Source organism: Allobosea sp. 2RAB26 (genome assembly GCF_052115465.1).
Taxonomy (GTDB): domain Bacteria; phylum Pseudomonadota; class Alphaproteobacteria; order Rhizobiales; family Beijerinckiaceae; genus Allobosea.
The window spans coordinates 1-57,671 of record NZ_JBFRGS010000012.1 but is presented as its reverse complement, the minus strand read 5'-3'; the positions used below and the strand labels follow the sequence as shown (position 1 = coordinate 57,671).

Sequence of the window (57,671 nt, the reverse complement as noted above, 5' to 3'; positions counted from 1 at the left end):
CATACATGCTCTTCTCGACCCAGATGCCGTAGTTCTCGAGCACCGCGCGGGCTTCATCTGCGACAAGCGGGAAGGTGAGGGCATATTTCTGCTTGAAGCGATCGTGACGCTTGATCGGATCGGGAGAGATCCCGACGATTTCGGCCCCAGCTGCGGCAAACTCCGCATGCAAGCCATTGAAGGCAATGGCTTCCTTTGTGCAGCTCTCGGTATCGTCCTTTGGATAGGCATAGAGTACGATCTTGCGTCCCCTAAGGTCGGCGAGCGAGATCGTGCCTGCGCCATCCCTTGGCAATGTGAATTCGGGTGCGAGATCGCCCACCTGCAAGCCCATGAATTGCCTTCCTTTCGTCGCGATCGCGCTGCAAGGAGCGCACGGAATCGATGGGCAGGGTGTGCCGCCCGTTCATGCGCCAGCCAGCCTGGATGGAGCAGAAGCCGAATCGGTTAGTCTGGCCGCAACATCCGTGTAACCCGCATACGGCCATTCAGAGCCGGCGAAGACTCATAGAATCTGGTGAAGCCGGACCGAAGTCGCATTTCGGCCCCTTTCAGAACGCGAAAGTCCTTGGTGAACGAAGGTAACGACAAGGTCGGTCAGGAGCCGCCGCGGGTTGTGGCACCCGAAAGCACGACCTGCGACGAGGTTGCTGCGGTCGCGCGGCGCGCGAAGGCTGGGCTTGTCACGATCGTGGTGGCGGTGGCTGTCGCTGTGGTGACGCTGGCGGGCGCGGCTGGCGCTCTGCTGGTCACCGGGATGATTCCGCTCTCGGGCCTGGAGGGCCGCATCGCGGCCGCGATTGCAGAACGGCTCGGTCCTGACTGGCAGGTCGAGGCTGGCAGCGCAGAGCTCAGCCGGATCGACGGGCGTGCCCAGCTCCGGGTCAGGCAGGTTTCGTTCCGTCACCGTAGCGGTGCGGCCTTCCGTGCTCCGGAGGCCGTGCTCGGTTATGTGCCGCTGGCGCTGCTGCGCGGCGAAATCCGGCTGGTGTCGGTCGACCTGCGTGGCGTCAACATGCGCCTCGGCGTCAATCATGACGGCGCATTGATCGTGAATGCGGATGCGGCCCCTCCGGAACCGGTGGTGCAGCCGCCCGCCATTCCAGATGCCAGCCATTGGAACGTCTTTACCAACATCATGGAAGCCGTCGCGACGGTTGCGGCCGGAGACGGTCTTCTCGGCGCGCTCGAAACGGCAGGCATGCGCGGAGCGAGGCTGGCGCTGGTCGATCCCGATGGTCGACAGAGGACCAGTCTCGAGGATGTCGACATCAGATTGTCGCGTGTCGGCAACGGAGTCAGCCGCCTCACGATGAAGGGCCGGACCGGCTCGCGCTGGAAGGAACTCGCTATCGACCTGTCGGCCGATCCGGATGGAACGCGGCGGGCGGAGATCGATGTCGTTCGCTTCGAGCCCGCCGAGGCTGTTGCTCTCGCCGTGGGCACGTCCAGTGTCGCGATCAACGGGCTGCCGATGAAGGGCAAGATCTCCTTGGCTCAGCGCCCGGGCGGCGAAAGCAAGATGTCGGCGCGCTTCGACATCCTTCCTGGCACGATCACGTTTCGCGACAGCCCGGTCGCACCGATCTCGGTCGATACTGCCCATGTCGAGTTGGAGAGCGGAACGGGGCTGGCTGATCTCCGTGTGACCTCGGCGGAGTTCAAGGCTGGTCCGACGGTTCTGCGTGGTTCCGGCAGCTTGCGGGGAGAGAATGGTGTCTGGCGCGTGGGGCTGGATGCCAAGGGACAGATAGCCGGGGTCGGTTCGGATCCGGCGGTCGCCATCGACAGCATTCAGAGCGGCATCGTCCTCGACAGCTCGGCCGGGGAGGTCCGTATCGAGAGTTTCTCACTGCGCGGCCCGCTGATCGCGGTCGACATGACCGGGCTTGTGCAGAAGCGGGGCGAATCGCCCTATCAGCAGTTCTGGATCCGGGCGACGGATTCTGACGCGCGGGCCGCCCTTGCAATCTGGCCGGAGTGGACTGCGCCCCATCTGCACGCTTCGCTGAGCCGGGAGGTGGCCGCAGGCCGTCTCACTGCGGTGGATGTCAAGGTCGACCTGCCGGCAGAAGATCACGCCCGAATGCTGCAAGGTGCAGGCATGCCCGACAAGGCGCTGCTCGTAACGGTGGACGCGACGAATGTACGCTATCTGCCGGGGCCCGGTTTGCCGCCGCTGATCGACGGCACGGTCAGCGGCACCGCGACCGGCCGGACGGTCCAGCTTACCATCCCGAAGGCGACAGCCGATCTGCGTGATGGCCGAAAGCTCGCGTTGAGCGAAGGCAGCTTTGGCATTCTCGATACCTGGGCGCCGCGTCCCCAGGCCAAGATCGGCTTCCGCTCCGTCGGGCCGGCTGACGCGGTTGCGGCACTCTTCACCTTTCCCGCGCTCAAGGAGTTCAATCCCGGAGCAGGCGATCCGGCCTCGATCCGGGGCAGCAGTGACCTGAAGACCGTCATCACCTTGCCGATGGCCGACGATATCCAGCCTTCCGATGTCGTGGTCCAGACCTCCGGCACGCTCTCCAACATTGCCTCGGATACATTGCTCGCCACCGAGAAGCTCGAAGCGGCCAATTTCACGGTCGGGTTCGATCGAACTGGCCTTTCGATCCGGGGCGAAGGCCGCGTCGGCGGCGAACGCGCGCAGATGGAGATCCGCCAGAACACGAAGGGACAGGGCGAGGCGACGCTCGCCTTCACGCTCGACAACGCTGCCCGCCAGAAGCGCGGCTTCGGGCCGGAGCTCGGCGTCAACGGCCCCGTGCAGGTCAAGGTATCGAAACAGCTTGGCAAGGGCGCGGAAATCGCGCCGCGTGTCGAACTCGATCTGACCAAGGCGGCGATCGACGGAGTAATCCCCGGATTCGCCAAGCCCGCCGGGCGCGCGGGGCGGGCGACCTTCAATTACTTGGTCGATGCCGATGGTCCCGATCTCGATGATTTCACGCTCGATGCGTCGCCGGTCCTGATCCGTGGCAAGATCGAGCTCAACAAGCAGAGTGGGTTCGAGGGGGCCAGCCTCTCGCAGTTTCGGATATCCCCAGGCGACAATCTCAAGGTCGAGGCCAAGCGTGACGGAACGGTAACGAAGCTGGTGATCCGCGGGCAGGTTGCCGATGTACGGCCCTTCATTCGTGACCTGCAGGTCGGCGCGGCTCCGACGGCGCGAGGCGACAAGAACGCCGCGCGCGGCAACGATGTCGACGTCGATCTCGACGTGCCGATCCTGACCGGATTCAACAACGAGGCGATCGGCAACGGAGTGCTGAAGTTCTCGAAGCGAAATGGTGACCTGCGCTCCCTGAGTTTCGACGGTCGTATCGGCCGGGCAAGCGTTTCCGCAAGGCAGGCCCGTCAAGGTGAGGGCGCCGGCACACTTGTCCTGCAGTCGGAGAATGGCGGCTCGGTGCTGCGCTTCTTTGACTTCTACCGTCGGGCTCACGGCGGCGATCTGGTGCTGACGCTGGGCCCGGGCGACACGCGCCAAAGCGGAGAGCTGCTCTTCCGCAACTTCGTCGTGCGCGACGAACCGGCGTTGCGGCGGGTCCTCGGAGAGCAGGCAGTGACGGCCCTGTCCGGCGATCGCGTTGGCGGAGCGGGAGGACGCATCGACGCCAGCGAGGTCGCCTTCACCAAGCTGAGGGCAGAATTCACCCGTTCTGCCAGCCGCCTGGATGTCTCGGACATGGTGATCTGGGGTCAGCAGATCGGGTTCACGCTTCAGGGGAATGTCGATTACGGCCGCGACAAGGTCGATATAGGCGGCACCTTCGTGCCGAGCTATGCCTTCAACAACGCCTTCGCGCAGGTGCCGGTCGTCGGAATGATCCTCGGCGGAGGTCAGTATGGCGGCTTGTTCGCCCTGAATTTCCGGATATCGGGATCTGCCAGCGCGCCGACCATGTCGATCAATCCGCTCTCCGCGATTGCGCCCGGCATCCTGCGTCGTTTCGTCGATCCGCTCGGGGGCGCCCCTCTGGAGCGCCCCGCCAGGCTACCGGTCCCTGCGCCGAGCCAGGCCCAGCGCTGAGCCTGGCTCGGCGCCGCGACTTGGTGTCGCGACTTGGGGCGTCTATTCCGGCCGCAGCAGGACGTGCTTCTTGCGGCCGAAGGAGAGCTTGATCACGCCCTCCGGCGAGAGATGGCCTGCCCCGAGCGCCGCGCGCTCATCGGTGACGACCTCGTCATTGACGCGAAGACCACCGGACTTGACCTGCCGGCGGGCTTCGCCGGTCGAGGGCACCAGGCCGGCGGTGACGAAGGCGGTCAGGACGCCGAGACCTGCGTCGAGAGCGGTCCGCGAGACTCCGACACTCGGCAGGTCCTCTGCGAGCGTGCCCTCCTCAAAGGTCCGGCGCGCCGTCTCGAAGGCCGCTTCCGCAGCCTCGCGGCCATGCAGCAATGCGGTGGCCTCCGTCGCGAGTACCTTCTTGGCGTCGTTGATCTCGGAACCGCCGAGGGCTGCCAGACGGGCGATCTCGTCCATCGGGAGCTTGGTGTAGAGCTTCAGGAAGCGCTCGACATCGGCGTCCTCGGTATTGCGCCAGAACTGCCAGAACTCATAGGGGCTCATCAGATCGGCATTGAGCCAGACGGCGCCATTGGCGGTCTTGCCCATCTTGCCGCCCGAGGCCGTCGTCAGCAGCGGCGACGTCAGCGCATAGAGCTGCACATTCGCCATGCGGTGGCCGAGGTCGATGCCATTGATGATATTGCCCCACTGGTCGGAGCCGCCCATCTGCAGCACACAGCCCGTGCGCTTGTTCAGCTCCACGAAGTCGTAGGCCTGCAGGATCATGTAGTTGAATTCGAGGAAGGACAGCGACTGCTCGCGGTCGAGCCGCATCTTCACGCTGTCGAAGGACAGCATGCGGTTGACCGAGAAGTGACGGCCGACATCGCGCAGGAACTCGAGATAGTTGAGCCCGAGCAGCCAGTCGGCATTGTTCAGCATGCTCGCCGCACCGTCGAAGTCGAGATAGCGGGCAAAAACCTTGCGGATACCCGTCAGGTTGCGCTCGATGTCTTCGACCGTCAGCAGCTTGCGCGCCTCGTCCTTGAAGGACGGGTCACCCACCATCGAGGTGCCGCCGCCCATCAGCGCGATTGGCTTGTGGCCGGTCTCCTGCATCCAGTGCAGCATCATGATCTGAATCAGCGAGCCCGCATGAAGAGACGTCGCGGTCGCGTCGAAGCCGATATAGGCGCTGATCGGCCCCTTCAGCGCAGCCGCATCAAGCCCTTCCGGATCGGAGATCTGATGAACATAGCCGCGCTCGGAGAGAACGCGCAGAAGATCGGATTTGAAAGTCGTCATGGCGAAAGCTCGTTTGCATAATGCGACCTCATCTCCGAGGAGCAACCGCGGATTGCGTCCCGAAGGATGTCTCCAGCATGCGCTGGAGCGCCCTTCGGGATGCCGCTTCGCGACTCCCTGGGATGAGGGCTGAATTCAGACCTGTTCCTGTTCGGCCTTGCTGATCTCGGGGCCGACCTTGCGGTCGAGATAGAGGCTGACCGCCTCCATCAGCTGGTCGACGCGACCATCGAAGAAGTGGTTGGCGCCCTCGACCACGGCGTGTTCGATCTGGATGCCCTTCTGGGTCTTCACCTTCTCGATCACGGCCATGACCTCCTTGACCGGCGCCACGCGGTCTTCCGAACCGTGCACGAACAATCCGGAGGAAGGGCAGGGTGCCAGGAAGGAGAAATCATAGCGGTTCGCCATCGCGGCGATCGACATGAAGCCCTCGATCTCCGGGCGGCGCATCAGCAGCTGCATGCCGATCCAGGCGCCGAAGGAGACGCCGGTGATCCAGCAGCTCTTGGCCTCGGGGTTCAGCGCCTGCATCCAGTCCAGCGCAGCGGCGGCGTCCGACAGTTCACCGGCGCCATGGTCGAAATGGCCCTGGCTGCGGCCGACGCCGCGGAAATTGAAGCGCAGCGCCGAAAAGCCCCGGTTCACGAACGTGTAGAACAGATTGTAGACGATCTGGTTGTTCATCGTGCCGCCGAACTGAGGGTGCGGGTGCAGGATGATGGCGAGCGGGGCGCCCTTCTTCTTTGCGGGCTGGTAGCGACCTTCGATCCGTCCGGCCGGTCCGTTGAAAATCACCTCGGGCATATCACACTCGCCTTTTGTTGGGGCAGAGCCGCGCGCAACCGGCAAATCGGCGGCAAACTGCCGTCCAAAATGTCCCGCTGCCCTTGACGGACCTGCCGCTCGCGCCCTACATCAAGCGCTTAGAATAGTTCTAACAGCCGTGAACAAGACCGGAACAAACGAGCGGTTTGCCGTTTTGGCGAACCTGCGGTCCCGGAACAGGCCGGTTGGATGGGCGGCTATAGCACGGCGCAGGGGTGCAATTTCAAGCATTTCGTGCCGGCCAGGCCGCCGCTGGATCGGAGCTTCGCAAACGTGACCGGGTCAGCCCGCAGCTATCTCGACCACAACGCCACCACGCCGGTTCGCCCGGACGTGGCGGAGGCGATGCTGGCCGCGTTGCGCATGCCCGGCAATCCATCCTCCGTCCACGGTGAGGGCAGGCTGGCGCGGGCTGCTGTCGAGAAGGCACGGGAACAGGTCGCACGCCTTTGCGCTGCCAGCCCGGCCAACGTCGTTTTCACCAGCGGCGGCACGGAGGCCAATGCCACGGTGCTTTCGCCGGGGTTGATGGAATGCAGTGGCGGACGCGATTGCATCCGCGTGCCGGGCTCGCTTCTGCTCTATGGCGCGACCGAGCATGCCTGCGTCCGCGACGGTCATCGCTTCGCAGGTGGTGCAGCGGAAACCATCCCGGTCGATGCCACGGGGCTTGCCGATCTGGCCTGGCTCGAGGCGCGGCTGCAGAGATTGGCCAGCGAGCAACCCGGCGCGCGGGCGCTCGTTTCGCTGCATCTTGCAAATAACGAAACCGGCGTCATTCAGCCGATTGCCGAAGCAGCGGTCATTGCCAGGCGTTACGGCGCGCTGCTGCACTGCGACGCGGTTCAGGTCGCCGGCAAAATTTCTATCGATATCAACGCATTGGGCGCAGATGTTCTGGCTCTGTCTGCGCACAAGATCGGCGGTCCGAAGGGAGTTGGCGCCATCGTCCTCCGCAGTGGTGCCTACGAACTCGCCGACAAGCCGGTTCGCGGTGGTGGGCAGGAACGTGGCTGGCGTGCCGGCACAGAAAACGTTCCCGGCATCGTCGGCTTCGGCGTCGCTGCCGAGATCGCCGGCGAGGCCATCGCGACCGAGGCGGCCAGGCTTTCGGATCTCCGCAACATGCTGGAAGCCGGTATCCTGTCCCTCGCACCGGAGACGGTTCTATTCGGTGGCGCTACCCCGCGTCTGCCGAATACCAGCGCCTTCGCGACGCCGGGGATCAAGGCGGAAACGGCGTTGATCATGCTGGATCTCGCTGGCATAGCGCTCTCGTCCGGCTCGGCCTGCTCCTCGGGCAAGGTCAAGCGCTCGCATGTCCTGGATGCCATGGGCGTCGACCCTGTCATGAGTGCAGGGGCCTTGCGGGCGAGCCTGGGATGGACCACTTCCGAGGCCGATATCGCTCATTTCCTTGCGGCATACGCGAAGGCGCTTGCCGCGAAAACCGGTCGGGAGAGGCAGGCGGCGGCCTGACTGTTCCGGCGACTATCTTGAAAGAACCGGCGGGCCTTGAACCCGCGACTGGAGACTGAATATGGCAGCGGTCCAGGAGACCATTGATCAGGTCAAGTCGATTGACGTGACCGAGTACAAATACGGCTTCGTCACCGAGATCGAAGTCGATAAGCCCGCCAAGGGGCTGACCGAAGACACGGTCCGCTACATCTCGGCGCGCAAGAACGAGCCGGCATGGATGCTGGAATGGCGGCTGGATGCCTTCCGGCGCTGGAAGACGATGACGGAGCCAACCTGGTCGCGCGTCAACTACCCGCCGATCGATTATCAGAACATCTATTACTACGCCGCGCCGAAGATGGGCGCGCAGCCGAAATCGCTCGACGAGGTCGATCCGGCGATCCTTGAGACCTATAAGAAGCTCGGTATTCCGCTCCGTGAGCAGGAGATTCTCGCTGGCGTCGCGCCGGAGAACCGCGTTGCGGTCGATGCCGTCTTCGACTCCGTTTCGGTTGTCACCACCTTCAAGAAGGAGTTGGCCGAGGCCGGCGTGATCTTCTGCTCGATCTCCGAGGCGATCCAGGAGCATCCCGAGCTCGTCAAGAAGTACCTCGCCACCGTCGTTCCGGTGACCGACAACTACTTCGCCACGCTGAACAGCGCGGTCTTCACCGATGGCTCCTTCGTCTACATCCCCAAGGGCGTGCGCTGCCCGATGGAGCTGTCGACCTATTTCCGCATCAACGAGCAGAACACCGGCCAGTTCGAGCGCACGCTGATCATCGCCGAAGAGGGCTCCTATGTGAGCTATCTCGAAGGCTGCACGGCGCCGAAGCGCGACGAGAACCAGCTCCACGCGGCGGTGGTCGAGCTGATCGCGCTCGATGATGCCGAGATCAAGTACTCGACCGTGCAGAACTGGTTCCCCGGCGATGCCGAGGGCAAGGGCGGCATCTACAACTTCGTCACCAAGCGCGGCGATTGCCGTGGCAAGAACTCGAAGATCTCGTGGACGCAGGTCGAGACCGGCTCCGCCATCACCTGGAAATACCCGTCCTGCATCCTGCGCGGCGACGGCTCGCGCGGCGAGTTCTACTCGATCGCCGTGTCGAACGGCATGCAGCAGGTCGATAGCGGCACCAAGATGATCCATCTCGGCCGCAACACGACCTCGAAGATCATCGCCAAGGGCATCGCGGCGGGAAAGTCGGACTCGACCTATCGCGGCATGGTCTCGGCGCATCGCAAGGCGACGGGCGCGCGCAACTTCACCAACTGCGATTCGCTGCTGATCGGCGACCAGTGCGGCGCGCACACGATCCCCTATATCGAGGCCAAGACCGCCACCGCGATCTTCGAGCATGAGGCTACGACCTCGAAGATCGGTGAGGACCAGCTCTTCTATTGCCAGCAGCGCGGCCTCTCCGAGGAGGAGGCGGTGGCGCTGATCGTCAACGGCTTCGTCAAGGAGGTGCTGCAGCAACTCCCGATGGAGTTCGCCGTCGAGGCGCAGAAGCTCATCACTATCTCGCTCGAAGGCTCCGTCGGCTAGCGCGACATCATGGTCTGGCATGTCCAGACCAGCCACGCCCTTCTTGAACAGACACCAGCCGCGGATGCTTGGCACAAGACCGAGCGCGACGCGGCAGAAACCGGAACTCTGACCAATGCTCGAAATCCGCAACCTGACCGTCAAGATCGCCGACGAGGACACCCAGATCCTGAACGGCCTGAACCTCACCGTGAATGACGGCGAAGTCGCTGCCATCATGGGGCCGAACGGCTCCGGCAAGTCGACCCTGTCCTATGTCATCGCCGGCAAGGAGGACTATGAGGTCCTCGACGGCGAGATCCTGCTGAATGGCGAGAACGTGCTGGAGATGGAGGCCGATGCCCGCGCCGCCGCCGGCATCTTCCTGGCCTTCCAGTATCCGCTGGAGATCCCCGGCGTCGCCACCATGACCTTCCTGAAGGCGGCGATGAACGCGCAGCGCAGGGCTCGCGGCGAGGACGAACTGCTGACGCCAGACTTCATCAAGCGCGTCAACGCTGCAGCTGATGGCCTTGGCATCAATCGCGAAATGCTGCGCCGCCCGCTCAATGTCGGCTTCTCCGGCGGTGAGAAGAAGCGCATGGAGATCCTGCAGATGGCGCTGCTCGCGCCCTCCATGTGCATCCTTGACGAGACCGATTCCGGCCTAGACATCGACGCGCTGCGCATCGTTGCCGAAGGCGTCAATGCCTTGCGCGACAAGAGCCGCGGCTTCCTGGTGATCACCCACTACCAGCGCCTGCTCGAGCACATCGTGCCCGACACCGTGCATGTCATGGCCAGGGGCCGCATCGTCCGCACCGGCGGCAAGGAACTGGCCCTGGAGCTCGAGAAGAGCGGTTACGCAGCCTATGGGGAGGCCGCCTGATGGCCATCGTCACCCCGCTGAAGACCGCGGCCGAGCAGGTCCTCGCCCAGCAGTTCGCCAATGTGAAGGCTGAGCTGCCGGGAGCCGGGCCGGTTCGCAAGCTGCGCGAAGATGCCTTCGCCGGCTTCGAGGCCAAGGGCCTGCCGCATCGCCGCCTCGAAGCCTGGCGCTATACGGATCTGCGCATGATGCTGCGCGAGGCGAAGCCTCTCGCCGGCGGCAATGCTGCAACCCAGGCCGTGCGCGACCGTCTTTCCACGCTGAAGCTGGACGGTCTCAGGCTCGTCCTGATCGACGGCGCCTTCAATGCCGAGCTTTCGGGCCTCGCTGCCTTGCCCGAGGGCGTCACGGTTCATGCCCTGGCCGACGCGCTGGTTTCGCCGCGCGAGGATCTGACGCGGATCCTCTCCGGTCCCGCCGTCGCGGAAGGCGATACCGGCCTGATGCTCAACACGGCGTTGATGCGTGACGGTGTCCTGGTCGAGATCGCGGAAGGCACCGAACTCGCGGCGCCGATCGCGATCATCTCGCTCGCCTCCGGCGAAGACGAGCAGGCGATCTTCAGCCGCTCGGTCGTGCTTGCCGGCAAGGGCGTCAAGGGCTCGATCGTCGAGATCAGCGAGAGCGCCGGGGCGAAAGCTGCGCAAATCAACACGGCGATCGTCTTCGAAGCCGGCGACGAAAGCGAGATCCAGCACATCCGGCTCGTGACGCGCCAGCCGGCCGAGACAGTGCAGGTGCTGAGTCTGCTCGCGACTGTTGGCGCCCATGCCAGGTTCGACTCCTTCGCGTTGATCTGCAATGCGGGCACGGTGCGTCAGCAGCATTTCGTGCGTTATGCCGGAGAGCACACTGAGGTCGGGCTACGCGGCGTCAACCTGCTCGGTGGCCAGGAGCATTCCGACGTCACGCTCGTGGTCGACCATGAAGTCCCTCACGGCACCAGCCGCGAGCTGTTCAAGTCGATCATTGGCGGCGAAGGCACCGGCGTCTTCCAGGGCAAGGTCATCGTGCGTCAGCATGCGCAGAAGACCGATGGCAGCATGAAGAGCAATGCGCTGCTCCTGAACGACGGCGCGACCATGTTCAACAAGCCCGAGCTCGAGATCTTCGCCGACGACGTGGTCTGCGGCCATGGCGCCACCGTGGCGCAGATCGATGGCGAGCAGCTGTTCTATCTGATGGCGCGCGGCCTGCCGCGGCCTCAGGCCGAGGCGCTGGTTCTGCAGGCCTTTGCCGGCGAGGCGGTCGAGTTCGTTGCCGACGAGGCGTTGCGCGACCTGATCATGGGCGAAGTCGAAGGTTGGCTCGCCAACCGCGAGCACACAGCCGAGAAGGCAGCCTGATGCCATACGTCAATCTCCAGATCACCAAGGGTGCGACCCGTGAACAGAAGGCCGAGATCGTCAAGGAGTTCACGCAGACCCTTGTCCGCGTGCTCGGCAAGAACCCGGACAACACCCATATCGTGATCCAGGAGATCGAGCGCGAGGACTGGGGCCATGCCGGCGTGCTCGTCGCCGACAGGCCAAGCAATCCTGGAAAGGCCTGACCATGAATGCGCCGGTGAAGCCTTATGACGTTGCGGCGATCCGCCGGGATTTCCCGATCCTGAGCCGGGAGGTCTACGGCAAGCCGCTGGTCTATCTCGACAATGCGGCCTCGGCGCAAAAGCCGAATGTCGTCATCGATGCGATGAGCCGGCTGATGCGCGAGGACTATGCCAATGTCCATCGCGGGCTGCACTACCTCGCCAACGCGTCGACTGAGGCCTATGAGGCGGCGCGCGAAAGCGCGCGCCGCTTCCTCAATGCCGCCCATCTCGAAGAGATCATCTTCACCCGGTCCTCGACCGGCGCGCTGAATCTCGTTGCCTCGTCTCTCGGGCGCCATCTCGGCATCCAGGAGGGCGACGAGATCATTCTCTCGATCCTGGAGCACCATTCCAACATCGTGCCCTGGCACTATTGGCGCGAGCGGCATGGGGCGGTGATCAAATGGGCGCCGATCGACGAGGACGGCAATTTCCTCATCGAGGAATTCGAGAAGCTGATCTCGCCGCGCACCAAGATCGTGGCACTGACCCATATGTCGAATGCGATCGGCACGATCGTTCCGATCGCCGAGGTTGCTGCCATCTGTCAGGCCTATCGGATTCCGCTGGTCGTGGATGGCAGCCAGAGCGCGGTGCATCTGCCGGTCGACGTGCAGACCCTCGGCTGCGATTTCTACTGCTTCACCGGCCACAAGACCTATGGACCGACTGGCTCCGGCGTCCTCTGGGGCAAGCGCGAATGGCTGGAAAAGCTGCCCCCCTATGAGGGCGGCGGCGAGATGATCGTCACCGTCAGCGAGGACGCGATCACCTATAACGACCCTCCGCATCGCTTCGAGGCGGGGACGCCGGCGATCGTCGAGGCCGTGGGGCTTGGTGCCGCGCTCGACTACATGATGGCGCTGGGGCGCGAGAATATCGCCGCCCACGAGGCCAAGCTCACCAGCTATGCCATGCAGCGGCTCGGCGAGATGAACTCGATCCGGATATTCGGCAGGGCTGCGAACAAGGGTGCGATCGTCTCCTTCGAGTTGAAGGGCGCGCATGCGCATGACGTTGCGACCGTGATCGACCGCGCAGGTGTCGCAGTCAGGGCCGGTACCCATTGCGCGATGCCGCTTCTGGCCCGATATGGAGTGACGTCGACCTGCAGGGCTTCTTTCGGCCTCTACAATACGCTGGAAGAAGTCGACCATCTGGTCGAGGCGTTGCGGAAGGCCGAGAGCCTTTTCGCCTGAACGGGATTGTTGTGATGAGTGAGAGCGCCACCGAAGAGCTGAAGCCGAACGCCCCCAGCATGGGCGCGAGCTCGGGCCTGCCGCCGGAGGAGATCGATCGTCTCACCGACGATATCGTTGCAGCGCTGAAGACGGTCTACGATCCGGAGATTCCGGCTGACATCTATGAGCTCGGCCTGATCTACCGGGTCGATATCGCCGATGACCGCCAGGTCGCGATCGACATGACTCTGACCGCGCCAGGGTGCCCGGTTGCCGGCGAGATGCCCGGCTGGGTCGAGAACGCGGTGAGCGCCGTGCCCGGCGTCGCTGCGGTGACGGTGAGCATGACCTTCGATCCGCCCTGGGACCAGTCCCGGATGTCGGACGAGGCCAGAGTAGCGCTCGACATGTGGTGACAAGGGCAGGCGGGCTTCCGTGCCGGGACAGCGCAGGACGAACGAGCGGGAGCTCGCGATCGCGCGGCGCGCATATGCCCGGCAGATGCTCGCCAGCGTCGGCGTCGCCGATAATCCTGCGCTCGAGAGCGCCTTTGCGGCAGTCGCGCGCGAGTGCTTCATCGGCCCGCCGCCATGGCATATGTCGCGCGGCGGCAGCTATGCGATCCTGACATCCAGTGATCCGACCGTCGTCTATCAGGATGTCCTGATCGCCTTGGCGCCGGAGCGCGGCGTCAACAACGGCAGCCCAAGCCTGCATGCCCATTGGCTGAATGCGCTGAGGCCGCGTGCGGGCGAGCGCGTCGTCCATATCGGTGCTGGCACCGGATATTATACGGCAATCCTGGCGCAGCTTGTCGGCCCCGCGGGACAGGTGCTGGCGGTCGAGTACGATCCGGTCTTGGCCGAGCGTGCCGCCGCCAATCTGTCGGACCAGCCCTCGGTCACGGTCGTCAAGGGCGACGGCGCCGAATGGCCGCGCGAGCCGGTCGATTGCATCTACGTCAATTTCGCCGCCGCCCGCCCTGCCGAGGCATGGCTCGATCGCCTCGCGCCCGGTGGCCGGCTGATCTTTCCGCTTGGCGTGCCCGGGCCGGTCGATGCAAGGGGCAGGAGAGGGCGACATTCCTTTCGCGGTGCGGGCTATCTGGTTGAACCTCAGGGCGAGGGCTTCAGCGTCTCCTGGCTCGGAATGGCATCCTTCGTCTGCGCTGAAGGCGCCCTTGCCGGGACGCCGGCCGAGCAGGCGGCCCTGTGGGCGGCCTTTGGCGGCGGAGATGCGGAATTCGTGCGCAGCCTCAGGCGCGGCGACGAAAAATCCTCTGCGCGGCTCTGGCTGCAGGGCAATGGCTGGAGCCTGAGCTACGACACCGCCACGAAGGAGCACTGATCTCCGCCGAGCTAAAGCTCTGCGAGCATCGCTGCCTTGGCAGCGCAGATGCGCTCCTCATTGCGCCGGTAGAAGGTCCATTGCCTGATCCGCCTCGGCGTCACCAGCCGTGCCCGCACGAGAACCTTCATGTGTTCGCTCAGCGTCGGCTGGCTGATACCGAGCTTCTCGGCGATGAAGACCCCGCAAACCCCATCCTCGACCAGATCTCCGTCGACCTGTGGCGGAAAATGCGCGCGCGGATCCTTCAGCCAATCCAGGATCTGGAGGCGGCGCTCATTGGCGAGCGCGCGGAACAGGTCAGCCGGGTTCATTCTGGCACTTTGCCAAATCCCTAATTCATGGCAAGAGGAATCCCTCTGAGCCATCGGATTCCAGCGTCGATCGGAGCCGCCATGCCGTCCTACCCCTTCGAAACCGTCGATGTCTTCACGGACCGTCGCTTTGGCGGAAATCCGCTGGCCGTCTTCACCGATGCGCGCGGCATGTCGGACGCGCAGATGCAGTCCTTGGCCGCGGAGATGAATCTCAGCGAGACGACCTTCGTGCTGCCGCCAGACGATCTGGCTCATACCGCACGTGTCCGCATCTTCCACCGCACCGGCGAAATGCCCTTTGCGGGCCATCCCAACGTGGGTACGGCCTGTGTGCTGGCGCGGCATGGCCACGACCGCGATGGCGTGCTTCTTTTCGAGGAAATCGCGGGCCTCGTCGAGGTGAAGGTTGAGCGAGATCCCAATGGCACGGTGACGGGCGCCACGATCGCTGCGCCGCAGCCGCTCTCGACAGGCATCACGCTCCCCGTTGCCGGGATTGCCGCCTGTGCCGGTCTGAACCCCTCGGATGTGGTGGTCGTGTCGCACCAGCCGCTCCAAGCCTCGGTCGGCGTGCGCTTCGTGCTGACCGAAGTGAAGGCGGAGGCTCTGTCACGGGCCGTTCCCGATCTCGCATCGTTCCGGGCGCTTGAAGCAGCGCACCCGGAGCTGGAGAAGCGGTTATCGCTCTTCCTCTATGTGCGTAATGGGCAGAGCATCCGCGCCCGCATGTTTGCGCCATTGGCCGGTACATGGGAGGACCCGGCAACGGGTTCGGCGAGTGCCACGCTGGCAGCGTTGCTGCTATCGCTTGGTGATGGCGAGAGTGCACGCTTCGAACTCACCCAGGGCGTCGAGATGGGGCGCCCGAGTCTGCTGCAATTGACGGCGCGGCGCAGTGAGGACGGCATCCGCGCGACCGTCGGCGGCGGATGCGTACCGGTGCTGCGCGGCGAGGCGCAGCTTTAGATCATCGGACCGGATCTCGTATCCGGTCCGATGGCCTCATCTCCTGTGTTCGCGTCGGCTTTTCCGAAAATCACGATCCACGTTTGGGGCCGACGCCTTAGATCATCGGACCGGATATCGTATCCAGTCCGATGATCTAACCCTTTGTCTTTGCATCGGCTTTCCCGAAAACCGCAATCCACTTTTCGGGCCGATACTTTAGCCGTTCAACCCCAATTGCTGGCGCAGCGTCTTTGTCAGTTTGAGCGCAATCAGACGATGGCTTTCGCGGAGATAATCCCGAAGCGCATCGTCGGCCATGCTCTCATCGGATTGCCGCTGGATCCAGGTCATTCCCCGTGAGGCGAGATAGGGGGCAGGCCGCAGGCCGGGCTGCTCCTGGAGGATGGTGTAGGCCATATCCGAGCATTTGAAGGTGACGGCCAGCGGCTTGCCGCCGCTCCAGCCGGCAATGGCAAAAACCTTGCCGCCGACCTTCCAGACATGGGCGCCGCCCCATTGCACGACATGGCTCGTCGCTGGCAACGAGGCGCAGAACGCGTTGTAGTCATCAAGCGTCATTGGCGCCCCCGTGCTCCCATTGCGAGCCTGAGCGCTCAGTACTGCTCTGCATCAATCCCGTAGCGCGCCGCTGCCCCCTTGATCTGCGACCAGGTCTCATCGTCAAGGGGAATGCCGGCGCGAGCGCGCTCGGCGCGGACCGCGCGCTCCTTGTCGCCCGGCGCCAGCACGGGATTGGCCGGGTCCTGCGGCTTCGCGGCGCGAACAAACGCGAGATAGCTCTCGGTCCGGCTCTTGCGGAGCGCGGCGTCCGGCTCCAGCCGCGACGGGTCGATCAGCACGCCGAACAGCGAATTGATGATCCAGCTCCTCTGTGGCTTTTCGTCGATACGGGCAGCGCCCATCAGTCCGGCTGAGAGCAGTTCGGCAATCAGCGACAGGCCGGCGCCCTTGTGATCGCCGAAGGGCAGCAACGCGCCGAGCGGCAGGTCCGGAATGGCGTGCTGGAAGACATGGGAGGGATCGGTCGTTGGCCTGCCCTCGCCATCGATGATGTAGCCCGGAGGCACCTCAACGCCCTTGTTCAGCGCGACGCGAGCCTTGCCATGCGCCATGCGGCTGGTGGCGAAATCCAGGATGATCGGCTGACCATCAGGCACGGGAATGCCGATGGCGTGCGGATTGGTGCCGAAACGGGCTTCCTTGGCGGCATAGGGCGCGACGATCGGCGGGCGGCCGGCGACATTCACCCAGAAGAACGAGATCAGCCCGGCTTCCGCGGCGATCTCGGCATAGTGGCCGATGCGGCCGATATGGTGCGCGTCCAGTAGATTGACGATGGCGACGCCACCGTCTTGCGCCATCTTGGCTGCGCGTTCGACCGCCTCGCGCGCGGTGGGCTGCCCGAGCGCGACCTGGCCGTCGATGATCAGGAAGGGAGCGCTGTCGAGTTTCGTGACGGGCGCTGCGTCCGGTTTCAGGTTCCCGTCCGCCAGCGAGGTGAAATAGAGCGGGATCATGCCGACACCATGGCTGTCATGGCCGCTCAGATTGGCGAGCACGAGATGGTGTGCCGTCTCCTGTGCCTGCGCCTCCGTCCAGCCGGCCCTTGTGACCATCTCGCGGACGAGGGCATGGAGCGATTCCGGGCGGTGCAGGCGATAGGTCATGTGTGTTCGAGCCGCTTCTGGTGAGAATGTCACAGTGCATGCCCCGGTCCGTCATGCAATGCGCGCAATGAAATGGCGCCGTTGCGCCGCAACACCTCGACGTTGCGCTTACCGATCCTTATGTAGGACATGCAATCCTGTTTCATCGGGCCTTGAACCCGATCGAGGAGGGACGAGGATGTTTTCAATTCCGGGCCTGAAGGTGGTGTCGCTGACCGACGCCGCTGCGACGCGTATCCGCGAGATCATGGCGCAATCGGCGCTCGACAATCCGGACGCGCCGGCGCTCGGCCTTCGTGTCGGCGTCAAGAAGGGCGGCTGCGCGGGGATGGAGTACACCTTCGAGGTCGCCCGTGAGGCGCATAAGGGCGACGAGGTCGTCACCGAGAAGGATGCGACCGTGGTCGTCGATGGCAAGGCTGTGCTCTTTCTGCTCGGCACCGAGCTGGATTTCAGGAGCGACCGCTTCTCCTCGACCTTCGTCTTCAACAACCCGAACCAGGTTTCCGCCTGTGGCTGCGGCGAATCGGTCGAGATCAAGCCCCACGCCGAAACGGCGCTTACCGGCTCCTGATCCCCGGATAGCGCGAGTCAGGCCACGCGGCTTGTCGTGTCCAGCGCCTCTTCGGTGATCGTGCGGTTGCGGCCGTCACGCTTGGCCTGCATCAAGGCCTGATCGGCGCGATCGACCAGTGAACCGGCCGTGTCGCCTCGACGATAGACCGAGACTCCCAGCGAGATGGTGATCCGACCGAGGTTTTCGTTGGTCGAGCGCTTGATCAACTCGCGGGTGAGAAGCGCCTGGCGCACCGTCTCGGCACCGAATTTGCCGGCGACGATATCGGCTTCCGGCAGGATGATCGCAAATTCCTCGCCGCCGAAGCGCGAGATCACCGCCTTCTCCTTGAATTTGTCCTTCATGGTGCGGGCGACGAGGCGCAGCACCTGATCGCCGGTCAGATGGCCATGTGCGTCGTTGAAGGTCTTGAAGAAGTCGATATCGGCCATGACCAGCGCAAAGGGCTCGCGCTGCAGCGTCGCCTGGTCGATCGATTTCTGCAGCATCTCCTCGAAGTGGCGGCGATTGGCGAGGCCGGTCAGAGGATCGGTCAGCGCCTCGGCCCGCGTCGTTTCCAGCGCCTCGCGAAGATGGCGGATCTCGTTGGAGCTGTCCTTCAATTGCGACTCGAGCTGGGTCTTGCGCACCACCTCTTCGCGGGTCGACATGACCAGCGCTTCGACCCATTCGCGCAAGCGCTGCCGGTCGGTCATGGGCGGGACTTCGTCCGACATCGCGCTGAGGCGGCCGTGATAGCGCTCGCTCGAATCCAGCGCGCGATCGACCAGCGACATCAGGCTGTCGATCTCGCCGAGAACCTGCAGGCTGGTGCGTTCGGCCTGGCGCGCGAGCCGTTCGGTGCTGATGAAGCGGTCATAGAGGCTGTCGATATCGGCAGCGCCGACCTGACCCTCGCTACCGGTGATGATCGCGTTCATCACCATGCTGAGTGCGGGCATCTCGCCGCTCAGATGTGCGTACCAGACCTCGAAGGCGCGGGGATAGCCGGGAGAGCCATGTTGGCGCATGGCCGCAACGACACGGTCGGGCAGGTCGGACGTGTACTGGGAGGACTGCGTCTGTTCGCTCATCGTCATCGCCCGACCGGAGCCGATCCCGCTGGCCACACCGGCCATCTCGGGCTCGATTGTGAATCGAAGCGGGACATTCTGTCCGTCATGACGGCGGCAATCGCGCCCCGCAGGGTGGCTGCGGGAAGCCCTAGCCACTCACTAAGATTGGAGGAACGGTGTTAAGATACCGTTGATGCTGCGGTGTCAGCCGACCTTGACGGGCCGCAGCAGGAAGGCCGGGACGTGATCGCCCAGGCCCTTGACCTTGGGTTCGCGATCGTCCTCGTCCCGACGCCGATCATGTGGGCGCGAGTGCGCTGGCGCAGGCTGCTCGCTGGCATGGCGAATGCGGGTCTTGGTCGGCCGGTCCTCGCCACGGCGGCGGGTGTCCTGAGGGGCACGATCGGCGACTTCCACGACCGCTGCCTCTTCCGACGGTGCGGCTTCCTCGCGTGGGGTCCGCAGGGGACGCCCGCGACCGCCACGCGGCGAACGCTTGTCGTCGCGGCGGCTGCGACGCTCGTCGCGCGGTTCACCGGGAGGCAGGTCGTTGAGGCCGGGGCCTTCCCAGGCAATCGGCTGGCCGGTGAGCTTCTCGACGGCGGCGACAAGCTTGTCGTCGTGACGGGTGACGATCGTGAAGGCTGCGCCGAGGCGGCCGGCCCGGCCGGTGCGGCCGATGCGGTGGACATAGTCCTCGGCATGGGTCGGAACGTCGAAATTGAAGACGTGGCTGACGGCCGGGATGTCAAGCCCTCGGGCGGCGACGTCGCTCGCCACCAGGATCGGATTCTCGCCGGTACGGAAGGATTCCAGTGCGGCCATGCGGGCATACTGGTCCATGTCGCCATGCAGCGCGACGGCAGGGAAACCATGTTTCAGCAGGGACTTATGGAGCGTCGCGACATCGCGCTTGCGGTTACAGAAGACAATCGCGTTCTGCAGGTCCTTGGCGTCGCGGATCAGCTTGCGCAGCGTGTCGCGCTTCTCATAGTCCTGCGAATTGGAGGCGATCAGGCGCTGCGTGATGGTCGTGGCTGCCGTCGCGGGACGCGAAGCCTCGATGCGCACCGGATTATGCAGGAACTGCTCGCTGATCCGAGTGATTTCCGGCGGCATCGTCGCCGTGAAGAACAGGGTCTGCCTCGTGAAAGGCACAAGCTTGCAGACGCGCTCGATGTCGGGGATGAAGCCCATGTCGAGCATGCGATCCGCTTCGTCGATGACTAGCAATTCGACGCCGGTCAGCAGCAACTTGCCGCGCTCCACGTGATCGAGCAGGCGCCCAGGCGTCGCGATCAGTACGTCAACGCCGCGGGTGATCTTGGCGTCCTGATCGCCGAAGGAGACGCCGCCGATCAGCAGCGCGACCGAGAGCTTCTGGTTGACGCCGTAACGCGAGAAATTCTCCTCGACCTGCGCGGCAAGCTCGCGGGTCGGTTCCAGGATCAGCGTGCGGGGCATCCGCGCCCTGGCCCGGCCATTCTCCAGAATGGTGAGCATCGGCAAGGTGAAGGCGGCGGTCTTGCCCGTGCCCGTCTGCGCAATGCCGAGCACATCGCGGCGCGCGAGCACATGGGGAATGGCCTGAGCCTGGATGGGGGTAGGCGTGGAATAGCCTGCGGATGTGACCGCCGTCAGAACTTTATCGCTGAGGCCGAGTTCGGCAAAAGACATCGAGAGTTGCGCTTCTTCAGGGTCGGTGACACGTGGCGGGACGACCTATCAACCGCGACGGTGGCGCGACTTCTCTTTCCTGCGCGCCTTCGGACCCCTGTCCAATGCAGAAATAACGCGGGAAAGTCAACAAACTAGGCAAGAACGGAAGGTATGATTGCCATGAACGAGCCGCTTGTGCTGATTCCAGGGTTGAGCTGCACCGCGGCGCTCTATGGACCGCAATGGCCGGCGCTTGCCCCAGGGCGGCCGGTCCTCGTCGCCGATCATGCCCGCGACGATAGCCTGGCCGCCATCACAGCTCGGCTGCTGGAGGCGGCCCCGGAGCGGTTTGCGCTCTGCGGTCTGTCGATGGGTGGCTATATCGCCTTGGACATCATGCGCCGGGCGCCGGAGCGCGTGACGCGGCTGGCGCTGCTCGACACCAGCGCGAAGCCGGCGACGCCGGAAACCAACGCGCCGCGTGAGCAGATGATTGCTCTCGCCGAGAAAGGGGCCTTCGACAATGTCACGACTTTGCTCTGGCAAAAGCTCGTGGCGCCGGAACGCCTGACCGACGAGGTACTGCGCCTCGATGTGCGGAAAATGGCAGAAGATATTGGTGCAAAAGGGTTTGTTCGCCAGCAAAGAGCGATCATGGGGCGGCCGGACTCTCGGCCGGGCCTTGCTGCCATCTCGGTGCCGACAATGATTCTGGTTGGCGCGGAGGACCAGATCACGCCTGTCGCGGAAGCCCGGGAGATCGCCGATGGAATCGGGGGCAATGCGCGGCTGCGCACCATTCCCGATTGCGGCCATCTCTCGACACTGGAAGCGCCACAGGCGGTTACAGAAGCGCTGCTGAGCTGGCTGGGCTGACGCTCAGCGCGGAGCGGAGCAGGGGTCGAGCCTGGTTTCGTTTGCGCTCTTGCGGATCGATCCGGTGACGAGCGGATCGATCATCTGGCCCTTGGAGGCTGCGGATGCGACCTGGCTCAGGCGCTCTGTGTCGAGATGGTGCGCCGTCTGGGTGGAAACGAAATTGACGGCGATGACCGAAAGGAAGGCGATCGCCGCGCCAGCCTTGGCAACATCCGCGACCATGCTGCCGCGCTCGTTTTTCAAGAAGAGTTTGATGACCCGCATGGGGCGCTCCGCATCGTTGGGGCGCAATGCCGCCCCTTGATGAGCATTTTGCGCGCGCGCCAGTAAAAGCTTGGTTAGCGAATGCTTGCCGGGGTCGTCAGAATGCCATTCAAGCGTGTCCTGTTTGCTCGAAAGAGTGTCTGCAGCGCCCGCAGCACGGCCATCACGGCCGGACGCTGGCGGGGGACCTCGTGCGAGACGAGAAAGATCTCGTCGGCAGTTTCGTCCGGGGGCGGCGCGAGGCGGATCAGCGCGTCGTCGAAATCGGCCATGAAGCACGGCGCCATCGAAACGGCGCCCGCCGAGCGAATGCTCTCATAGCGCGCGGCTGAATCTCCGACGCGGGCCGCGATCGGGCGCCCATTGGCCCAGTTCAGGATGTGCTCCTCGATACGGGAGGAGACGTCACGGCTGACCGAAATGATGGGCGCCGTCAGAGGATCGACATCGCGGCGCGCATAGAGCGCCTGCACCAGTCGACCGATCTTCTGGCTGAAATAGCCGCTCTCCTGCGGGGGGCGGCGCATCCGGATTGCAATATCGGCATCCCCGCGAGCCAGGTCGAGCCGGTCTCGCGTGCTGATGATGCCGATCTCGACGCCGCCCGCCTGGGCCGAAATCGTCGTCGCATGCATGGTCAGGAACAGGCTGATCGAGGTCGTCGCCGTCACCCGGACAGGCGCATCATCGGCGGAGCGTGCCGCACGCGTCCGGTTGCTGAAGCGCTCCACCGCATTGGCGATGTCACTGGCATCGCCGGCGAGAGTTGCGCCGATCTCGGTGAGAACGAGCCGGTTCGCCATGCGCCTGAACAGCGGCAGGCCGAGCTCTGCCTCGAGACTCTTGAGGCGACGGGCTACCGTTGCCTCGCTCAGCCCGAGCGCGACCGCTGCCACGGCCAGCGTCCCACCGACTGCGACGGAGTGGAAGATCGCGATGTCGTCCCAGTTGGGTGAAACCAGCGCGTGGCGTCGAGGTGGAGAGGAAGCAGGCTGCCCCATGCGATCATCGGCCATGGCTGAGCATGGGGGCCTGTTCTGGCATCGGCATCATCATGCGGCGTGTTCGGGGGCGGGCGATTGCGGTTGGGCATGTCGGCAAGATGCCGCCGGGACACCTGGCTGACAGCCCGCCGACTTTGACGGTCTCACCGACAAAAATGCGAGGGTAGCGCGTGCCCGAATATCCTGGCCGCGCCCCCGGCCTCACAGGTCGATCAGTTCGCCGGCGAAGGCCGCGCGTTCCTGGATGAAGGTGAAGCGGGCTTCCGGCTTGTTGCCCATCAGCCGCTCGACGGTGTCGGAGGTCTCGTCCCGCGCCTCATGCTCGACCATGACCTTGAGCAGGATGCGCTTGGCCGGGTCCATCGTGGTTTCCTTGAGCTGCGCCGGCATCATCTCGCCCAGACCTTTGAATCGGCTGATCTCCGGCTTCTTGCCCTTGAACACGGTCGCGATCAGCTCGTCCTTATGGGCGTCGTTGCGGGCATAGACGCTCTTGCCGCCATGCTGGAGCCGATAGAGCGGCGGCACGGCAAGGTAGAGATGGCCCTTCTCGATCAGGCGCGGCGTCTGGCGCCAGAAGAAGGTGACGAGCAGCGAAGCGATATGGGCGCCGTCGACATCGGCGTCCGTCATCACGATGACCTTCTCGTAGCGCAGGTCATCCTCGCGGAACTGGCTGCCGATGCCGCAGCCAAGTGCCAGGATCAGGTCGGCAAGCTGCTGGTTCTGGTTCAGCTTCTCGCGGGTCGCGTTGGCAACGTTGAGGATCTTGCCGCGCAGCGGCAGGATCGCCTGCGTCGCGCGGTTGCGCGCCTGTTTGGCTGACCCGCCGGCGGAATCGCCCTCGACGATGAACAGTTCGGAGCCTGCAGCGCCCGCGCTGCTGCAATCGGCTAGCTTTCCGGGTAGCCGAAGCTTGCGCGTCGCGGTCTTGCGCGAAACTTCCTTCTCGAGCCGGCGGCGCTGGCGTTCCTCGGCCCGGTCGACCGACCAGTCGAGCAGCTTCAGTGCCTGCTGCGGCGCGGCGGCGAGCCAGTGATCGAAAGCATCGCGCACTGCGTTCTCGACGATGCGCGCGGCCTCCAGAGTCGCAAGCTTGTCCTTGGTCTGGCCCTGGAACTCAGGCTCGCGGATGAAGACCGACAGCATTGCGGCACAGGTCGCCATGACGTCGTCGGAGGTCACTTGCGCCATGCGCTTCGACTGGCCGATACGCTCGGCATGGTCACGCAGGCCGCGCAGCAGCGCGACGCGCAAGCCCTGCTCATGCGTGCCGCCTTCGGGCGTCGGAATGGTGTTGCAGTAGGACGAGCTGAAGCCGTCTTCGCCGGTCGCCAGCCACGCCACGGCCCATTCCAGCGAGCCGTGGCCGCCATCCCGTGTGATCTTGCCGGAGAAGATCGGCTCGGCGACCAGATCCTTGCCCTCGATCTCGCGGCCGAGATAGTCGCGCAGGCCTCCGGGAAAGCGGAAGACGGCCTCCGCCGCGACGTCACCCTCCGGCTTCAGCAGCGCCGGCGCGCAGCGCCAGCGGATCTCCACGCCACCGAAAAGATAGGCCTTCGAGCGTGCCATCCGGAACAGGCGGGCAGGGGAGAAATGGGCCCCCTCGCCAAAGATCTGCGCGTCGGGATGAAAACGCACCTTCGTGCCGCGCCGGTTGGCGACGCGTCCGACGGTTTCCAACGGCCCCTGCGGGGCCCCGCGCGAAAAGACCTGACGATAAAGCATCTGGCCGCGCGCGACTTCGACCTCGAGCCGGTCGGACAGGGCATTGACGACGGAAACGCCGACGCCATGCAGGCCGCCCGAGGTCTCATAGGCCTTGGAGTCGAATTTTCCGCCGGCATGCAGCGTTGTCATGATGACTTCGAGCGCCGACTTGTCCGGGAATTTCGGATGCGGATCGATCGGGATCCCGCGCCCGTTGTCGGTGACGGCCAGCGAACCGTCCTCGAAGAATTCGACGTCGATGAAGGTTGCGTGGCCGGCGACCGCCTCGTCCATCGCGTTGTCGATCACCTCGGCGAAGAGATGATGCAGCGCGCGTTCGTCGGTGCCGCCGATATACATGCCTGGCCGTCGGCGCACCGGCTCGAGCCCCTCGAGGACTTCGATGGCGGACGCGGTATAGCCGGCCTCGGACAAGGTGCCGTTGCGCGGGACGGAAGGTGAGGCCGATTGCTGCGAAGGCTTGCTCGGGGCGGCCGCATCACGCTTGACCGGCGATGGCTCGGGCGCCCGCTGCGGCTGCTCGCCGCTGCCCTCACCGAAAAGATCGCCATTCTCCGTCATTTCGTTCGCCGATCACCTGATTCGCAGCGCTGATAGAATAGCGCATCCGGGACGTCGCCAGGGCCGGCACTCAAGCCAGCCGCAACGATTGTTCCCCAGACATATAACGAACATCGCTCCGAACAAGCAGGAGAATCGTCGCTCCACCCCTTGCTGTGCACCGAACCCTCAGCCGAGCGAGCGTCGCAGCGGTGTCACGCGAGCATGCCATACGGTGTCGCGGCGGATGGTTCATGTCGCATTAACCCGGCGCGAACGAGAGTGGTGGGGTCGAGATTCGCCAGCTTGCGAATGGCTCTGCAGCTGTCGGAAACTTGGGAAATTGGGAGGCTGTCGTGGTCGCGCGTTCGTCGGTTCCAGGGATTAAGATGGCCGGGCTCGAGCGCACCGCGCGCCTTGCCGGTGAATCCTTTGGTTACGAGGATATGGCGCTGCTGACCGGCTCCCGCTCGATCGATGCCGGCCAGGGCCGCAAATTGTGGTGGCTCGCAGCCTCGGTTGCGCTGATCGGCGTCGTGGCGCTCGCCTTGCGCTGAGGCGGACGCCAACCGACAGGCTTAAACGCGGGCGGAGTGCAGCGTCGGTCGCCTGTCAGTCCCGACGATCGGCGATCAGCCGGTCGTAGAAGGCGAGATGCCTCCGCGCCGCCTCGTCCCAAGAAGCTGAAAGTTCGACACCAATCGCGTCCGCCTTGTGAAGATGGGCGGTGATGATGGCGTCGGCGAATTCTTCAGGCGCTGCATCGACCGGGCAAAGCACCGTCGCGGGACTATCGATCTTGGTCTTCAGGGATGGCGACAGGTCAAACTCGTCCCCGCGCTCGGCTTCGGTTGAGACCAGCGGAATAGCGAGCTGACTGACGGCCTGAAAGCTGCCGCGGCGCGTACTGATACCGTCGGTGAAAGGCAGCAGGAAGACATCGGCAGCCGAAAGTGTTGCCATCAACTCGCCCTCGTCGTCGATGCGACCGCGAAAGTCGAGCCAGTCGATGATGCCGAGCTCGCGTGCGAGGGCAAAGAAGGCCTCGCGATCCCTGGGCTTGTCCCAAAGGAAATCACCACAGACCAGGAGTCGCGCCTTGATGCCACGCTCGTGCAGCGCCTTGACGACGCGCAGCAGCATGTCCGGGCGCTTGCTCGCATAGAGCACGCCGAAATAGCCGATCACGATGTCGGCTTGCATCGTGCCGCTGCCCAGTGCTTTCGTCCGCTCCTCGACGACACGATGCGGATCGATCCGGGCCGGCATGATGTTCGGGCCGATCGGGATGACAGGGGCAGCGAGCTTCCTCCTTGGCCCGACCAGCGGGGTCTTGAGAAAGCTCTCGCGCTGCTGTTGCGAAACGAAGATGAAGCCGTCGGTCGCGAGGATGTCGGGGATGATCGATAGGTAGCGCAGCCGGTTGAGCGACGCCCACTCGTGCAAGGTCGCGACGGTATTCCCCTTGCGCGTCCAGAGCCGCGCCAGCATCAGCGCCGAACCTGGCAGGATCGCGTTCCCCCAGCCTTCGACAGGAAGCTGAAAATGCGCAATCCGGTCCTCGCGCAGAGCCCCAGCGATGGCACGGACGAAGGCTGCGGGCTGGTCGGGCTCTATCGTGTAAAGGGCCGCAAAACCGGGACGCTGCGCGTTGATGGCGTTGGCAAGTCGGCGCGCATAATCCATCACTGCGCAGGTGACGGGTCTGGCCGAGCCGAAGATGATCACGGAGGGCGTGGGAGAGAGACGGGAGCCAGGCATACGCGTCCTGAATTCGAGCACTTGACCGGCGCCGGCTTGTCCTTGGCGGTGCGCTGCGTGGGCTGAGCCTCAGATCAGCGAACCGAAGCTCGCCACCAAATTGCAGCGTCGTATTGGAACCTTGGCAACTTCCTCGAGCCAGCAGGAATAGCCGAATGTCAGTCGGCTCAGCTCCTGAGCAAGCTTGCCCCGGTTATCGCCAGTTTCGCGCAGAGAGTACAGGGTATCGTAGCCAGCAGCCTTCAGTTCGGCCCATGCTCCCTCGCCCGCGGTGCTGTCGTTGCTCTCGAATGCAACGATCGGGCGATGAGATGAGAAGGTTTGCCGTAGGCCCGCAAATACATCTGCCTCGAACCCCTCGACGTCGCATTTGACAAACCCGACCCGCTTCGCGCCCGATGCAATTGCCGGCTCTCGTTGAGCTAGGAATGCGTCGCCCCGGCGGACTGGCAGCACAAGGTCTCCCTGCCCAGACGCGAAGCTGCCGCTCCCATCGTTTCCCTGCTCAAGCAAGGAAAACCTCAACTCGGCATCTGCTTGGCCGAGGCCGACTTCATGAACGCGAATGTTGCCCGTTTGCGAAAGCACGACGTTCGTCTTCAACAGCGAGGCGATAGGAGGATTGGGTTCGAACGATATCACTTCCTCGAACGAATCTGCGAAGTTTATGGAATGATTTCCTATATTCGCGCCGATATCCAGGAAGATGCATGAGCCGAGGTTCCTCTCGTTGAAGAGGGATTTGAGGAACGCGATCTCGCGACGTTCATACACCCCATTTCCAATGATCGAGATGCCGAGATAGTCCGTTGGGATCACCGCAATCCGAGGATGGGGCGGAAGGTGTTTTCTGCTGCTCGGGACGAGCTTCTTGATCAGAAGGTCATGCGCGCGCTGAACGGCATATGTCAGACGCCCTTCCTTGATCTGCAGCATCGCCGCAATCTCCCCTAACGGCATGGATCGCGACGCATAGCCCCAATCCTCTACCGAACGCTTAATGGGCCCGTGCATCGCTGTCTCCGGCCGCACCTACGCTCGGACATCGTGAGTTATGCACGGTGCATTTGACGTGGATAGGAATACTGACCCATATCGTTCTTGTTATGTTCGCTATGGAGATACTCGATGCCATCCTACGCCCTGTTCGACGACGCCGTGGTTGCCCGCACCGCCGCAGCGAGTTCCGGCTGGACTACATTCACCGACCTCCAATCCGTATTCGACTACGCCCGCAATCAGGGGAGGCCTCTCTTCTTTCAGCCCGGTGTTTATGACTCGGGCACCGTCACGGTCCTGCCGACGAACGGCGGCGGCAAGCCGTTGCAGGTTCGCGCCATGCCCGGCTCGGTCGTCCTGCGTTTCACAGGAGCGAATACATTCCTTCGGATCGAAGGGCAGAACCAGGTTCGCTTCGAGGGGATTTTCTTCGACGGCCAGAACCGGGCCTTGACAGACTATGTCTCTCAGCGCCCGGCCTTCATCGCAATCGCCGGCAATGCCCAGGACGTCTTGTTCGATAACTGTCAGATCATGAACTCGCCTGGCATTGGAGCCTGTATCGCGAGTTCGTCCGGCGCGGTCTTCCGGTCCTGCTATTTCGGCAACCATTCCGTCGGGATCTGGAGCGAGAACGCCCAGATCAAGGCGCTGAACAACACCATTACCGGCATGTTGAACAATGGTATCGCGGTCTGGCGTGACGCGATCACCGGCGACAGCTCGACGATTACGGGCAACTTCATAAACGGCGTCGATACGGTTGGCGGCGGGACTGGGCAAAACGGCAATGGCGTCAGCGTCTTCCGGGCCGTTGGCGTTTCGATCACCGATAACAAGATCTTCAGCGTCAAATTCTCCGCCATCCGCTGCAATGGCGGGGGGCTGCACAACGTCAGCAACAACAATATCTACAACACGCGCGAAGCGGCGATCTTCATCGAGGCGCCAGGTGCCGGAATTGATCTCACGGGTTGCATCGTTTCCAACAACAGCCTCGACACGGTCGGTAGCGGCATTCTCGTCGCCAACTCCGGCCAGTTCTCCGACGGCGTTTCACGCAGCGTCATCGTGGAAGGCAACCGCATCTCCAACGTCACCGACAATCCGATTCCCGATCCCGGCTACTATCCGCCTTCAACGATCGGAAACGGCATCGTCGTCGAGCAGGACTGCGTGGTTTCCGGCAACCTGATTGACGGAGCTGCGCGGGTAGGCATCCAGGCAGGCATCAATACGGCTGCACGCGCGCTGGTGGTTTCCGGGAATTTGGTGCGTAACGCGGCTATCGGTATTGGCGTCTCGAACGAAGCTGTGACGAACAGCGGACGGTCCGTCGTTGTCTCTGGAAACATCGTCAACGGTGCCAGCCTCGGTGGCATCGTGCCGACCGTCTTTACCGGCACCTCCATGAATCGCGTGGGAACGGCCGATTACGGCAATGATCTCGCAACGGCCGTCGGCAGCGTCACCTTCGGGCATAATCGCTACGTCTGAGGGCCCTGTCAGAAGAAAAAAGCCGGGGCGTTGCCGCCCCGGCGTTTCAGGTGGACCGCGAACTGTCGCGGTCGGGAGGATAGCGGCTGCGCCGGGACGTTCCCGGCGCAGAGCTCTCAGTAGGAGTAGTACATCGCGAACTCGACCGGGTGCGGCGTCATTTCGAAACGCGCCACATCCTGCATCTTGAGCTCGATATAGCTCTCGATGAAGTCGTCGTTGAAGACGCCGCCGGCCTTGAGGAAGGCGTTGTCCTTCTTCAGCGCCTCGAGCGCCTCGCGCAGCGAGCCGCAGACGGTCGGGATCTTCTTCAGCTCGCGCGGCGGCAGGTCGTAGAGATCCTTGTCCATCGCCGGGCCGGGATCGATCTTGTTCACGATGCCGTCGAGGCCGGCCATCAGCAGCGCGGCGAAGGCGAGATAGGGGTTCGCCATCGGATCGGGGAAGCGAACCTCGACGCGCTTGGCCTTCGGCGAAGTCGTCCACGGAATACGGCAGGAGGCCGAACGGTTACGGGCCGAATAGGCCAGCAGCACCGGAGCCTCATAGCCGGGAACGAGACGCTTGTAGGAGTTCGTCGACGGGTTGGTGAAGGCGTTCAGCGCCTTGGCGTGCTTGATGATGCCGCCGATATACCAGAGGCACTCCTGCGACAGGTCGGCATATTTGTTGCCGGCCATGATCGGCTTGCCAGCCTTCCAGATCGACTGGTGGACGTGCATGCCCGAGCCGTTGTCGCCGTAGATCGGCTTCGGCATGAAGGTCGCGGTCTTGCCGTAGCTCTGCGCCACGTTATGGATCGCGTACTTGTAGACCTGCATGGTGTCGGCCATGTGGGTCAGCGTGTCGAACTTCAGGCCGAGCTCATGCTGGGCGGAGGCGACCTCGTGGTGGTGCTTCTCGACCTTGGCGCCCATCGCCGCCATGGCTGCCAGCATCTCGCCGCGCATGTCCTGCGCCGAATCCTGCGGCGGGACGGGGAAGTAGCCACCCTTGGTGGCGATGCGGTGGCCGAGATTGCCGCCTTCGTAATCGGTCATGCCGTTGATCGGCAGCTCGACGTTATCGAGCTTGAATCCGGTGTTGTAGGGGTCGGCCGAGATCTTGACGTCGTCGAAGACGAAGAATTCGGCTTCCGGGCCGACATAGACCGTGTCGCCGATACCGGTCGACTTGAGATAGGCTTCGGCCTTCTTGGCGATGCCGCGCGGATCGCGGTTATAGGGCTCGCCGGTCGCGGGCTCGAGCACGTCGCAGGTGATCACCATCGTCGCTGCCGAGAAGAACGGGTCCATCACGGCCGTCGTCGGATCAGGCATCAGCAGCATGTCGGACTCGTTGATCGCCTTCCAGCCGGCAATCGACGAGCCGTCGAACATCGTGCCCTCGGCGAAGATGTCCTCATCGATCATGGTGATGTCGAAGGTGACGTGCTGCCACTTGCCGCGCGGGTCGGTGAAGCGGAAGTCGACATACTTGACGTCATTGTCCTTGATCGCCTTGAGGACGTCCTTGGCGCTCTTCATCTCAGCATTCCTCTTGAAAGCAGTTTCTCAACATTCATCGATCCGCGGGTATTCGCCCGGCGGACGCCGATTTCGCAGGTTCGGGAATGAAGCCCTCAGATCGCGTCCGCGCCGGTCTCTCCGGTGCGGATGCGGATCGCCCCCTCCACCGACGATACAAAAATCTTGCCATCGCCGATCCGGCCGGTCTGAGCGGCCTTCTTGATGGCTTCGATCGCGCTCTCGACCATCTCGTCGGCCAGCACGATCTCGATCTTCACCTTCGGCAGGAAGTCGACGACGTATTCGGCGCCGCGATAGAGCTCGGTATGGCCCTTCTGGCGGCCGAATCCCTTGGCTTCGAGCACGGTGATGCCCTGCAGCCCGACTTCCTGCAGTGCCTCCTTCACCTCATCCAGCTTGAAGGGCTTGATGATCGCTTCGATCTTCTTCATGCGCCGACCGGCCTCCCTTGCGCGTGGTTGGAAACGGATATTCGTCCGTTCCTCGATACCGCCTGCCGGTCCAATCGTCGATGCACTGAAAATCGGCCTTTCCCGATGGCTCGGAGGCCGGTTCAGCGTTCCGCCGTGGCAGACGAACACTCGCCGTATGTGCTCATAGCATCGGCGCGTGTGCCTCGCCATGAGGGAGCGTGGCAGATATCGCCTCATGATGAGGCGATATTCCGCCCATAATTTATGCAGATGATCAATCGGTAGCCAAACGAGATCCGCGCGCCCGATCTTGCTATGAGCGTCCGGCTTCCGGATGATCGCGCGATGAGCACAGCAGACGAGATCGCCCTTGCCCTGTTGACCCCAACCGAGATGGCGCGCGCCGACAGGGCTGCGATTGCGGCCGGAACGACGGGGCCCGTCCTGATGGAGCGAGCGGGCAGGGCGGTCGCCGATGCCGTCAGCCGGCGGGCCCGACCCGGACAGGCCATTCTTGTTCTCTGCGGTCCTGGCAACAATGGCGGGGACGGGTTCGTCGCAGCCCGTCTCCTTCGCGAGCGCGGTTTCGGGGTGACGCTTGCCCTGTCGGGTGACCGTGAAGCCTTGAAGGGCGATGCCCTTGCGATGGCGCAGGCCTGGACCGGTGAGGTCATGCCGATTTCCTCTGCCGCTCCCGAGCGGGCCGCCGTCGTGGTCGACGGCCTTTTCGGCGCTGGCCTCGATCGGCCGCTGGCCGGCGACGTCGCCGCCGTGGTGCAACGTGTCAACGCCTCGGCAGCTGCGGTGATCGCCGTGGATGTCCCCAGCGGCCTTTCGGGGGAGACCGGACGCGCTAATGGAGCGGTCACAAGGGCCGATGAGACGGTCACGTTCTTTCGCCTCAAGCCGGGGCATCTGCTTTATCCCGGGCGTGGATTATGCGGCGTGGTGACGCTTGCCGATATCGGCATCACGGCGGAGGTGGCATTTGGCAAGGGCGCCCTGGAGGCGCGAACTTTTCGCAACGCTCCGCCGCTATGGCGCGCCGAGTGGCCGCACCACGCGGTCGATACCCATAAATACAAGCGCGGCGCGGTGCTCGTTCTGGCGGGCGGGCTTGCAGGGGTTGGCGCGCCCAGACTCGGGGCGCGTGCCGCGCTGCGCATTGGCGCCGGCCTGGTGACGATTGCGTGCCGGCCCGAAGCCCTTGCCGCGCATGCCGCCCGCGGCCCGGATGCGCTGATTCAGCGGGCAGCTGCCTCGGCAGCCGATATAGAAACTCTGCTGGCCGAGAAACGGCTTGGCGCAGTCCTCGCCGGCCCGGCACTCGGGCTTGACGAAACGGCTCGGGAAGCCGTCCTTGCCGCGCAGCGCTCGCATGTTCCAGCGGTATTCGATGCGGACGCGCTCACCCTGCTGGCAGCGGAAACCACGTCCGTCCCGATCGGCTCGAGGATCAGGCCGAGCGGCGCAGCTTGCGTACTTACGCCGCACGAAGGGGAATTCGAGCGCCTCTTTGCCTCGTCTGCGGACGTGATGGCGGCTCCGTCCAAGCTCGAACGGGCGCGCCGCGCTTCGGCGGCCACCGGTGCGGTCGTCGTCCTGAAGGGGCCGGACAGCGTCATTGCCGAGCCCGGTGGAAGGGCCGCGATCAACATGACCGGCAGCCCGGCCTTGGCGACGGCTGGGTCCGGCGATGTCCTGGCCGGCCTCATCGCGGGGCTGTTGGCCCAGGGCATGCCAGCCTTCCAGGCCGCCTGCGCCGCCGTCTGGCTCCATGGCAAGGCCGCGGAACAGTTTGGTCGTGGCTTGATCGCGGATGATCTGCCGGAAGCTGTCCTGCCCGTTCTCTCCGAGCTGCGTGCTCGCCGAGACGGGCAGTATCAATTAGCCGGCGAATAGTTTCGGAGATCACCGGCCTGCTGCTTCGCAGGCCGGGATGTCAGGTGGCGGTCAGCGGCTGGCATAGGTCACGGCCGGTGCCGCCGTGAGTTGTTCCTTCGTCATGCTGATGACGCCATGGTCCGGGTACATCATCGGACCACGCGGAACAGGCGCAGCAGCTGTCGGAGCCGTGGCCGGACCGCTCATGCTGCCGCTTCCTCCTGCGGGGGCAGGGGCAGGGGCCGGAGCGGGAACCACCATCGGCTCTTCGCTCCACGTCACCTGTTCGAAGGGGATCGCAACATCCTTCGATCCGATGCCAAGAAAGCCGCCGACGCCGACGGTCACCATCTCGACCTTGCCTGCCTTGTCGAACAGGACTTCCGTCACATCACCGACCTTCTTCTTGTCGGAGCCGTAGATATCGACACCGATCAGCTTGGACGCACGCCACTTCCCCTGGCCTGCGAGGTTGTTCTCTGGCGGCTTGGGGCGCTCCAGGGCGGGGGGCGGAGCCGAAGGAGCTGCCGAGGGGGCGTTCGATGAGGGCGCACTGGTCTGCGAGATCGCGGTCGTCGCAAACATGACAGCTCCGACGGCCGTCAGCGCGATTGAATGCTTGAACATCGCTTCCTCCATTCAGGAACCGCAATTGCGGCTTGAGCGGAAAACGTCGGAATCCGGATTTGGTTCGCCAAAACCCTCCCTTTCGACGCGGGACATTGCCATGCGCTTGACGCATGGGCATGCCTGAAGGAGGGCGTCGGGACGGGGCCTGCAGGGCTGTTGCGCCTTGCTGCGCCCCGCGATCCTGTCATGCTTCTATCGTCGGATTGCTGCCGCCGGGCGAGCAGTCCGTCGCGAGAGCGGACGGGAGTATGCCATGCCTGCAGCCGAGCCGAGGACGCCCCTGACCATCCATCTGAGCGCTGCCGAACTGACTGCGCTCGATCGCTATCTGCGGAAAATCCAGTCACGTCGATCGCGTGAAGAGGCTGTCGCCGAGATTGTGGCGCGCTGGGCGACGGGGCAGGGGCTGTTGCCTGATCCGAACGACAAGGACGGGCTTGAGCTGGACGAACTCAACGCCAGCAATGACGCCTAGGATCGCGCCGGCACTAACGTCGTGGCCGTGCGCGTACGGTTCCGTCCGGCGTTCTTGGCGGCGTACAGAGCCTGATCCGCGCGGCCGATCGCATGTGCGAGCGTCTCGCCACGGCGAAGCTCGGCAATGCCGAAACTGCAGGTCACCGTCCGATCGGGCGGCAGCCTGGGAAACGAGATCCTGGCGATTTCGCCCCGCAGGCGCTCCGCGAAATGGAAGGCTTGTTCTGCGGTCGTATCTTTGAGCAGGATGACGAATTCTTCGCCTCCGACGCGACCGACGGCATCGTTGCTGCGAACGGCGCTCCGGATGGAGGCTGCAATCACGATCAGCACGGCGTCCCCGGCCGCGTGGCCATAGGCGTCGTTGATGCTCTTGAAATGATCGATATCGCAGGCGACGACGCTGAGCACCAATGGATGACGCGCCGCGACCAGAGATTGAAACCGGCCTTGCAGGCCGCGCCGGTTCAACGCCCCCGTGAGCGGATCGGTATCGCGCTCTTTGCGCAGCCGGGCCGTCACATCCAGCCCTATGACGAGGAGCAGCCCAAGGCCCATCCCGACCCCGAAGACCGAGGCACTGAATTGCACCCAGGTCCAGAATCCGGACTGCAGGAACCCCGAAGCGGATGTTGCCGCGGCCAATTCGCTCGTCAGCAGCGTACGCAGGAAGAAATGCAGGCCAAACACCAGAACCAGCCAGAAGATTATCCTGTCGGTCGCGCTTCCCCGAGCAAGCGACCGCATGATCCAGGCGGCTGAGACGATGATGCCGCCGAGGCCGAAGCTCACGATATGGATGCGCACGATGAGGTTGCGGTCAATGTAATAGAAATAGCCGAGCGCGCCCATCACTGCGGCGAACCAGATGGTGAGGAACCAGCGAGAAGGGCGCCGGCCAGAGCGCACCATCACGCCAGTCACGAAGCTCAGCGTGCCGGAAACATAGAGCATTCCGTACAGCATCGTGTTCAGCCCGAAATCGGCTGGAATCCGTGTTGTCTGGACGAGCATCCCGAGGCCAAAGGCCAGGAACGCCTGCGCAAAATGGAGCAGATACCAGCTTCGGCGCTCGGCCAGCCAGACGGCGCAGAAGGTTGCTGCGAACAGAAACAGAATGGCCGTTGGTACGAGGTTCACGATGATCTGACTGCAGAGGCTGTCCGGTTCGAGATGCTGCTGCTCTCTACTGCCCCTGGGTAAACAATTCGCCGTCGCCGGATGTTCTGCCTGGCTCGCGAGCATCACCATCGGGGAGGGCGGCGACCCCAGAAGCAAGGGAGTGCGACCGCCCACGAAGGTGCTGAAATTGATCATCCGCCGGCCAGTTGCTACGGGAGCGCATGCCTGATGATCCCATTCAGACCGTCGCGGAGCGGACCCTGCAGCGAGCCGATGTGGCAGCTCTCTCTGAGCTGCGCATACCGCACCATGTGATCGCGTGCGATCTTGATGAAGTGGACCTGTCGGGGCTCGATCTGTCGGGTTGGCTCTTCGAACGGTGCAGCCTCAAGCGCGCGAAGCTGAGAGGTGCGAAACTCGAGCGGGTGCAATGGCTCGGCTGTCGGGCGGCCTTCGCAGATTTCATGGGGGCCGATCTATCGGACGGCCGGGTTCAGTTCGGCGATTTCAACAACGCCGTTCTGCGCCGGACGACACTGGTCTCGGCGTCCTTCGCGGGCTGCAAATTGACTGGCGCGGATTTGTCCGAAGCAAGGGCATTGGACTGCCGGTTCGAGGAGGTCCTGCTCGTCAGCGCGAAGCTGCCATCGTTCAGCTTCCGCAAGACCACGCTCAGGAAAATCGATTTCAGCCAGTCGGACCTGAGGAAATGCGATTTCCGGGATGCTGTCTTCGAGGACTGCAGTCTGATGGATGCGGCACTGAACGGCTCGCGCTTCGAGGGGGCTGATCTTCGTGGCGCCGATCTGGGCGGACTGAGGCTGGTTGACGCCACGCTCTTTCGCGGCGCCACGATCTCTCGCCAGCAGGCTGGCCAGCTGCTCGCGGAACTGGGCTTGAAGGTGCGCTAGGGGGCAGCCTGCGTGGGGCATCTCGGGGAATTGTCGCCCTAACGTCCCTGGGTACACGGCGCCAGCGCCTCGGCGTGGGCTGCTGCGGGCCTCCCTTCGATCGGGAGCCTTGAGAGCGTCACACAAGGATGTTTAGGCGGGGTATGAACGCCTATCTTACCCTTGCCGTTGCCATCGTCGCCGAGGTCATCGCCACCTCGGCTCTCAAAGCGTCGGAGGGGTTTTCAAAACTGGGGCCCACGGCCGTCGTTGCTGTCGGATATGGCGTCGCGTTCTACTTCCTTTCGCTCACCTTGAGGAGCATGCCTGTCGGGATCGCCTATGCCGTCTGGTCGGGCGCAGGTATCGTCCTGATCTCGGCGGTGGGGTGGTTTGCGTTCGGCCAGAAGCTCGATCTCTGGGCGGTGGTCGGAATGGGCCTGATCGTGACGGGCGTCCTGGTCGTGAACGTCCTCTCCTCCTCAGGCGGGCATTGAGCGCTTCTGCAGCCTGGCTAATTTCGCGCCCTGGCGCGCGGCCATAGCGCCAATACCAAGCATCCACTAGTATAGGGGGCAACGGGACCACCGGTTTGCCGCCCGCAAACAGTGCCGTCACTTATGTGGTTGTGTTCGGATGCCAAAATCCCCACGATAAGCAGCGATCGCGATTTCACCCAGCACCAGACGGGACCGAGAACGTTGAGACTGCTCGCGCGCCTCTTTCAGAGATTCCTCGTTCTCTGCCTGGGCGTCGTCAGCGTTTGGCTGATCGTCTTCGTCATTTTCGATACGGCAGACCACAGGCTGCCATGGATCCTGGCGGCAAGCCTGACCTACGGTCTGGCTGCCTATGTCATTCTGCCAAACGTGGTTCGAATGGGCCTGAAGGTTCTTCACCGCAGATTGATCCCCCGATACACGATCACCGGAGATGGTCTGCCCGGAGACCCTGTAAACCTCGTCCTCATCGGCACTCTTCAACAACTGCGCGATGCGTTTGCAGCAGCGGGCTGGTCGACGGCCGATCGCTTGGGGATAGCCAGCTCCTGGCGAATGATACGAGCGTTTCTGCTGAACTCGACCTATCCGACCGCTCCTTTCAGCACCCTCTATCTCTTTGGACGCAGGCAGGACATCGGCTTCCAGGAGCCCATCGACAACAGCCCGCGCAAGCGCCATCACATCCGCTTCTGGGCGCTGAGCCTCGCCCATTCCGAGGACGATATGACGGGAGCGAGCTTCTGGTTGAATACCGATAAGCCAGCGACCGACCGGCCTGTGTTATGGGTCGGCGCTGGTACCCGGGACACTGGGCTATCTCTGACCCGGCTGACGTTCCAGGTGACCCATGCGACCGATTCCGACACGAATGCGGAGCGCAACTACATAGTCGCTCAGTTGAAGGCAAAGCAGATGATCGGTGATGTCGTATTGCATCAATCCGGTGCACGTTTGCAGACCGGAAAGGTCAACCACTACATTACCGATGGCGAGATCGCCTTCGCCAGCCTGATCGTGAACTGAACGGAGCGCTGCGCTCTCGCCGCTTTCCCCTGGGGCGGGCGCAACGAAGCCGGCAATCGAGTTCGAAACCGCATGTGCGCAGAACGTCGATGAGGATCGCGCAACCAGCCAAGTTCTGGATTGCGGTTTCAGTGGTCGCCTTGGTTGCGCTGGTGCTGTTGCGCCAAATCCTGCTGCCGTTTGTGGTCGGCGCTTTGCTGGCCTATCTGCTCGTCCCGGTGGTCGACAGAATGGAACGGTTCGGCATGAATCGTTCCCTTGCAGCTCTGACCGTCTTCTTGCCGCTGGTTGCGGGCTTCATTGCCTTTCTCCTGGTGATGCTCCCGGCCATCATTGGCGAATTCCGATTTTTCGTTGAGGAATTCCCCCGCTACCTCACGCGGCTCCAGTCGCTCGTGAGCGATGCGAGCGGCCCCTGGCTGCACAATGTCATGGGCGGCGAACTCCACCTCGAGCAATCCCCCGCCGATCTCGCCAAGTCGATGGGTAGCAGTTGGCTCGACAGCTTCCTTCGCTCGTTATGGTCAAGTGGGCTGGCCCTGGTTTCCCTTCTCTCGCTGCTCGTGGTGACGCCGATCATCGCCATCTATCTCGCCATCGACTGGCACCGCATGATGGCGGCGGTCGATGGCTGGTTTACCCCGGCGTATCGCGACGATGCTCGGGCGCTGGCGCGCGAAATCCACGATACGATCGCTGGCTTCGTGCGCGGCCAGGTGGTCATCTGCTTCGTTCTGGCCGTGCTTTATGCATCAGCCCTGAAAGTGGTCGGGCTCAACCATGCCATTGTGATCGGGCTCACCGCCGGTCTCATCAGTTTTGTTCCCTATTTCGGCGCGGCGACGGGGTTCTTCGTGGCGGCCTGCGTTGCCCTGGCCCAGTTCTGGCCGAATTGGGTGCCTGTCGCTGTCGTGGGCGGCATCTTCATCGTCGGAGAAATGCTTGCCGATTATGTGCTGTCACCGCGCCTCATCGGCCGTCGGGTCAACCTCAACCCGGTCTGGATGATGTTCGCGCTGTTCGCCTTTGGATGGCTGTTCGGCTTCATCGGCGTGCTGCTGGCGATACCACTTGCGGCATCGCTGGGTGTGATCCTGCGTTTCGCGTGGCGGCGGTCTCTGGCAAGCTCGGGGCAGCAGGCCCCAGACAGGCCTGGCTCAGAATGACGAGAAGGCCGGGACAGGATCGATAAGCGGCGTGGCCTGTCGCCGAGGATGACAGCGAACCGGGCCTGTCCCATTTGGACCAATCGCGCGGCGCGATTTTCCGCGCCTTCTTCAAGCGTTCCTGGACGACGAAGCGGAGTTTCAGTGCTGGGCGAAGGCCGCAGCCAAACACGATGCCGGGCGTTCGACGGCTTAGGCCCATGGCCAGCATCCGCAGCGACAGTCAATAATGCCGTCTGCAACCCGACATCTTGACCGCACTGCGACGGCGGACAGGAGACGCCGCTGCATGCGCACATGCAGCGGGAACGGATTTACGGTCAGGCCACAGGTTTGGGCTGAAATCGAGCGCGCCGCCAACGTGGGATACATGGCGGGGCAAGCCCGCTTACATCCATTGAACGATCATCCCAGGCCCTAGCTGGTGAATGTCGATCTCCGCATCGCTCAGGCGGCGCTGCAGCTTCAGTTTGAAGTTGGGCAACAAGGCCGAATGATTGGCCAATAGTGCGACGGCGGCCTCGCCTGATTCTGCTGCGACGAAGAAGACCTGGCGGGCGCTGTCGCCCTCCGATGTCACTTCGATCTGGAATGCCTTCAAATCCATGGACGCCCACCCCTGCCTCGCTGCCGAGGCGGTAGCACGCTCCTCAACTCGCAGCCACCGACCGACGCTCCGATCTTTGCATCGCTATGTATGGCTGGGGCGAATTGGGATGAAAATTAGAGCCGCAAGGGAGAGCGCATTTCGCTATGCGTTACAGCAAGGAACGGCTGGCAAGCATAAGTGGCGGAAGGGGTGGGATTCGAACCCACGGTGGGCTTGCACCCACGGCGGTTTTCAAGACCGCTGCCTTAAACCACTCGGCCACCCTTCCGGTTGGCCTGTCATTGCCGGGTGCGAGGCGTTTTTGCAAGTGCGATGACGTCAGGCCAAAATGAGTTCCCCGTTGCAGCGTCCGGATCAGCCCGCCACGAGCAGGTGAGAGCAGGTGAGTCGGGCTTGAGGCCCCCGGCAGGCCGGGCCCCGGTCTGCCCTGAACCGGCTGATTGTGGGGCGGATCTGTCGGAGCTCTGCTTTCAAGCCGCCTTGACGGGGTTTTGCTCGCTGAAAGGGCCGTTTTCAACCTAAATCGCGGCCGCGAGCAACAAAATGACGGCGTTGCATTGTGGCAACTCCTGTCTGAAAAATGGCGGCGGAATGGTCGCGGGTTGACACTTGCCGCATTTCGGACACCTTTGTGCCCGCTCAAGGGCATCCTAGATGCCGGATCGGGGCATTCGCGCTCGGCGAGTCGCCCGTTTAACGATCCCTTTACAGGATTGACCGAAAACTTCGGCTTCGCCGCAGGATGCGGCTTGGCCGGGCGATGGCTTTCGGCACAACGACGGACGACCATAATGATGCGAGGCGCAAGCTCTTCGGCTCCGGCATTGGCCCATGTGGTAACCGACTCGGACAGAGCTTCCGCTTCCTCTCCCCTTGCTCTTCGTGCCGCGCGACTTGGTTGCGTGGCGCTCGCAGGTCTCCTCCTTGCCAATTGCGCGAATGATCAGGTTGCGCGCCGCAAGTCGAAGGAGATTGGCGCATTCCCCTCATCGAAATACGGCCCCGCCAGCCCCCGGGTTGTCGCGGACGGCCAGCCCGTTCCGAAGGGCGGCGGCCGCGAACTCGTCGGCAAGTCCTATTCCGTCGCGGGCAAGCGCTATACGCCTTATGAGAAGCCGGTCGGCTACACCGCAGTGGGCACCGCGTCCTGGTATGGCGAGGCCTTCCATGGCCGCCGCACCGCCAATGGCGAGGTCTATGACCGCGAAGGCATCAGCGCCGCGCACCCGACCATGCCGCTGCCGGCCTATGCCCGGGTCACCAACCTCCTGAACAACCGCTCGATCATCGTCCGCGTCAATGATCGTGGCCCTTACCATGGCGGCCGCGTCATGGACGTGTCGCAGAAGACGGCCGACGCGCTGGCCTTCCGCCATCTCGGCACGGCTCGTATCAAGCTCGAATATCTCGGCCAGGCCTCGCTTGGCGGCTCCGACGACCGGCTTCTGCTCGCAACCCTGCGAACGGATGGTATGCCGGCTTCGATTCCCGGCACCAGCGCCCCGACCATGGTCGCGAGCAACGCCGCGGTTGCCACCAACCGCACGGCGAGCCCGGATCTCGAGGACCCGCGCGACGAGCAGGCTCGCCAGCCTGTCGCCGAGGCCCCGGCGGCTCCGCAGCCGGTCGTGCAGGCCTATGCGCCGCAACCCGTCCGCACCATCGCGCCAGGCACTCCTGTCGCCGCAACGCTGGTTTCGACCTCGTCGAGTGCCGGCATCCCGGTCCGCGGCGCTCCGCTACCGCCGAACCGTCCCTTCGACCTCGACACCATCGCTAATGCTGCGACCCCGGTTCTGCTCCGCCCAGCCGTCCTGCCGCCACGGCCGCCGGCATTGCGCACCGCCAGCCTGTTCGCCGCTCCCGAGCGCGCCCCGGCCGAGCGTTTCGCGCGCAATAACCCGCTGGCACGGGATCTGGTTCCGCAGACATTGCGGCCATTATCCCGCAATTGACGCGTATCGGGCTTGACCGGCTGAGCCCCGCTCTGCTTCAGATCGGGGCATGAACCCGCCCCGCCATCGCAATTCGATCGCTACGAGATTTGCGGCCGCCACACGCGCGGCGCTGGCGGCTCTCTTTGTCCTGGCGGCTTCGGCTCCCGCGCTGGCCCAGAGCTTCCAGTCGCTCGCTCCACACGCGATTCTGCTCGATTCGGCCACCGGCGCGGTGCTTTACGAGAAAGCCGCGGACGAGTTCATGGTCCCGGCGAGCCTTGCCAAGCTTGCGACTGTCCTGGTGGCATTCCAGGAAATCGCGCAGGGCCGGCTCACCCTCGACAGCGAGATCGGCATTTCCGAGAACGCCTGGCGCAAGGGCGGCGGCATTTCCGGTGGCTCGACGATGTTCGCGTTGGTCCATAGCCGCATCAAGCTCTCCGACATCCTGCAGGGCATCATCGTCCAATCCGGCAATGACGCCTCAATTGCGCTCGCCGAGGCGATCGCCGGAGATGAGGCGAATTTCGCGCGGTTGATGACCGAGCGGGTGCGTGCGCTCGGCCTGACCAAATCGGTCTTCCGCAATGCGACCGGCATGGGCGACCCCGAGCAGAAGGTCACCGCGCGCGAATTGGCGCGGCTGGCGGATCACATCATCAAGACCTACCCGGAGCTCTACAAAATCTTCGGGCAACGCGAGTTTACCTGGAACAAGATCAGGCAGCAGAACCGCAATCCGCTGCTGACCATGGATATTGGCGCGGACGGCCTGAAGACCGGCAATATCGATGAAGCCGGGTTCGGCCTGGTCGGTTCGGCGGTGCAGAAGGGGCAACGGCTGATCGTCGTGGTGAACGGGCTGAAGTCGGGCCGCGACCGTGCGCAGGAAGCGCGCAAGCTGCTCGAATGGGGCTTCCGCTCGTTCGAACCCCGCCAGCTCTTCGCGGATGGCGAGATCGTCGGGGAGGCCAGCGTCTACGGCGGAGCCAAGGGGCGGGTCGGGCTCAAGGCCAAGGGGCCGGTGAGCCTGCTGCTGCCGCGCGGCAGCAGCGACCGGTTGAGCGCGCGCATCACCTATCGCGGGCCGCTGACCGTTCCCGTCCAGGAGGGCGCCGAGGTCGGGCGGCTCCTCGTCACGCGCGGCGAAATAAAGACGCTGGACATTCCACTCTATGCGGCCGAGACGGTCGAAGCCGGCAGCCTGCAGAGCCGCGCGCTCGATGCGCTGATGGAGGCTGCCACTGGCTGGGTGCGCAAGGCGCTCGGCAGGACCTGAGCGGCACGTGTCATGACAAAGGGACGTTTCATCACGCTTGAGGGCGGAGAGGGGGCCGGCAAGTCGACGCTGGCGCGGGCGCTCGCCACGCAGCTCGAGGCCGCGGGCATCCGTTCGGAGTTGACGCGCGAACCCGGTGGTTCGCCCAAGGCGGAAGCCATTCGCGAAGCCATTCTGTCCGGCCGGGTGAAGCATCATGGGCCCTTTATCGAAGCGCTGATGTTCTCGGCCGCCAGAATCGACCATATCGACCAGCGCATCCGGCCGGCACTTGCGCGGGGCGAGTGGGTGATCTGCGACCGTTTCATCGATTCGACGCGGGTCTACCAGGGCACGCTTGGGCGCATCGATCCCAAGCTGCTGGCGGAACTGGAACAGGTCACCATCGACGGCCTTACGCCGGATCTGACGCTGATCCTCGACCTCGACCCCAGGGTCGGCCTCGCTCGCGCCGCCCGTCGGCGGGCGCCCGGCGAGGGCAAGGACCGCTTCGAGGGCGAGGCGCTCGCCTTCCATCGCAGCTTGCGCGCGGCCTATCTCGCAATCGCCGAAGCCGAACCGGCGCGCTGCTCGGTGCTTGATGCGACGCTCGCTCCGGAGGATCTGGCCCAGGCCGCCTGGGCGGTCGTGCGCGAGCGCCTGCCGCTGAACCAGGACGCCTGATGCGCGAGAGCAGCAACGAACCGGACCGCCTTCCCAATGCGCCGCATCCGCGCGAGACGCTGGCGCTCGTCGGACATGCGCGCCAGGAGCGGAGTTTCCTGGATGCGCTGCGCTCGGAGCGCCTGCATCACGCCTGGCTTCTCGGCGGTCCCGAAGGCATCGGCAAGGCGAGCTTTGCCTATCGTGCGGCGCGCTTCCTGCTGGCTTCGGGCGATCCGCTGGCGCGCGCCGGCTCGGTGGAAAGCCTGGCGATGCCGGAAGAGGATCCGGCGACGCGGCGCGTGATGGCCCAGTCGCATCCCGACCTGCATCTGCTGCGGCGAACGGTGAAGCCGGACGGCAAGGGCGTGACCAGCAATATCCCAGTCGATTCCGTCCGCCGCGTCATCGACCGGTTCGGAACGAGCGCGGCCGAAGGCGGTTGGCGTGTCTGCATCGTCGACAGTGCCGAGGACATGGATCGCTCCAGTGCCAATGCGCTGCTGAAACTGCTCGAGGAGCCGCCGCCGCGCGCCCTTTTCCTGATCGTTGCCCATGCGCCCGGACGGGCGCTGCCGACCATCCGCTCGCGCTGTCGGCTGCTGACATTCGATGCGCTGGACGTAGGCGCGGTCGCCGAGGCCGGCCGGCTGGCGCTCGAACGGATGGGATCGCCCTTCGACGCCTCCGCATTGATGCGCGCCGCAGCACTCGCGGACGGTTCCGTACGGCGTGCCCTGACCTATGTCTCCCCGGAGACGCTGGCGCTGGTCGAGGCCGTCAGGGCGCGTCTCGATGCCTTGCCGGGCGTCGATCTCACCGCGCTGCTCGCGCTGGCGGAAGACGTCGCGGGCCGCGCCGGCGAGAGTGATTTCGCGATCATGATCGACACCATTCAGAGCTGGTTCGCCGCGCATCTCCATGCGCATGCCCATGCCGGCGCGGCTCGCCTTGCACCGCTGGCGGAGGTATGGGAGAAGCTGGGTCGCGCGGCCCGCGAGGTGGAAACCTACAATCTCGACCGCCGGCCGCTCGTGATCTCTATGTTTCATGATCTGTCGGAGGCTGTTCGCCGGTCGCGCGCAGCTTGAAAGCGAACCGTCCGGACTGAACGATGGCCCAGGCCCCGAAATTCTATCTGACCACCGCCATTCACTACACGAATGGCCCGCCGCATATCGGACACGCCTATGAGATGGTGGCCTCGGACGCGATTGCGCGTTTCAAGCGGCTGGACGGCTATGACGTCTTCGCCATGACCGGCACAGACGAGCACGGCCAGAAGGTGCAGCGCACCGCCGGGCAGAACGGGCTCGACGCGAAATCCTATGTCGATCAGGTGGCCCAGCGCTTCCAGGAGATGGAACAGACGCTCGGCTGTTCCTTTGACCGGTTCATCCGCACCACCGATCCGGACCACCTGCCGTCGACCCATGAGCTCTGGCGGCGCATGGAGCAGGCCGGCGACATCTACCTTGCCAAATATTCCGGCTGGTACTCCGTGCGTGACGAGGCCTTCTACGGCGAGGAGGAAACCACCCTCCTGCCGGATGGCACGCGGCTCGGCGGGCAGGGCACTCCTGTCGAATGGGTCGAGGAGGAGAGCTATTTCTTCCGCCTGAAATCCTTCCAGGAGCGGCTACTGAAGCTCTACGAGGACGTGCCGGATTTCATCTCGCCGGCGACGCGCAAGAACGAGATCGTCAGCTTCGTGAAGGGCGGTCTCGAGGATCTTTCGATCAGCCGTACCACCTTCGACTGGGGCCTGCCGGTCCCCGGTGACCCGAAGCATGTGATGTATGTCTGGGTCGACGCGCTCAATAATTACGTCACCGGCTGCGGCTTCCCCGACGAGACCAATCCGCGCTGGCACTATTGGCCCGCCGATGTGCACATCATCGGCAAGGACATCGTGCGCTTTCATACGGTTTACTGGCCGGCTTTCCTGATGTCGGCCGGGCTGCCGCTGCCGAAGCGCGTCTTCGGCCATGGCTTCCTGCTCTCCAAGGGCGAGAAGATGTCGAAATCGCTCGGCAATGTCGTCGATCCATTCGGCCTCGCCGAGACCTATGGCGTCGACCAGCTGCGCTATTTCTTCCTGCGCGAGGTCTCTTTCGGCCAGGACGGCAACTACAGCCACGAGGCCATCATCGGGCGCATCAATGCCGATCTTGCCAATGACCTCGGCAATCTGGCCCAACGTTCTCTCTCGATGATCGCAAAGAACTGCGATGGCACGGTGCCGGTGCAAGGCGCATTGAACGAGGGCGACGAGGCCATGCTCGCTCTTGCCGATGGCGCGCTCGCCAAGGCACGGGCAGCGATGCAGGATTTTGCCCTGCACGTCGTGCTCGCGGAGATCTGGGCGCTGGTGGCGGAGGCAAACCGCTATTTCGCGGCCAATGAACCCTGGCGGCTGAGCAAATCGGATCCCGCCAGGCGCGACACCGTGCTCTATGTCACGGCGGAAGTGCTGCGCCAGGTCGCGATTCTGACGCAACCGGTGATTCCGAGCGCGGCCGGCAAGCTGCTCGACCTGCTTGCAGTCGGCGCGGAGGCCCGCAGCTTCGCGAGCCTGGGCGAAGCCGGGCGTCTTGCCTGCGGCACAGTTCTGCCTGCACCGAGCGCGATCTTCCCGCGCTATGTCGAGCCCGATACCGGGCAGGTGGCCTGATGTTGATCGATACCCATTGCCATCTCGACTTTCCGGATTTCGCCGAGGATCTCGCGGCCTATGTCGCGCGGGCCGAGGCGGCAGGGGTCTCGCGGATGGTGACGATCTCGACACGGGTTTCGCGCTTCGGGACCTATGCTGGGATCGCCGAACGCTTCGCATCGGTGTGGTGCACCGTCGGCACGCATCCGCACGGCGCGCATGAAGAGCTCGACGTCACAGCCGACCAGCTTGCCAGGCTGGCAGAGCACCCGCGCTGTGTTGCAATTGGCGAGGCCGGGCTCGACTATCACTACGACAAGAGTCCGCGCGATGCGCAGGCGCAGGGGCTGCGCGCGCACATTGCCGCAGCGCGCATGACCAGGCTTCCGCTCGTCATCCACGCTCGCCAGGCCGACGAGGACATGATCGCGATCCTGCGTGAAGAGACGGAGACGGGCGCTTTCCCGGCCATCCTGCACTGCTTCACGGCAGGCCCGGAACTGGCACGGGTCGGCGTCGAGCTCGGACTCTACGTGTCCTTCTCCGGGATTCTGACCTTCAAGACCTCGGAGGATCTGCGCCAGATTGCGCGCGATATCCCGATTGATCGGCTTCTGGTCGAGACCGATGCGCCCTATCTCGCCCCGGTCCCGTTCAGGGGAAAGCGCAACGAACCGTCTTACGTCGTTGAAACGGCGAAGACTCTCGCCGACGTGAAGGGAGTCTCCTTCGACGAGATCTCGCGCGTCACGACGGAGAATGCGCGACGCTGCTATTGGAAGATGGATCACGCGGCGCCTGTGGCGCAGGTCGCCTGAGCAGCACGCCCAAGATGGCCCTGACGATCACGATCCTCGGCTGCGGTTCTTCTGGAGGCGTACCCCGGCCGGGCTCGGGCTGGGGGGCCTGCGATCCGAAGAACCCGAAGAACCGGCGTCGACGCTGCTCGATCCTTGTCGAGCGCAATGGCGGCAACGGGACGACCAGCCTGATCGTCGATACCACGCCGGATCTGCGCGAGCAGTTGATCGATGCCGAGGTCAAGCATCTCGATGCGGTGCTCTTCACTCACGACCATGCCGACCACACCCATGGCATCGACGATATGCGGGCGCTGGTGCTGCATATGCGCAAGCGGATTCCGGTCTATGCGGACCCGGTAACGGCTGCGACCTTGCGGACGCGCTTCGGCTACATCTTTGAGACGCCGCCCGGCAGCCTCTATCCGCCGATCCTCGAGATGCAGTCGATGCTGGCCGGCGAACCGCTGACGATCGAGGGGGCAGGGGGCGGAATTTGCGCGCGCCCCATCGCGCTGGAGCACGGGCCGGGTTACGAGGCCCTCGGTTTCCGCTTCGCCGATCTCGGCTATGTACCTGATGTCAGCCTGATGCCGCCCGAGACCAAGGCCGCCCTGGCCGGCCTCGACGTGCTGATCCTCGACTGCTTGCGCGAGACGCCGCACCCGAGCCATTTCAGCCTGTCGCAGGCGCTGGAGGCAATCGCCGAACTCGCCCCCAGACGCGCGGTGCTGACCAATCTCCATATCGACCTGGACTATGAGAACCTGTCCAAGCGTTTGCCTGCGGGCATTGCTGTCGCCTTCGACGGCATGAGCCTGACGGTCGACGGCTGAGGCGAGAAGAGGGCGCCCCGCCCCCGGTTCGGCCTCAGGCAGCGTTCTGGTGGTGCCATTCGTCCAGATAGGCCAGCACGGTCTTCACGTCCGACACATCGACATAGCGGCGGCCGAGATCGCGCAGATTGTCCCTGTGTGGCTGCTCCTCGATATCCCCGACGCAGTCCTCAGGCACGATGGTGCGGTAGCGATAGCTGAAGGAATCGATCGAGGTCGCGCGAATGCAGCCGCTGGTGTTGCAGCCGGTGACGATCACGGTATCGACGCGTTCCTTGGTGAAATAATCGCTGACACCGGTATTGAAGAAGATCGACGGACCCTTCTTGCACACGGTCAGATCATAGGACGCATCATAGATGCGTGGATCATGGGCGACGCTCGGATGGTCGTGCAGGAAGGTCTCGCGCACGGCCGTGATCTTCCAATAGGGCATTTCCCGCTCGTTCATATAGGCGGTGTTGCAGTTAGCGACCGGCACATTGTAACGGCGCGCGACCTCGAGCAGAGTTGCGGTGTTCTCGAGGGCACGCATGACCAGCGGTGCACCGCCCAGCGGATACTGCGGATCGGTAAAGCCCTTCTGGAAATCGACCACGACAATGCCAGGCTTCCTGCCGAACCCGACCGGGATCTCGCCATAGCTGCGGTTCTGGTAATCGTCGCTCATCGCGGCTCTCCCTGCTTGCTGGCATGTTGTCGAGGTCATCCTTGATTGCACTAAAAAAACAAGCAAGATTGTTTTTCTAATACTGTATCGCCGAACGCCGGCGAGGCGAGGGCGGCCATGTCGAGCCCGAGGAGGAGAAGGTGAGCAAGGCAGAGCGGCAGCAGCAGATGCGCAGCATCATGACGCGCGAGCGGCTGATCCAGTCGACGCTCGATGAGATCTTCGAGGTCGGCTATCACGCCGCCACCACCCAGGAGATCGCCGCCCGGGCCAATGTCTCGCGGGGCGCCTTGCTGCATCATTTCCCAGCGCGGGCCGACATCGTCCTCGCCGCCATGGAGGAACTGCTCGAGGACGGCACTCGGCAGATCAGGGCCGTGGCCGACGAGGTCCAAAGCGGCAAGATCTCGCTCGAGGGATTCGTCGAGTTCCTGTGGCAGCTCTTCTCGGGCCGGTTCTTCTATCTCTCGCTGGAGATGATCACCGAGGCACGCAACGATCCGGAGCTGTGCGAACGGATGATTCCGGTGGTGAAGCGCTTCCATCAGGCGCTCGACGGCATTTGGTCGGAGTTTTGCGACCCGCAGAAGCGCCCGCCGCAGCAAGCGCGCATCATCCTCAATCTGACGCTTTGCCTGGTTCGCGGCATGGGCGTCCAGACGGTTCTGCGTCCAGACCCAGGCTATTACCGCGAACTCATCGAGGCCTGGAAGGCATTGCTGCCGCAGCTCATTGACGGCCCGACCGGGGATCTCATCTTCGCGGGAGAAAACGGCTCGAGGTGACCAGCGAAGGATCAGCGCTGCGACGACGCTAATCCTGGAGGTGCTTTTGCGCGATCAGCGCGGCTTCGACCCGGCTCTTGAGGCCGAGCTTTGCGAGAATGTTCGAGACGTGAAACTTGGTGGTCTGGATTTGCACCCCCGTCGCCTCGGCGATCTCACGATTGCTGAAGCCGCGCCCGAGCAGGCGCAGCGTGCGGTTTTCCTTCGCTGAAAGCGCTCCGATCTTGGTGATGACGGGGTCGACCTCCTGCTGCCCTCGCATCGCGCTCAGCAGGCGCACGGCCATGTTGGGAGGGACATAGGATTCGCCCCCTGTGATTGCCCTGACGATCGCGATCAGATCCATGGCCGGGACGCCCTTCAAGGCATAGCCCGACGCGCCGGCGTCCAGCGCCTGCAGCACGACGTCTTCTTCCTCCGAGACCGTCAGCATGACCACTTTCACCTGCGGCCATGTCTGGTGAATCCGTCGCGCCGCGGCAATTCCGCCGCCAGGCATCGACACATCGAGCAAGGCGACCTGCGGGGAGAGCCTTCCCACAAGCTCGAAGGCTTCGTCGGCCGACGCACCTTCGCCGACCACCTCCAGGTCACCGCTTCCCGAAAAGATCTGCACCAGACCCGCGCGGAAGATCGCGTGATCGTCCACGACAACGATGGATTTTCGTTCACGCAACGAGCAGCCCTCCACTGAGGTCCAGGGTCATCTTGAGCAGATTGCCGCCGTCACCGAGGCGGCGTTTCGTCAATGTTCCGCCAAGGCTCTCGACCCGTTCCTGCAGGCCGTAGAGCCCAATGCCCGCGCCGGGAAGGTCTTTCTCCGCAGACGAAGAGTCGCCTCCGCTGTCGGCCACCGAGACATTCAGGAGCGTTCCGTCCATCCAGCTCCGCACGTCCTGACCTGTTGCCCCGCCATGGCGATAGGCATTGTTGAGCCCTTCCTGGACGAAACGGAAGACGCAGATCCTGACGGCATGCGACACCGGCTGAGGCAGCTCGGTGGTGGCGAGCGCTACGGATGTTCGCGTGCGGGCTTCGTGTGCCCGCACAGCCCGCTCGATAACCATATGGAGCGACAGGTCGGCGATCTCGGGAAGGACAAGCCCCTTGGAGATGCTCCTGATCTCGCGCATCGCCTCGTCGAGCGCCGACTGCATGGTCAGCAGGGAGCGATCGCGCGGGGCCTTGCTTCTGGCGTTGCGCGCGTCCTCGATCTTCAGGATGGAGAAGCTGATCAACTGGGCGGGGCCATCATGGAGATCCGCGCCGATCCCGCGGATGAACTGCTCGTTCAGCTCCGCGACCCGCGCCGAGGCGCGCTGCAGCCGGTCGGACAACTGCCGGTTCTCGAGCAGCAGCTGTTCGGTCTCTTCGACGCGCCGCTCAAGGGCCTTCCTTTGTGTCTCGATGGTTCGGCTCCCGCGATGGACGATGCCGAACAGGGCGAGCATGATCGCCGCCGTAACCGCGGCAATGACCAGCCAGCTGCTCCGTCTGAGCGCTGCAAGCTCCTCCCGGAAGGGCTCGGCCTGCTCGTGGATTTCTGCAACGGCAATGATGCGTGAAGAGCCTTCCAGCCGGATCGGGCTGTAGATTTCGAGATAGCGGGTCCTGATGCCCCGAATCACATGCTCGCCTGCACGAGGGTCGGCATGGTCGGCCGTGACCTCGCCCGTCAGCGCCCGCAACAGGCCGTTGGGGCGGTCGAACTGATGGCCGATGATCTGGGGGGTGTTGGAGTAGGCCACGACCCCATCCGGCGTCCAGACCTCGAAATAGGGAAAGCGGCGCTTCACGGCCTCGTCGGCGAACAACTGGTCGAGCCGTGCGATCGCCCCCGCCGACAAGCTCTGGGAGGTGGCAAGCTCCTGAACGGCCGGAGCAACCAGACTCTGCATGAACAAAGCGGTCGAGGCTGCCTTGCTTCTGATCGCCTCACGAGAAACCAGCTCGGTGATCAGATAGCCGGCCACGAGCATGGCGATCTGCATGACGAGGCCACCGGCGATCAGGAACTGCACCGACAGCGTCGCGCGTCGTGGCGTGGCCTTCCCGGCGGGTACGTGCTGCAACGGCACGCCCGTGATCACGTCACTGCTCTCGAAGTCCTGAACCGGCTTCAGCATATCGCCCGTCGACGTCTCCACGCAGAGATTAGCTCAAACTGATGACTGTGAGATCACCATCTGGCAGCGCGATCCATCAGTATTGCAAGCGAAACCGGCCAAGCGGCCCGGATCACTTCCGCAGTGAACGAAAACTGGTCGAAGGTCTAGTAAGCCAGCTCGCCCCCAGATGCGTCAGCATCGGTTCAAAGGTCGTCGCGGTGCCACGCCCGTAAGTCGCCGAATATTGGCCGACCTTATCTTCTTCAAATCGACCCCACACCCAGCAATCCTTTTGCATAACGAAGCGTAATCGGGCGGTTCGTCGGAAATGCCGCACGCAAGGGCGCTCACAGTCCTTCATGCGTCTCAACGACAGACGCTCGGTGCGGCAGAAGCAATTCTTGGGTCTTAACGCAGCACCGTGGGCGGAGCGAGGGTATCATGAAGCTCAATACGCACGACCTTGAGTTCATCCTGAAGCAGATCAAGATCGCCGAGGCCCATACGGCCGGGACGCCCTTGACCGAGCTGGTCGATAATCCGCTGGTGCCCTACGGGCTACGCACGGTCGACGGCACCTACAACAACATCATCCCGGGCAGGGAATGGGTCGGGTCGTCCGACCAGACCATGCCGCGCCTGCTCGATCCGGTCTTTCGCCCGGCAGAGAATGGGCCTGGCGGGACACCGACGAGCTACCAGCAGACCTCCGGGAATGTCTACGACTCCCAGCCTCGTGTGATCTCGAACCTGATTTCGGATCAGACGATCGGCAATCCCGCCACGATCATTTCCGCGCTGACCAATCTTGGGCACGAGGACCCCTATCTGTTCCTGCAGGCGCACGCGTCTGTCTATGAAGCTGCCGTGTTGGCCTACGAGGAATGGGAGACGGCTGACCGCGGCCTCGCGCAGGCGAACGCCAATCTTGCGCTTGCGCAACGCGCAATCGGACCAGCGCAGGGTCAGGTCGCTGTGGCACAGGCAGCTTTCGATCTGGCGGTTGCAGAGGGAGGGGATACCGGCGCGGCACTGGCTGCGCTCGCCAGCGCGCAGGCAAGTCTCGCCACGGCTGTAGGCAATGCCACCGCTGCCGCGGCGGCCGTCGGCGTCGCAACCGCGACGCTAGCGGCCGAAGTGCAGCAGAAGCAGGTCGCCTACGACGCAATGACGGACGCGCTCGACGTCACGATGCAGGGGGACACCGTCCTTATCCCGAACGTCGCGCCCGATCTGGGCGACACCGCTCCGTTCAACGGGTTCTTCACGCTGTTCGGCCAGTTCTTCGATCATGGGCTTGATCTGGTCAGCAAGGGCGGGAACGGCACGGTCTATATCCCGCTCCAGCCCGACGATCCGCTCTACGTCGCCGGTAGCCCGACCAATTTCATGGTGCTGACGCGCGCGCAGAACCAGCCGGGCGTCGACGGTGTGGTGGGTACCGCCGATGACGTGCGTGAGCATAACAACGAGACGACTCCCTGGATCGATCTGAATCAGGTCTACACCTCGAATCCGTCCCACCAGGTCTTCCTGCGGGAATACGCCATGCTGGACGGCAAGCCCGTCGCGACCGGGCGCATGCTGGAGGGGGCGAATGGCGGCCCTCCGACCTGGGCCGACGTCAAGGAACAGGCTGCGTCCAAGCTCGGCATCCTGCTGACCGATGCGGACGTCCTGCGCGTTCCGGCGATCCTGACCGACCTCTATGGCGAGTTCATTCGTGGAGCTGACGGCTTTCCGCAGCTGGTCACGACCGGGGGCCCGGTGGAAGGCGATCCTGGCGCGCTGGCCGCGGCATCGGGCGCCATGTCGGCCGGCCGCGCCTTCCTGAATGATATTGCCCACACCGCGGTGCCGGGCGGCCTGGTCGATCATGACCGAAACCCGGCAACTGCGCCCATTCTCGTGCTTGCCGACGATGATACCGTTGCCGGAAACCAGATCGCTCTCAACCAGTTCGGGATTGCGACGACCTATGACGACGAACTTCTCAATGCTCACTTCATCGTCGGCGATGGTCGCGGCAACGAGAATATCGGCCTGACCTCGGTCCATCATACTTTCCACCACGAGCACAATCAGCGCATCGACCAGATCAAGACGCAGTTGCTGACAGGCGAGGGGGCAGACGTCGCGTTCCTGAATGAGTGGCTGCTGACCGATGTCACGGCGATGCCGACATCGCAGGCCGAGATCGATGCGCTGGTCTGGGATGGCGAGCGTCTGTTCCAGGCCGGCCGGTTCTCGACGGAGATGGTTTACCAGCATCTCGTCTTCGAGGAGTTCGCGCGTGCCATTGCACCCGATGTCGATCCCTTCGTGTTCTCCAACACGACGGTGATCGATGCCGGGATCGTCGCCGAATTCGCCCATGTCGTCTATCGCTTCGGGCATTCGATGCTCACCGACACGATCGACATGTTCAAGCTCGATGCGAACGGCAATCCCGTCGCATCGGACATTGCGCTGTTCGACGCCTTCCTGAATCCGATTGCCTTCAATGCTGCCGGCACGACGGCCGAGGCTGCGGCTGCGGCGATCCTGACCGGCATGACCCGCCAGGTCGGCAACGAGATCGACGAGCACATCACCGATGCGCTGCGCAACAATCTGGTCGGCTTGCCGCTCGACCTCGGCGCGCTCAACATAGCGCGCGCTCGCGATACCGGCATTCCCTCGCTCAATGAGGCCCGCCGCCAGTTCTACGAGGACACGCATGACAGCCGCGTGAAGCCTTACGAGAGCTGGTACGATTTCGCGCTTTCGATGAAGAACCCAGCCTCGCTGATCAACTTCATCGCGGCCTATGGCACGCATTCCTCCTTGCTCGGCAACCTGACGCTCGAACAGAAGCGGGATGCCGCAACCCTGCTGGTCATGGGCGGGGCCAATGCGCCGGCCGATCGCATCGCGTTCCTGAACGGGACAGGCGCTTGGGCCAATGCCGCCAATGGCGCGACCATCACCGGCCTCGACGCGGTCGATTTCTGGATCGGCGGGCTCGCCGAGAAGAAGATGGCCTTCGGCGCGATGCTGGGGTCGAGCTTCACCTATGTCTTCGAATATCAGATGGAGCAATTGCAGGCCGGCGACCGGTTCTACTATCTCAGCCGGACCCAGGGCCTGAACCTTCTGAACGAGCTGGAGGCGGATTCCTTCGCGCAGCTTCTGATGCGCAACACGGACGCTGGTGACAACGGCGCGCCGCATATCAATGGCGCGGCCTTCCAGACGGCCACCTACATCCTCGAGATGGACCCGACCAAGCAGATCACGGGCCTGGGTCTCAACGGCAAGGCGGACCCGACGCATACCAATCCGGTGCTCCAGGCCATCAGCCCGATGGTCATCCGCGACAATCCGGCGACGCCGGGGGCCGACAATAACTATCTCCGCTATACGGGCGTCGATCACGTCGTCCTCGGTGGCACGACCGGGAACGACATCCTGATCGGTGGCGAGGGTGACGATACGCTCTGGGGCGGGGCGGGCGATGACCGTCTCGAGGGCGGCTACGGCGTCGACCATCTGCACGGCGGAGCCGGCAACGACATCATCACGGACAGCGGCACGGATATCGGCGCGGCCGATGTCATCCATGGCGACGAGGGCGATGACGTCATCACCCCCGGTAACGGCCTCGATCTGGTCTTCGGGGGCGACGGCAGCGACTTCATCTATGGCGGTACGGAGGGCAAAACCGTCTCGGGTGGCGAGGGCAACGACTTCATCCGCGGCGGAACGGGAGGCAGCTTCCTGGCCGGCAACGAGGGCGACGACTGGATCGAGGGCGGGGACAGCTTCGACACCCTCGCCGGCGAAAACTCCGAGCTGTTCTTCAACTCGACGATCATCGGCCATGACGTGCTCAACGGCCGCGGCAACGACAATGATTACGACGCCGAGTCGGGCGACGACATCATGATCCAAGGCGAAGGCGTCGAACGCAATAACGGCATGGCCGGGTTCGACTGGGCGATCCACAAGGGCCACAACGAGGCCGCCGACTCCGACATGGGCATGACCATCTTCCAGAACCAGCAGGACAACATCCTGCGCGATCGGTTCGACCTGGTGGAGGGCCTGTCGGGCTGGAAATACAACGACAAGCTGACCGGGCGCGAAGTCGTCATGGGCGCCTTCGACGAAAACGGCAATGCGACGCAGGTCGACCCCGGTGCGCCTCTCGACTCCTATTCGAGCGCGCTGCTTGAGAAGAACCTCTCGCTGATCGCGGGACTGGAGCGGCTGGTCGCGCATCTCGACCGGACGACTGTGACGGTTGCCGGCAAGACCGAAACCATCGTCATGGACACCTCCGACGCCTCCGACATCCTGCTGGGCGGCGGCGGCAGCGATCTGATCGAAGGCAAGGCCGGCAACGATATCATCGACGGCGACTCCTGGCTTAACGTGCGGATCAGCATCCGCGATGACCAGGGCAATGAACTCGCAACGGTCGACACGCTGTCGGACACGATCACCAATGCGGACCCGTCGGTTGCGCATTGGAACGGGCGGACTCTTCCAGAACTGATGCTCTCCCGTGAGATCATACCAAATCAGCTCAACATCGTTCGCGAAATCCTCGACGGAAACCAGGCCGGCGATATCGACACTGCGGCTTACTGGGATGTCGCGGCCAATTACCTGATCAGCCGCAATGAGGATGGCAGTGTCACTGTCACGCATGTCACCCAGTCCGCAGCGGTGATCGATCCGACCACGGGGCGGGCGCGCCAGTCTGACGGAACCGACCGGCTGTTCAATATCGAGGCGCTGAAGTTCGCGGACCAGACCGTCAGCCTCAACCGGCTCGTGACCGGGGCGCTGACCATCACGGGCACCGAGAACGTGCTGACCGCGGACACCTCTGGTCTCAGCGATGCCGACGGCCTCGGCACCTTCAGCTATGCTTGGCAATCCTCGACGGATGGTGGCGTCACCTGGAACACGATCGCTGGCGCAGCATCTGCCAGTCTGACCGTCTCGGCCGCCCTCACGGGCCAGTTGATCCGGAGCGTCGTGAGCTATGTCGATGCTCGCGGTTTCGCGGAGTTCGCAATCTCCGATGTGACGGCGAAGGTCGGCAGCAACACCAATGGCGCGGTGGTCGAGGTCATCAACGGAACCGCCGACGCCAACCTGCTCAATGGTCGCGGCGGCATCGATACGATCAACGGGCTGGCCGGCAACGACATCATCAATGCCGGGGCCGGGGCCGACACGGTCGATGGCGGGGATGGCAACGACACGATCGATGGCGGTGCGGGCAATGACGTGCTCTCTGGCGGAGCCGGGAACGACACGATCATCGGTGGCGCCGGAAACGACACCCTGACTGGCGGCGCCGGCAACGACACGCTCGACGGCGGCGACGGCGTGGCCGACGTCGCGGTCTATGCCGGCCCGATCACCGACTACGACATCGCGCTGGATGCGACCGGCCGTATCGTGGTGACGGGCGCGACCGAGGGCACCGACACGATCACGGGTGTCGAGCGCTTCTCGTTCGGCGGAACGACTTATACCCAGGTCGTTACCGGCACGAACGGTGCCGACGCGGCCCTTCTCGGCGGAGCGGGAGCTCAGCTCATGCTCGGCTTTGCCGGCAATGACACGATCATCGGTGGCGCCGGAAACGATGCCATCCATGCCGGGGCGGGCGACGATATCATCGCCTGGGCCGTCGGCGATGGCCGCGATATCGTCAATGGCGGGACCGAAGGTTCCGTCGGCGACACCTTCTCGATCACCGGAGCGGTCGGCGCCGAGACATTCCGCGTCTATACCCGCGCCGCCGCCGCCGGCGTTGGCGGGATCGGCTATACCGGAACGGCGGAGATCGTGATCACCCGAAGCGTCGGGGCCGGGGCGGCGACGATCATCGCCGAACTGACCGAGATCGAGGAGATCGTGATCAACGGCGCGCCCGCATCGCCTCCAGGCGGTCCGGTGAACACCACCATCGCCGGCGACACGATCCAGGTCTTTGGTGATTTCACCCAGACCAGCCTCAACCTGAACACCATCACGATCGATGGCACGAGCGGCAACGACACGATCGACATCTCGGCGCTGAGCTCTGCGCATCGCATCGTCTTCAGGTCAAACGGTGGCAATGACACGATCATTGGCTCGCTTCGGGCTCAGGACGTCATCGAGCTGCCGGATGGCGCGACGCTGGCAGACTACGAGGCGACCGATAATGGCGACGGCACGACGACCCTGTCGAATGGCAGCCACTCGATCACCTTCACCGGGGAGATGCCGGTCATCGATGATGGCGACGACGACGACGACGATGATGATGACGATGACGATGACGGCGCCGGAGATGGCGACGACGACGACGATTGCGGCTGTGACGACGACGATGATGATGACGGGGCTGGCACGCCGGCTCCGGGTCCGGGGACGGCTCCCGGGACGCATGTCGGGACGGCTCTGGGCGATGTCCTGATCGGGGCAGCGGGGGCGGACAACCTGATCGGCCAGGGCGGCGACGATGTCCTGATCGGTGCGGGCGGCGACGACACGATCTCGGCCGGCGACGGCAACGACTTCGTCGATGCCGGGGAGGGCCGTGACGTGGTCTTCGGCGGGGCCGGCGACGACGTGCTGCTCGG

The 57,671-nt window shown here is 63.9% G+C and carries 50 protein-coding genes and 1 tRNA gene (1 of these 51 running past the window's edge); 29 read left to right on the top strand and 22 right to left on the bottom strand.

The genetic code is table 11. The features are described 5' to 3' along the window. Positions 1-334, bottom strand: the 5' portion of a protein-coding gene (locus tag AB4118_RS22215) for a peroxiredoxin (protein WP_441491795.1). The gene continues 131 nt to the left of window position 1, outside the view; 334 of the gene's 465 nt are visible here — the first part of the coding sequence; it begins with the start codon at positions 332-334; its stop codon lies beyond the left edge, outside the window. Between the two features lie 237 nt (positions 335-571). On the opposite strand from AB4118_RS22215, the gene AB4118_RS22210 reads away from it, so the two are divergent. Next, the gene (locus AB4118_RS22210; RefSeq protein ID WP_441491794.1) at positions 572-4,039 is read left to right on the top strand and encodes a hypothetical protein; all 3,468 of its coding nucleotides are present in this window, start codon (positions 572-574) and stop codon (positions 4,037-4,039) included. Between the two features lie 42 nt (positions 4,040-4,081). Here AB4118_RS22210 and tyrS read toward each other — a convergent pair whose 3' ends face one another. Further along, the gene (tyrS, locus tag AB4118_RS22205) at positions 4,082-5,326 is read right to left on the bottom strand and encodes a tyrosine--tRNA ligase (protein WP_441491793.1); all 1,245 of its coding nucleotides are present in this window, start codon (positions 5,324-5,326) and stop codon (positions 4,082-4,084) included. Positions 5,327-5,461: 135 nt separating this feature from the next. Continuing rightward, positions 5,462-6,133, bottom strand: a complete 672-nt coding sequence (locus AB4118_RS22200; RefSeq protein ID WP_113515436.1) for an alpha/beta hydrolase — start codon at positions 6,131-6,133, stop codon at positions 5,462-5,464. Between the two features lie 294 nt (positions 6,134-6,427). Here AB4118_RS22200 and AB4118_RS22195 point away from each other — a divergent pair, with 294 nt between their 5' ends. The 8 genes from AB4118_RS22195 to AB4118_RS22160 all read left to right on the top strand — a co-directional run bounded on the left by AB4118_RS22195 (position 6,428) and on the right by AB4118_RS22160 (position 14,157). Further along, positions 6,428-7,633, top strand: a complete 1,206-nt coding sequence (locus tag AB4118_RS22195) for a cysteine desulfurase family protein (protein WP_441491792.1) — start codon at positions 6,428-6,430, stop codon at positions 7,631-7,633. Positions 7,634-7,694: 61 nt separating this feature from the next. Continuing rightward, complete coding sequence (sufB, locus tag AB4118_RS22190) at positions 7,695-9,167, top strand: Fe-S cluster assembly protein SufB (protein WP_441491791.1); 1,473 nt, start codon at positions 7,695-7,697, stop codon at positions 9,165-9,167. Positions 9,168-9,282: 115 nt separating this feature from the next. Continuing rightward, a complete protein-coding gene (gene sufC / locus AB4118_RS22185) occupies positions 9,283-10,035 on the top strand; it encodes a Fe-S cluster assembly ATPase SufC (RefSeq protein WP_441491790.1) in 753 nt (250 codons plus the stop codon). Next, positions 10,035-11,381, top strand: a complete 1,347-nt coding sequence (gene sufD / locus AB4118_RS22180) for a Fe-S cluster assembly protein SufD (RefSeq protein WP_441491789.1) — start codon at positions 10,035-10,037, stop codon at positions 11,379-11,381. The genes sufC and sufD overlap by 1 nt, the downstream gene beginning before the upstream one ends. Next, positions 11,381-11,587, top strand: a complete 207-nt coding sequence (locus AB4118_RS22175) for a tautomerase family protein (protein ID WP_069880753.1) — start codon at positions 11,381-11,383, stop codon at positions 11,585-11,587. Before sufD ends, AB4118_RS22175 begins: the two co-directional genes overlap by 1 nt. Before the next feature lie 2 nt (positions 11,588-11,589). Then, positions 11,590-12,828, top strand: a complete 1,239-nt coding sequence (locus AB4118_RS22170) for a cysteine desulfurase (RefSeq protein WP_441491788.1) — start codon at positions 11,590-11,592, stop codon at positions 12,826-12,828. A 14-nt stretch (positions 12,829-12,842) separates the two neighbouring features. Next, entirely contained in the window at positions 12,843-13,226 is a 384-nt protein-coding gene (locus tag AB4118_RS22165; RefSeq protein ID WP_441491787.1) for an SUF system Fe-S cluster assembly protein, read from the top strand. 19 nt (positions 13,227-13,245) lie between these two features. Then, the gene (locus tag AB4118_RS22160) at positions 13,246-14,157 is read left to right on the top strand and encodes a protein-L-isoaspartate O-methyltransferase family protein (RefSeq protein WP_441491786.1); all 912 of its coding nucleotides are present in this window, start codon (positions 13,246-13,248) and stop codon (positions 14,155-14,157) included. A gap of 11 nt (positions 14,158-14,168) precedes the next feature. Here AB4118_RS22160 and AB4118_RS22155 read toward each other — a convergent pair whose 3' ends face one another. Then, a complete protein-coding gene (locus AB4118_RS22155; protein ID WP_441491785.1) occupies positions 14,169-14,471 on the bottom strand; it encodes an ArsR/SmtB family transcription factor in 303 nt (100 codons plus the stop codon). A gap of 81 nt (positions 14,472-14,552) precedes the next feature. Between AB4118_RS22155 and AB4118_RS22150 the strand changes: the two genes are divergently transcribed. After that, positions 14,553-15,440 carry a PhzF family phenazine biosynthesis protein gene (locus AB4118_RS22150; RefSeq protein ID WP_441491784.1) on the top strand — a complete coding sequence of 296 codons (888 nt, stop codon included), beginning with the start codon at positions 14,553-14,555 and terminating at the stop codon, positions 15,438-15,440. A gap of 198 nt (positions 15,441-15,638) precedes the next feature. On the opposite strand, the gene AB4118_RS22145 is transcribed toward AB4118_RS22150, so the two are convergent. Continuing rightward, a complete protein-coding gene (locus AB4118_RS22145; RefSeq protein ID WP_441491783.1) occupies positions 15,639-16,001 on the bottom strand; it encodes an MmcQ/YjbR family DNA-binding protein in 363 nt (120 codons plus the stop codon). A 35-nt stretch (positions 16,002-16,036) separates the two neighbouring features. Further along, positions 16,037-17,110, bottom strand: a complete 1,074-nt coding sequence (locus AB4118_RS22140) for a malate/lactate/ureidoglycolate dehydrogenase (RefSeq protein WP_441491782.1) — start codon at positions 17,108-17,110, stop codon at positions 16,037-16,039. Positions 17,111-17,288: 178 nt separating this feature from the next. On the opposite strand from AB4118_RS22140, the gene AB4118_RS22135 reads away from it, so the two are divergent. After that, positions 17,289-17,684 carry a HesB/IscA family protein gene (locus AB4118_RS22135; protein ID WP_441491781.1) on the top strand — a complete coding sequence of 132 codons (396 nt, stop codon included), beginning with the start codon at positions 17,289-17,291 and terminating at the stop codon, positions 17,682-17,684. A gap of 17 nt (positions 17,685-17,701) precedes the next feature. On the opposite strand, the gene AB4118_RS22130 is transcribed toward AB4118_RS22135, so the two are convergent. Both AB4118_RS22130 and AB4118_RS22125 read right to left on the bottom strand, forming a co-directional pair. Further along, positions 17,702-18,760, bottom strand: coding sequence for a GGDEF domain-containing protein (locus tag AB4118_RS22130; protein ID WP_441491780.1), 1,059 nt, complete (start codon positions 18,758-18,760; stop codon positions 17,702-17,704). 186 nt (positions 18,761-18,946) lie between these two features. Continuing rightward, a complete protein-coding gene (locus tag AB4118_RS22125; RefSeq protein WP_441491779.1) occupies positions 18,947-20,419 on the bottom strand; it encodes a DEAD/DEAH box helicase in 1,473 nt (490 codons plus the stop codon). Positions 20,420-20,572: 153 nt separating this feature from the next. Between AB4118_RS22125 and AB4118_RS22120 the strand changes: the two genes are divergently transcribed. After that, complete coding sequence (locus tag AB4118_RS22120) at positions 20,573-21,277, top strand: alpha/beta fold hydrolase (protein WP_441491778.1); 705 nt, start codon at positions 20,573-20,575, stop codon at positions 21,275-21,277. 3 nt (positions 21,278-21,280) lie between these two features. Here AB4118_RS22120 and AB4118_RS22115 read toward each other — a convergent pair whose 3' ends face one another. The 3 genes from AB4118_RS22115 to parE form a co-directional block, all read right to left on the bottom strand. Further along, positions 21,281-21,544: a hypothetical protein gene (locus AB4118_RS22115; RefSeq protein WP_441491777.1), complete on the bottom strand. Its 264-nt coding sequence runs from the start codon at positions 21,542-21,544 to the stop codon at positions 21,281-21,283. A 74-nt stretch (positions 21,545-21,618) separates the two neighbouring features. Continuing rightward, on the bottom strand, positions 21,619-22,545 hold the full coding sequence (locus tag AB4118_RS22110) for a LysR family transcriptional regulator (protein WP_441491776.1): 927 nt from the start codon (positions 22,543-22,545) through the stop codon (positions 21,619-21,621). 204 nt (positions 22,546-22,749) lie between these two features. Continuing rightward, positions 22,750-24,843: a DNA topoisomerase IV subunit B gene (gene parE, locus AB4118_RS22105; RefSeq protein WP_441491775.1), complete on the bottom strand. Its 2,094-nt coding sequence runs from the start codon at positions 24,841-24,843 to the stop codon at positions 22,750-22,752. A gap of 368 nt (positions 24,844-25,211) precedes the next feature. Between parE and AB4118_RS22100 the strand changes: the two genes are divergently transcribed. Beyond that, positions 25,212-25,379, top strand: coding sequence for a hypothetical protein (locus tag AB4118_RS22100; protein ID WP_441491774.1), 168 nt, complete (start codon positions 25,212-25,214; stop codon positions 25,377-25,379). A 55-nt stretch (positions 25,380-25,434) separates the two neighbouring features. On the opposite strand, the gene AB4118_RS22095 is transcribed toward AB4118_RS22100, so the two are convergent. Beyond that, positions 25,435-26,583, bottom strand: a complete 1,149-nt coding sequence (locus tag AB4118_RS22095; protein ID WP_441491773.1) for a glycosyltransferase — start codon at positions 26,581-26,583, stop codon at positions 25,435-25,437. A gap of 69 nt (positions 26,584-26,652) precedes the next feature. Next, entirely contained in the window at positions 26,653-27,519 is an 867-nt protein-coding gene (locus AB4118_RS22090) for an FkbM family methyltransferase (protein ID WP_441491772.1), read from the bottom strand. Positions 27,520-27,711: 192 nt separating this feature from the next. Here AB4118_RS22090 and AB4118_RS22085 point away from each other — a divergent pair, with 192 nt between their 5' ends. Further along, complete coding sequence (locus tag AB4118_RS22085; protein WP_441491771.1) at positions 27,712-29,079, top strand: TIGR03808 family TAT-translocated repetitive protein; 1,368 nt, start codon at positions 27,712-27,714, stop codon at positions 29,077-29,079. A gap of 116 nt (positions 29,080-29,195) precedes the next feature. Here AB4118_RS22085 and glnA read toward each other — a convergent pair whose 3' ends face one another. Then, the gene (glnA, locus tag AB4118_RS22080; protein ID WP_441491770.1) at positions 29,196-30,605 is read right to left on the bottom strand and encodes a type I glutamate--ammonia ligase; all 1,410 of its coding nucleotides are present in this window, start codon (positions 30,603-30,605) and stop codon (positions 29,196-29,198) included. Between the two features lie 95 nt (positions 30,606-30,700). Then, positions 30,701-31,039 carry a P-II family nitrogen regulator gene (locus AB4118_RS22075; protein ID WP_113518708.1) on the bottom strand — a complete coding sequence of 113 codons (339 nt, stop codon included), beginning with the start codon at positions 31,037-31,039 and terminating at the stop codon, positions 30,701-30,703. A 327-nt stretch (positions 31,040-31,366) separates the two neighbouring features. On the opposite strand from AB4118_RS22075, the gene AB4118_RS22070 reads away from it, so the two are divergent. Beyond that, complete coding sequence (locus tag AB4118_RS22070; protein WP_441491769.1) at positions 31,367-32,923, top strand: NAD(P)H-hydrate dehydratase; 1,557 nt, start codon at positions 31,367-31,369, stop codon at positions 32,921-32,923. A 51-nt stretch (positions 32,924-32,974) separates the two neighbouring features. Here the strand turns inward: AB4118_RS22070 and AB4118_RS22065 are convergent, their stop codons facing one another. Continuing rightward, positions 32,975-33,532 (bottom strand): PRC-barrel domain-containing protein, encoded by a 558-nt coding sequence (locus AB4118_RS22065; protein ID WP_441491768.1) that lies wholly within the window; start codon positions 33,530-33,532, stop codon positions 32,975-32,977. A gap of 256 nt (positions 33,533-33,788) precedes the next feature. Here AB4118_RS22065 and AB4118_RS22060 point away from each other — a divergent pair, with 256 nt between their 5' ends. Continuing rightward, the gene (locus AB4118_RS22060) at positions 33,789-34,010 is read left to right on the top strand and encodes a hypothetical protein (RefSeq protein ID WP_441491767.1); all 222 of its coding nucleotides are present in this window, start codon (positions 33,789-33,791) and stop codon (positions 34,008-34,010) included. On the opposite strand, the gene AB4118_RS22055 is transcribed toward AB4118_RS22060, so the two are convergent. Next, on the bottom strand, positions 34,007-35,152 hold the full coding sequence (locus tag AB4118_RS22055; protein WP_441491766.1) for a GGDEF domain-containing protein: 1,146 nt from the start codon (positions 35,150-35,152) through the stop codon (positions 34,007-34,009). The two genes, AB4118_RS22060 and AB4118_RS22055, sit on opposite strands and share 4 nt — an antisense overlap. Before the next feature lie 203 nt (positions 35,153-35,355). Between AB4118_RS22055 and AB4118_RS22050 the strand changes: the two genes are divergently transcribed. The 4 genes from AB4118_RS22050 (at position 35,356) to AB4118_RS22035 (ending at position 38,716) form a co-directional block, all read left to right on the top strand. Further along, positions 35,356-36,045 carry a pentapeptide repeat-containing protein gene (locus tag AB4118_RS22050; protein WP_441491765.1) on the top strand — a complete coding sequence of 230 codons (690 nt, stop codon included), beginning with the start codon at positions 35,356-35,358 and terminating at the stop codon, positions 36,043-36,045. A 143-nt stretch (positions 36,046-36,188) separates the two neighbouring features. Next, entirely contained in the window at positions 36,189-36,521 is a 333-nt protein-coding gene (locus AB4118_RS22045) for an SMR family transporter (protein WP_441491764.1), read from the top strand. Between the two features lie 204 nt (positions 36,522-36,725). Then, positions 36,726-37,550, top strand: a complete 825-nt coding sequence (locus tag AB4118_RS22040) for an LssY C-terminal domain-containing protein (protein ID WP_441491763.1) — start codon at positions 36,726-36,728, stop codon at positions 37,548-37,550. A gap of 89 nt (positions 37,551-37,639) precedes the next feature. Continuing rightward, positions 37,640-38,716: an AI-2E family transporter gene (locus tag AB4118_RS22035; protein WP_441491762.1), complete on the top strand. Its 1,077-nt coding sequence runs from the start codon at positions 37,640-37,642 to the stop codon at positions 38,714-38,716. 388 nt (positions 38,717-39,104) lie between these two features. Here AB4118_RS22035 and AB4118_RS22030 read toward each other — a convergent pair whose 3' ends face one another. Both AB4118_RS22030 and AB4118_RS22025 read right to left on the bottom strand, forming a co-directional pair. Then, entirely contained in the window at positions 39,105-39,317 is a 213-nt protein-coding gene (locus AB4118_RS22030; RefSeq protein WP_441491761.1) for a hypothetical protein, read from the bottom strand. Between the two features lie 187 nt (positions 39,318-39,504). Next, positions 39,505-39,594: transfer RNA gene (locus tag AB4118_RS22025), tRNA-Ser, on the bottom strand. Between the two features lie 634 nt (positions 39,595-40,228). Between AB4118_RS22025 and AB4118_RS22020 the strand changes: the two genes are divergently transcribed. From AB4118_RS22020 to AB4118_RS21990, 7 genes are read left to right on the top strand one after another with little or no spacing between them, the layout of a single operon-like run. Beyond that, entirely contained in the window at positions 40,229-41,281 is a 1,053-nt protein-coding gene (locus tag AB4118_RS22020) for a septal ring lytic transglycosylase RlpA family protein (protein ID WP_441491760.1), read from the top strand. A 49-nt stretch (positions 41,282-41,330) separates the two neighbouring features. After that, positions 41,331-42,542: a D-alanyl-D-alanine carboxypeptidase family protein gene (locus tag AB4118_RS22015; RefSeq protein ID WP_441491759.1), complete on the top strand. Its 1,212-nt coding sequence runs from the start codon at positions 41,331-41,333 to the stop codon at positions 42,540-42,542. 12 nt (positions 42,543-42,554) lie between these two features. Further along, the gene (tmk, locus tag AB4118_RS22010; protein WP_441491758.1) at positions 42,555-43,205 is read left to right on the top strand and encodes a dTMP kinase; all 651 of its coding nucleotides are present in this window, start codon (positions 42,555-42,557) and stop codon (positions 43,203-43,205) included. Continuing rightward, the gene (locus AB4118_RS22005) at positions 43,205-44,275 is read left to right on the top strand and encodes a DNA polymerase III subunit delta' (RefSeq protein WP_441491757.1); all 1,071 of its coding nucleotides are present in this window, start codon (positions 43,205-43,207) and stop codon (positions 44,273-44,275) included. The genes tmk and AB4118_RS22005 overlap by 1 nt, the downstream gene beginning before the upstream one ends. 23 nt (positions 44,276-44,298) lie before the next feature. Beyond that, positions 44,299-45,858, top strand: a complete 1,560-nt coding sequence (gene metG, locus AB4118_RS22000; RefSeq protein WP_441491756.1) for a methionine--tRNA ligase — start codon at positions 44,299-44,301, stop codon at positions 45,856-45,858. Next, entirely contained in the window at positions 45,858-46,658 is an 801-nt protein-coding gene (locus AB4118_RS21995) for a TatD family hydrolase (RefSeq protein ID WP_441491755.1), read from the top strand. Before metG ends, AB4118_RS21995 begins: the two co-directional genes overlap by 1 nt. Positions 46,659-46,672: 14 nt before the next feature. Continuing rightward, on the top strand, positions 46,673-47,476 hold the full coding sequence (locus AB4118_RS21990; protein ID WP_441491754.1) for an MBL fold metallo-hydrolase: 804 nt from the start codon (positions 46,673-46,675) through the stop codon (positions 47,474-47,476). A gap of 34 nt (positions 47,477-47,510) precedes the next feature. On the opposite strand, the gene AB4118_RS21985 is transcribed toward AB4118_RS21990, so the two are convergent. Next, positions 47,511-48,146: an isochorismatase family protein gene (locus AB4118_RS21985; protein ID WP_441491753.1), complete on the bottom strand. Its 636-nt coding sequence runs from the start codon at positions 48,144-48,146 to the stop codon at positions 47,511-47,513. Positions 48,147-48,286: 140 nt separating this feature from the next. Here AB4118_RS21985 and AB4118_RS21980 point away from each other — a divergent pair, with 140 nt between their 5' ends. After that, positions 48,287-48,931, top strand: coding sequence for a TetR/AcrR family transcriptional regulator (locus AB4118_RS21980; protein ID WP_441491752.1), 645 nt, complete (start codon positions 48,287-48,289; stop codon positions 48,929-48,931). Positions 48,932-48,959: 28 nt separating this feature from the next. Here AB4118_RS21980 and AB4118_RS21975 read toward each other — a convergent pair whose 3' ends face one another. Both AB4118_RS21975 and AB4118_RS21970 read right to left on the bottom strand, forming a co-directional pair. Then, complete coding sequence (locus tag AB4118_RS21975) at positions 48,960-49,607, bottom strand: response regulator (RefSeq protein ID WP_441491751.1); 648 nt, start codon at positions 49,605-49,607, stop codon at positions 48,960-48,962. Beyond that, the gene (locus AB4118_RS21970) at positions 49,600-51,078 is read right to left on the bottom strand and encodes a sensor histidine kinase (protein WP_441491750.1); all 1,479 of its coding nucleotides are present in this window, start codon (positions 51,076-51,078) and stop codon (positions 49,600-49,602) included. Before AB4118_RS21970 ends, AB4118_RS21975 begins: the two co-directional genes overlap by 8 nt. Positions 51,079-51,480: 402 nt before the next feature. Here AB4118_RS21970 and AB4118_RS21965 point away from each other — a divergent pair. Next, the coding region (locus AB4118_RS21965) for a peroxidase family protein (RefSeq protein ID WP_441491749.1) at positions 51,481-57,671 on the top strand (6,191 nt) is incomplete at its 3' end.

Coding starts and splice junctions, on each gene's coding strand:
- tyrS (WP_441491793.1), bottom strand. CDS start 5,326: ATGACGACTTTCAAATCCGATCTTCTGCGCGTTCTCTCCGAGCGCGGC.
- AB4118_RS22200 (WP_113515436.1), bottom strand. CDS start 6,133: ATGCCCGAGGTGATTTTCAACGGACCGGCCGGACGGATCGAAGGTCGC.
- sufB (WP_441491791.1), top strand. CDS start 7,695: ATGGCAGCGGTCCAGGAGACCATTGATCAGGTCAAGTCGATTGACGTG.
- sufC (WP_441491790.1), top strand. CDS start 9,283: ATGCTCGAAATCCGCAACCTGACCGTCAAGATCGCCGACGAGGACACC.
- sufD (WP_441491789.1), top strand. CDS start 10,035: ATGGCCATCGTCACCCCGCTGAAGACCGCGGCCGAGCAGGTCCTCGCC.
- AB4118_RS22175 (WP_069880753.1), top strand. CDS start 11,381: ATGCCATACGTCAATCTCCAGATCACCAAGGGTGCGACCCGTGAACAG.
- AB4118_RS22170 (WP_441491788.1), top strand. CDS start 11,590: ATGAATGCGCCGGTGAAGCCTTATGACGTTGCGGCGATCCGCCGGGAT.
- AB4118_RS22165 (WP_441491787.1), top strand. CDS start 12,843: ATGAGTGAGAGCGCCACCGAAGAGCTGAAGCCGAACGCCCCCAGCATG.
- AB4118_RS22155 (WP_441491785.1), bottom strand. CDS start 14,471: ATGAACCCGGCTGACCTGTTCCGCGCGCTCGCCAATGAGCGCCGCCTC.
- AB4118_RS22150 (WP_441491784.1), top strand. CDS start 14,553: ATGCCGTCCTACCCCTTCGAAACCGTCGATGTCTTCACGGACCGTCGC.
- AB4118_RS22145 (WP_441491783.1), bottom strand. CDS start 16,001: ATGACGCTTGATGACTACAACGCGTTCTGCGCCTCGTTGCCAGCGACG.
- AB4118_RS22140 (WP_441491782.1), bottom strand. CDS start 17,110: ATGACCTATCGCCTGCACCGCCCGGAATCGCTCCATGCCCTCGTCCGC.
- AB4118_RS22135 (WP_441491781.1), top strand. CDS start 17,289: ATGTTTTCAATTCCGGGCCTGAAGGTGGTGTCGCTGACCGACGCCGCT.
- AB4118_RS22130 (WP_441491780.1), bottom strand. CDS start 18,760: ATGAGCGAACAGACGCAGTCCTCCCAGTACACGTCCGACCTGCCCGAC.
- AB4118_RS22125 (WP_441491779.1), bottom strand. CDS start 20,419: ATGTCTTTTGCCGAACTCGGCCTCAGCGATAAAGTTCTGACGGCGGTC.
- AB4118_RS22120 (WP_441491778.1), top strand. CDS start 20,573: ATGATTGCCATGAACGAGCCGCTTGTGCTGATTCCAGGGTTGAGCTGC.
- AB4118_RS22115 (WP_441491777.1), bottom strand. CDS start 21,544: ATGCGGGTCATCAAACTCTTCTTGAAAAACGAGCGCGGCAGCATGGTC.
- AB4118_RS22110 (WP_441491776.1), bottom strand. CDS start 22,545: ATGGGGCAGCCTGCTTCCTCTCCACCTCGACGCCACGCGCTGGTTTCA.
- parE (WP_441491775.1), bottom strand. CDS start 24,843: ATGACGGAGAATGGCGATCTTTTCGGTGAGGGCAGCGGCGAGCAGCCG.
- AB4118_RS22100 (WP_441491774.1), top strand. CDS start 25,212: ATGGCCGGGCTCGAGCGCACCGCGCGCCTTGCCGGTGAATCCTTTGGT.
- AB4118_RS22095 (WP_441491773.1), bottom strand. CDS start 26,583: ATGCCTGGCTCCCGTCTCTCTCCCACGCCCTCCGTGATCATCTTCGGC.
- AB4118_RS22090 (WP_441491772.1), bottom strand. CDS start 27,519: ATGCTGCAGATCAAGGAAGGGCGTCTGACATATGCCGTTCAGCGCGCG.
- AB4118_RS22085 (WP_441491771.1), top strand. CDS start 27,712: ATGCCATCCTACGCCCTGTTCGACGACGCCGTGGTTGCCCGCACCGCC.
- glnA (WP_441491770.1), bottom strand. CDS start 30,605: ATGAAGAGCGCCAAGGACGTCCTCAAGGCGATCAAGGACAATGACGTC.
- AB4118_RS22075 (WP_113518708.1), bottom strand. CDS start 31,039: ATGAAGAAGATCGAAGCGATCATCAAGCCCTTCAAGCTGGATGAGGTG.
- AB4118_RS22070 (WP_441491769.1), top strand. CDS start 31,367: ATGAGCACAGCAGACGAGATCGCCCTTGCCCTGTTGACCCCAACCGAG.
- AB4118_RS22065 (WP_441491768.1), bottom strand. CDS start 33,532: ATGTTCAAGCATTCAATCGCGCTGACGGCCGTCGGAGCTGTCATGTTT.
- AB4118_RS22060 (WP_441491767.1), top strand. CDS start 33,789: ATGCCTGCAGCCGAGCCGAGGACGCCCCTGACCATCCATCTGAGCGCT.
- AB4118_RS22050 (WP_441491765.1), top strand. CDS start 35,356: ATGCCTGATGATCCCATTCAGACCGTCGCGGAGCGGACCCTGCAGCGA.
- AB4118_RS22045 (WP_441491764.1), top strand. CDS start 36,189: ATGAACGCCTATCTTACCCTTGCCGTTGCCATCGTCGCCGAGGTCATC.
- AB4118_RS22035 (WP_441491762.1), top strand. CDS start 37,640: ATGAGGATCGCGCAACCAGCCAAGTTCTGGATTGCGGTTTCAGTGGTC.
- AB4118_RS22015 (WP_441491759.1), top strand. CDS start 41,331: ATGAACCCGCCCCGCCATCGCAATTCGATCGCTACGAGATTTGCGGCC.
- tmk (WP_441491758.1), top strand. CDS start 42,555: ATGACAAAGGGACGTTTCATCACGCTTGAGGGCGGAGAGGGGGCCGGC.
- AB4118_RS22005 (WP_441491757.1), top strand. CDS start 43,205: ATGCGCGAGAGCAGCAACGAACCGGACCGCCTTCCCAATGCGCCGCAT.
- metG (WP_441491756.1), top strand. CDS start 44,299: ATGGCCCAGGCCCCGAAATTCTATCTGACCACCGCCATTCACTACACG.
- AB4118_RS21995 (WP_441491755.1), top strand. CDS start 45,858: ATGTTGATCGATACCCATTGCCATCTCGACTTTCCGGATTTCGCCGAG.
- AB4118_RS21990 (WP_441491754.1), top strand. CDS start 46,673: ATGGCCCTGACGATCACGATCCTCGGCTGCGGTTCTTCTGGAGGCGTA.
- AB4118_RS21985 (WP_441491753.1), bottom strand. CDS start 48,146: ATGAGCGACGATTACCAGAACCGCAGCTATGGCGAGATCCCGGTCGGG.